Below are 55,993 nucleotides of genomic sequence, written 5' to 3'. Positions count from 1 at the left end.
GCTTCCTGCACCGTGGCCACCTGTCCTACCGACTCGGATCGGAGTGGCCCGAGAACCCAGTAGGTGCCCTCAGTACCGGGCGCGATGTAGGGGATGTCCCAGGTCCATCGCCGCTCGGTGCAACGGCTGAAGTGAAGCTCGCCCATTCCTGTCCAGGGAAAAAGCTGCCGCAGACGCGGCTCGGTGTAAGCGGCTTCCAGAAGCTCGTCGCGTACGCGCCCGTCGTCGCGTACGGCCTGCCAGCCTGCTTCGACGATGGGGATCGATGAGTCCTGGGTCATGTCGCCATCATGCATGCCCGACGCGCAGCCCCAGGATGAGTCAGCCGATCAGTGGATCTTCCAGACGCTCGGCGGGCACCAGCGAGAAGCCCCTCGGACCAGCGGTCCGGGGGGCTTCTGCTTCCCGGGCGGGAGGCCGTTGTCAGTGGTGGGTGGGAGTGTGGCGGGGTGATTGTGGAACGGGCCTATGCACATGTCACCGCGGGTGAGGCGGCGGAGGGGCGGTGGCCGTGGTCCGTGCCGTGCGTGCGGCAGCTCGTGGAGGAGGGGCTGCGGTTCTCCGCGCCTGTCACGTTCCTGGTGGGGGAGAACGGCTCCGGGAAGTCCACGCTGGTCGAGGCGCTGGCGGAGGGGTTCGGCCTGGACTCCTGGGGCGGGTCCGCGGGCTACCGGTACGCCAGTGCCCGCGAGCCCTCGGAGCTGGGCGCGCGGGTGCGGTTCGAGGCGACGGCGGCCGGGCGGCGCATGCTGCGCGGGTCTCGGACGCGCCGCAGGGGGTTCTTCCTGCGGGCGGAGACGGCGCTGGACGCGCTGGGCCGGGAGCAGATGACGGGAAGGCTCTCGGGGGCCGTGGACGAGATGAGCCACGGCGAAGGCTTTCTGATGGCCTTCCGCGAGCGTTTCGAGGGGCCCGGGCTGTACGTCATGGACGAACCCGAGGCCGCGCTGTCGTTCGCTTCCTGTCTTCAACTCGTGGGGCTGCTGCATCACCTGGGGCGTTCCGGCGCGCAGATCGTCTGCGCCACGCACTCACCTGTGCTCACGGCGCTACCCGGCGCCGAGATCATCGAGGTGGGTGACCACGGAATGCGTCCCGCCGGCTGGCGGGATCTGGAGCTCGTCGACCACTGGCGTCGTTATCTCAACGACCCCGGGGCCTATCTGCGGCACATCGTCGAAGCGGAATGACGTACCGCCGTAGCGGAGGGCGTCGTTCTGCGTCGTCGTTCACTGCTGCGTGCTGCGTGCTGCGTGCTGCTTGTACTGCGTTATCGCGTTACGTCCGTACTGCGGGAGGCTGTCGCTCGGGCGGGCCCGAGGGGTCAGCGTTGGTGGGGCACCAGAGGCTGGGCCGGGGAGGCCGCCGTGGCGCACTCGCGGGTCGCCGGGATCGATGCCGCCGCTTCCGTGTCCGAGAGCGGACGGTGCCGGCAGCTGGGGGTCTTTCCGTGGGCCTCCGCCCGGATGCGCTGCTTCATCGTGGGAGGCAGGGCCCTGGCGTAGGACCAGGCCCAGGGGGGCGGCGCCGGCACCGCGAGTTCCGCGCTGCGCTCGCTGTCGTTGCGGCCGGTGTTGCGGGAGGAGGTCTCGGTCTGCGGCGAGGCCGCGGCCGAGGTGTTCGAGACGAAGCCGAGCGCCGAGAACAGCGCGAGGAAGGCGGTGACGATGGCGGTCCACAGGTTCATGACCTTGTTCCTGGTCATGGCCCCTCACTTTCAGGTTGGGCGATTTGCGTACTTTCCTCATGATGTGGATGTGGGCCGCGAAGTCATGGACCGACGCCCGTGGCGCGTCGATCTTCAGATGAACAGCACTCGAATGGCCGCATAAGGCGCGAAGAGTGGCAAAAGTGGCGGGAGGCGGCAAAGTCACCCTCCGTCCGGAGGTGATCACTCTCCGGCCCGGTGGCGGTTCGTCCCCATCTACTGGCGTGTGCCGGGCGGCAGTTGAGCCCCCACGCAGGTCACCGATCGGTATCGGCCGGTGTGTATAGTCGGGCGCCAGAGGTCCCCTACGTCAAGGAAAGACGAGGTCGCGCGGTGAAGAAGCTTCTCCTGGTCGCACTGGCCGCCATCGGCGGGCTCCTCGTGTACCGCCAGATCCAGGCGGATCGCGCCGAGCAGGATCTGTGGACGGAGGCGACTGACTCCGTGCCCACGGGTTCGTGAGCCGTCACGACGGATTCGACACAGACCCCGGCCGCCGACGCGGCCGGGGTTTCGTGTGTTCGGAGCAACGCACGGCCACCGTTCCTCGAGTTGCGGAAGCCAGCCACAGCGTCTAGACGCCTCCGTTTCGGACGGGCGTACGGAATGCGGGGGCGCCCGGCCGCCGGGGTGGGCAGGATGGGCGACGGTCCGGAAGCGGCGACGAGGGGTGGCGCGGGATGAGGCGGCGTACGGGGGCACGGCAGGGGGCGCGTCCGGTGCGTCACGCGGGCCGCGCGCGGTCGGCCGCCGTGGGGGCGCTGCTGCTGTGCACGACGGCCGTTCTGCCGGTGCCCGCGGCGCTCGCCGCCGGGACGCCGGGTCCGTACGGCTTCGACCCGGATGCCACGAGCGTCACCGGCGCGCCCACCACGGCCGGTGCGAAGCCCCTCTCCGCCGGGACGACGTACCGCAGTTCGCTGCCCGCCGACGGGGTCGTGCACTACTCCCTCGAACTCGACGCCACCTCCGACACCTACGTCTCCGCCACCGCGGCCCCCGCCCCCGGCAGCACGGTCTCCGCGGGCGAGGGCGTCAAGGTGACCGTGCAGGACGCCGCGGGCCGCTCCTGCTCCTTCGACACCGAGACCTTCGGCGTCGTCCGCAGCGCCCGTCCGATCGCCGCCTGGGGCGCCCGGGAGATCTCCGCCGACCGGCCCCGCTGCAAGACGGCGGGCACCTACGACGTGGTCGTCGAGCGCGTCGGTACGCCGGTGACCGCGCCGGACGCCTGGGACCTGGAGCTGTTCGTCGTCTCCGAGCCGGCGCTGCGCGAGCCCGCCGCCGAGGTCCCGGAAGCCTGGAACTCGCGGACCCCGGCGCCCGCCACCGGCGAGCCCGTCGCGCGCGAGGGAGGCTCGGGTTTCGCCTCGGCGGTGCCCGTCGGCCCGGGCGTGTGGGGTGCGGGCATCGAGCCCGGCGGCACGCTCTTCTACAAGGTGCCGGTCGGCTGGGGCGGGCAGCTCTCCGCGACCGCCGAACTGGCCGCCGCGGACGGCCGGGGCGGCTACACGACCGGCGCGCTGAGCCTCACGCTCTACAACCCCGCGCGCGGGTTCGTCGACGACGTGAGCGCCAACTACGCCGGCCGGCGGGAGTCCGCCGCACTGCCGCCCCTGCCTCCGGTCGCCTACGAGAACCGGTACGCGGGGCCGGACCGGCTCAGCGCCATGCGGTTCGCGGGTTCCTACTATCTGGTCGTGCACCTCGCGTCCGAGGTGGGCGACAAGTTCGGCGACGGGCCCTTCGGCGTGGCCCTGCGGGTGCGGACGGACGGCTCGGAGAAGGCCGTGCCCGACTACGCGGGTGAGCCCAGGCCGGACGACGTCTTCGAGGCCGTGCCCGTGGACCTGGGCGAGGTCACCGAGGGCCCGGCCAAGGGCGGTACGGCGGGTGGAGGCGGGGGCGGGGATGCCGCGATGACCGTGCTGGCGGTGAGCGGCATCGGTACGGGGACGGCTCTGCTGGGGGTGCTCGGCGTGTGGAGGGTGGTCGCGCGCCGGAGGCTCGGTAGCCCGTAGGAGCGCCCGGACGGACAGGGGGGCGCGGCGGGCGTGCGCCGGGGCTCAGATGTGGCTGAGCGCCCAGAACCCCACGGCGTAGCACACCAGCGCCAGCAGCAGGAGCGGGACGGCCACCTTGGCGGGAGGACCGGGCCGGCGCACGGCCCGGTGACCGGCGCGACGACGGGGCTGCGCGACGGGCGGCGATGAAAGGGGAACCTGCGGGCTCTGGGCGGTGTATGAGGCAGTGGAGACGTCGATGCGGTGATACGGCGTCGGTGCGGGCGGGGGAGTGGGCGTCGGGGGCTCCGCGGGGGCCGGGGGCCCGTACGGGTGCCGCGGGACGGGGGATCGATGGGCGGCGAGGTCGCGGGTGCGGTCGTACGGCGGTGGGGGCGCGGTGGCGCGGGCGGTGGACGCGGTGCTGTCGGGCGGGGGCAGCGGGAAGCTGCCGGTGTCCGACATGTTGGGCAGCCGATGGCCGCCGCCGGACGGCGAGGAGCCCGTGGGCGTCCGGATGCCCTGCCGCGGCGCCTCGGGGCGGTGTGGGGGCGGTGCCGGCGCGGGGGTGGACGGGACGGGTGGCGCCACTGCCGGTGGGGCCGGTATGGCCGGTATGGATGGCGCCGACACGGGTGGGGACGGGACGGGGCGAGGTGGCACGGAAGGCGGGTGGTCCCCGGTCAGGGACGCGGACGAGCCGGCTCCGGCCGGTCCGGACCTGTCCACCCGCAGGGCACCCGAGGTGGTGCCCGTCCCGTCGATGACCCCGGGCGCACGCGTGTGGGGCCCCTCCGGGCCGAATCCCACCGGCAGGGGGCCGAGTTGGTCGAAGATCTCGATCAACTCGTCGTCGGGGCCGGGTTCCGGCAGGAGCTCGGCGGCCGACGCGAGGGCCTTGCGCGCGCCCGTGGCGGTGCGGAACCGCGCGTGCGGATCGGGCTGGAGCAGCGTCGCCACGATCTGCCACAGCGGCTCCGGAACGCCCTTGGGCGGGCCCGGTGTGCCGTGCTCGGTGAAGTACTGCACGAGCGCCTTGGCGTCCGGCTTGGCGCCCTCCAGCAGGTACAGCGCCACGAGTCCCACGGCGAACAGATCCGCCGGGAAGTCCGGGTCGGAGCCGAGGAGTTGCTCGGGAGCGAGATAACCGGGCGTCCCCACCACGAGGTTGGTCTCGGTCAGCCGGGGCTCGCCCAGCCGCATGGCGATGCCGAAGTCGGACAGCCGCAGCCGGGGTCGAGCCGTCCCGGTGGCCTCCAGGAGCACGTTGGCGGGCTTGATGTCCCGGTGGACGACACCTTCGGCGTGCACGGCCGCCAGGCCCGCCAGCAGCTGGTCGAGCAGCGTGCACACGAACGAGGGCGGCAGGGGGCCGTAGTCCCCGACGAGGTGGACGAGCGAACCGCCGCCCACCAGGTCCATGGTGAACAGGACCTTGTCGTCGTCCGCGGCCCAGCTGGCGGGCGCGAGCACATGGGGGTGGTCGATCCGCAGGGCCTGCTCCCGGACGAACCGCAGCAGCGAGTGCGCGTCGCTCTGCTGGAGCACCTTGGCCGCCACGTACCGGCGGCGGCGGTGGTCCCAGGCACGCCAGACGGCACCGACGCCTCCGCGCCCGATCGGGTCGGCCAGTTCGTACCGGCCGGCGAAGACCTCACCCATGGCTGTGCGTCGCTCCTCCCCCTGCGGTCATCCCCCTTGCTTCCCCCACGACGGGCGATACGACTCCTCCCGCCCGGCTCCCCGTGGGGCGCGGTCCTCGGAAGCACCGGTGGGCCGGCGTCCACTCAGCCGTCGGCCCGATCGCCGACCCCCTTCGGCGATCGGGCCCGGGGTTCAGCTCAGCTCTGGTGCGACTGGTAGTGCGCGACCGCGTCGGACGTCCGGCCGGCGCCGTACACCCGGAGGAACTCTGCCAGTTCCGGGTGGGTCCCGGCGAGACTGTCGGCGGCCTCGATGATGTCCCCCGCGGCCGCGACCGAGCGCAGCAGTGACTGGATCTCACGGACCACCCTCTTCACGGTGGGCGCGCCCGAACTGCTCGTCGTCTGTGTGGTGTTGCTGAGCACCGAGCCCCCCTGCGACTTCTTGATCTCCTCCATGCGCTCGGTGGCCTCGGCCGCGCTCACGCTGCCGTCAGCGACCTGCCCCGCCAAGTCCTGCAGCAGCTGCACCCGCTGGACCACGGCGGGATTGCCGATCTTCGCCCGCTGGCCGCTCATCAGCTGCGACAGCATCGGCGCGGACAGTCCCAGAACCCCCGCGAGACGAGCCTGGTTGAGGCCAAGATCGTCGATGAGCCTACGGAAGAGCGTCCCCAGCGGCTCCCCGTACCAGTTCCGCTGCAGATCCCGCGCTCTTGCGGTGGCTTCCTGCTGTGCGGCGTCCATTGCGTCTCCCCATCGCTTCCCCAAAACCGCGGTTCGCTGTCGCGAACCACGCCGAGCATCTTACGGAGAGTGGTTGTGCATCGGGACCCCCCATCTTTTTTGCGAGATACGGGGCGCGACCCGGTAGTCTGGTGTGCGGTAGCCGCCGGGACGTGCTCGTTCCTGTCGGATGCTCCTCTTCCGGGGCCTTAGCTCAGTTGGTAGAGCGCTGTCTTTGCATGGCAGATGTCAGGGGTTCGACTCCCCTAGGCTCCACTCTCCGGACCGGTCGGCACCCTCTCGGGTGCCGACCGGTTTCGTCTGCCCGGCGGCCGTTCTCCTGTGCGTGCGGCCGTGACGTGTGTCACCGGCTGGAGCGCCGTGACGGCGTTGCGCATATTTGCGCAAACATTCTCGATGTCGCCGGCCAGGGAATGGAAGCTCGCAGTCCAGGGTTCGTCGATCTCTGTTCGCTGCGGTCGAACCCCCGTGTGAGCTGGTCTTCAGATGTTCAGGTAATCAGAAGGATGCATTCCGTTAGGGGAGCTTGTGTGGAGCTCGCGCACACAAGTCGTTGCAAACGTCATCGTGGACGGAGCTGTGAACACAGTCGCCTCACAGCCTCGAGTGGAGGCCGACGACGCTCGAAGACAGCCGATCTTCGACAGCAGTGGATGTTCCACGTGAAACACCGCCAGGGGGCGGGAGACTTCAAGTCTCCCGCCCCCTGGCGGTGTTGGAACGAGCCGACGTGACCGAGGCTCAGGTCACCGGCCCTCGTCGCGTCGGGCGGCCTCCTCGGCTTCCTTCGCCTGGACCTCGGGGTCGAGCCCGCTCTGGTCCGTGCCGTCGACCGATGTCAGACGGCCTGACTCCGGCACCTCCGTCGCGGCGGGGGGCTCGACGAGCCAGTCCGGGTTCGCCTGCTTGTCCCACCACTTCCAGGCGGCAAAGGCGCCACCCGCAAGGAGACCGACGACGGCCAGGGTCTTCGCGAGACGGCCGGCCTTGGCGCGCCGCTGGTGCTTGCGGATCAGCTTCTGCACGTCCTTCGGCGAGACCTGACCGCGCAGTGCGGCCAGTGCGGCGACCCCACGGGCGGCCGCTTCCTCTTTGACGGGTCCGGCCGCGGCCACTGCCTGCTCGAGCTTGGGCCGGGAGTACTCGGCGGCCTGCAGGGCCGCCTTGCGGGTGCGGAGCGCCGCCTCGTGGGCGGCCTGATCGACCTTCGGCGGCACATGGGCGCGGGCTTGCTCCAGGCGCGGGGCGACATGGACGCCGTACTGGGCGCGGGCCTGCTCGGTGGCCAGCGACACCTTGGGCGCGAGCCGTACGCGTGCCTCGTGTGCGTAGTGGGCGGCCCTGTCCTTGGCGGTGTCGGCGTAGGGCGCCACCACTTCCGCGGCGTGCAGCACGCTGTCCTTCGCCGAGCCGGTCGCGGCGCGCACGCTTTCGATGCGGGTCACGGGTTCCTCCTCCTCGGTGGCGTACGGTAATTCGACTTTCCACCCTTTTACGGATCATGCCTCCCGGAACGCGGTGGGGCATGTGAGGGCTGGCATTCGGGTGCCGGTGAAAGTGATCGAATAACAGATCAATATGGGGCAACAGTGGCTTGTCGTCGACAATGCCACGGTTCGCCGTGTCGCGCCCCCGCCACGGGAGGACTCGACGCGTTTTCCGCAACGATCTGCCCGGTTGGGTGCCGGTTCACGGGCGCCGGGCCACCGCCGGGACCGTCCGTGCGAGGATCGGGGGATCACAGGACGACAACGGAAGGCAGATCGTGGCCGAGCAGCTCTACGCCACCCTGAAGACCAACCACGGCGACATCGCGGTGCGGCTTCTTCCCAACCACGCGCCGGTCACGGTCAGGAACTTCGTCGAACTCGCCCAGGGCGAGCGTGAGTGGACCAACCCCGCCACCGGCGAGAAGGCCGCGGCCAGGCTCTACGACGGCACCGTCTTCCACCGGGTCATCAGCGGCTTCATGATCCAGGGCGGTGACCCGCTGGGCAACGGCACCGGCGGCCCCGGCTACCAGTTCCAGGACGAGTTCCACCCCGACCTGGCCTTCGACAAGCCGTACCTGCTGGCCATGGCGAACGCCGGTCCGGGCACCAACGGCTCGCAGTTCTTCATCACCGTCGCCCCGTCGACCTGGTTGAACCGCAAGCACACGATCTTCGGCGAGGTCGCCGACGCGGCCGGCCAGAAGGTGGTCGACACGATCGCCTCGGTGCAGACCAACCCGCGCACCGACCGTCCGGTGAACGACGTCGTCATCGAGTCCGTCGTGATCGAGACGCGGCAGGGCTGACGCGGACATCGTCCGCTCGGGCGTCCGACACCTCCCGCAGGGAACCAATCGCCCCGCTCGTCCGTAAGGATGGGCGGGGCGGTGTACGGGCCTGTGCGCCGCGGACGACGACCTAGGGGATCCGATGGACCAGCCGGTGGGTAGCCAGCAGGACGCTCAGAGCCTGCCCGTCTGCTACCGCCACCCGGACCGCGAGACCGGTGTCCGCTGCACCCGCTGCGACCGTCCCATCTGCCCGGAGTGCATGATCAGCGCCTCCGTCGGCTTCCAGTGCCCGGAGTGCGTCCGCACCGGCTCCGGCACCGGCCACGCCCCGGACGCCGCCCGGCCCCGCACCCTCGCGGGTGGCAGCATCGCGGCCGATCCCCGCCTGATCACCAAGATCCTCATCGGGATCAACCTCGCGGTGTTCATCGCCGTACGGACGAATGAAGCGCTGCTGGGTGACCTCTTCCTGATCGGAACCTGGCCGCCCGCTCCCTTCCAGACGACCTCGGGGGTCGCGGACGGCGAGTGGTACCGCCTGGTGACCTCGATGTTCACGCACGAGGCGATCTGGCACTTCGCCTTCAACATGCTCAGCCTGTGGTGGCTGGGCGGCCCGCTCGAAGCGGCCCTCGGCCGGGCCCGCTATCTCGCCCTGTACTTCGGCTCGGGGCTCGCGGGCAGCGCCCTCACCTATCTGCTGGCCGCGCCGACCACGGCCTCGCTCGGGGCGTCCGGCGCGATCTTCGGCCTGTTCGGTGCGACGGCCGTCCTGATGCGCCGGCTCCAGTACGACATGCGCCCGATCATCGCCCTGCTCGTGATCAACCTGATCTTCACCTTCGGGTGGAGCAACATCGCCTGGCAGGCCCATATCGGCGGTCTGGTGGCCGGCGTCGTCATCGGTTACGCCATGGTCCACGCCCCCCGTGAGCACCGCGCGCTGATCCAGTACGGCACCTGTGCCGCGGTCCTGGCGGTGGTCGTCCTGGTGACCGCCCTCAGAACCCTTCAGCTCACCTGAGCAGCGGGTTCTGCCACCTGAGACGCACAGTTGTCCACAGCGGGTGGCGGATCTTGTGCACAGTGTGCGGACAGCAGCACGCCCCCTGTCGTGGACCAACGTTTCCGCAGGTCAGACAGAGGGCGAACAAGCTTTCGACGGTCCATGATCACCGGTAGTTCCGTCACACCGGCGTCAATCCTGGTTGGTTATCCACAGATCGTCGTTCTTTTTCAACACTGTGGAAAACCGCTGTGGATAACTCAGTGGATAGCCGTGGGCAGAGCTGCGTTCACCGCGAAGCGGCCGTCGCTTCCGCTCCCGCGCGGGCCGTCACTTCCACTGTGTGGAGACACCGAATCCGGCGGCGATGAAACCGAAGCCCACCACGATGTTCCAGTTGCCCAGCGCCTCGATGGGCAGGGAACCGTCGGTCACATAGAAGACGACGATCCAGGCGAGACCGATGACGAACATGGCCAGCATGACCGGTGCCACCCAGGTGCGGCTGGTCAGCTTGATGGCGGTCGCCTGCTTCGACGGCGGCGGGGTGTAATCGGCCTTCTTGCGGATACGTGACTTCGGCACGAGGGTCTCTCCTGTCGATGCGCTGCGTGGCCGCGCAGGGAACTGGGTCGGGCTCGGGGCAGCGTACAAGGGGACACTGTGGGCTCCCCCGGGCGTCCGTTAGCGTAGTGCTTCCGCGGCGCCGAAGGAGATAAGGGTACGTTGAGCAATTCTGCCGAATCCCCCGGTACGGGATCCAGCCCTGTCCGTGGCGGATTCCGGCCCGTACGGGTGCTCACCGCCGCCGTCTTCGCCCTCGCCGGGCTCATCTTCTTCACCAGCTTCAACACCGCCAAGGGCACCGACATCCGTACGGACGCCTCGCTGCTGAAACTCTCCGACCTCATCCAGGAGCGCAGCCACGAGAACGGCCGGCTCGACGAGACCAACGCGGCCCTGCGGAACGACGTGGAGGCGCTCGCCGAACGGGACGACGGCAGCACCAAGGCCGAGGACGCCAAGCTGTCCGCGCTGGAGGTCAGGTCGGGGACGCAGAAGCTGACCGGTGAGGCGATCACCGTCACGCTGAACGACGCCCCACCGGACGCCACCGCCAAGCTCCCCGGCTACCCCGAGCCCCAGCCGGACTACCTGGTCATCCACCAGCAGGATCTCCAGGCCGTGGTCAACGCCCTGTGGGAGAGCGGCGCCAAGGGGATCAAGGTCATGGACCAGCGGCTGATCTCCACGAGCGCCGTGCGCTGTGTGGGCAACACCCTGATCCTCCAGGGCCGGGTGTACTCGCCGCCGTACAAGATCACGGCGGTCGGTGATCCGGAGAAGATGCAGCAGGCCCTCGCGGCCTCGCGGGCGATCCAGAACTACATGGTCTACGTCAACGTCTACGGCCTCGGCTGGAAAGTCACGGAGGACGGGACGGTGACTCTGCCGGGCTACTCGGGCACAGTGGATCTGCAGTACGCCAAGCCCGTGGAGTGAGCCTCACTGGAGCTGCCGGTGCGCGTCGTCGTCAGGGCCGTCAGCGAGCTGTGCCTCACCGTCGGCACGGTGATCGTCCTCTTCGTCGTCTACGTGCTGTTCTGGACCGGCGTACGGGCCGACACCGTCATGGACGACCAGATCGACCAGTTACAGGAACAGTGGGCCCAGAGCGCGATGCGCCCCTCGCCCGGTGCGTCCAGGGCATCCGGCGCGTCGGGCGCGCCGCAGGTGCCCGCCGGCCCGCCGACGCCCGCCCCGTACACGGCGGACAAGCCCTTCGCGATCATGTACATCCCGCGTCTTGGTTTCACGTGGAACAAGCCGGTGCTCGAAGGCACGGCCACCGGGACCCTGAAGAAGGGGCTCGGCCACTACGCGAACACCGCCCGGCTGGGACAGAAGGGCAACTTCTCGGTCGCCGGTCACCGGCGGACCTACGGCGACCCCTTCAAGGACTTCCCCAGGCTGCGCCCGGGCGACGCGGTGGTGCTGACGGACGGAACCTCATGGTTCACGTACAGGATCGACAAAGGCCCCTACAAAACAGTGCCCTCCGACATTGAGGTGATCGCCCCTGTGCCCCGTAAGTCGGGGTATACGCGTGAGGGCCGCTATCTGACGCTGACCACGTGCGATCCCGAGTGGGGGCACAGTCACCGGCTGATCGTGTGGGCGCACCTGGACTCCACACAGCCTGTGGAGGCCGGGAAACCGAAGGCCCTGCGCCGTTAGTCTGGTGACGGTACGGCGTGATTCTGGTGCCGTGGTGCGACGGAAGGGACGGCATGTACGGCTGGATCTGGCGGCATCTGCCGGGGAACGCGTGGCTGAAGGCGTTGATCTCGCTCGTGCTGGTCATGGCCGTGGTCTACGTCCTCTTCAACTACGTCTTCCCGTGGGCCGAACCTCTGCTGCCCTTCAACGATGTGACGGTGGACAACCAGTGAGCGCGCGCATCCTCGTCGTGGACAACTACGACAGCTTCGTCTTCAACCTGGTCCAGTACCTCTACCAGCTGGGCGCCGAGTGCGAGGTCCTGCGCAACGACGAGGTCTCCACGGCCCACGCCCAGGACGGCTTCGACGGCGTCCTGCTCTCCCCGGGCCCGGGCACCCCCGAGGAGGCCGGGGTCTGCGTCGACATGGTGCGGCACTGCGCCGCGACCGGCGTCCCGGTCTTCGGGGTCTGCCTCGGCATGCAGTCGATGCAGGTGGCGTACGGCGGTGTGGTGGACCGGGCCCCGGAGCTGCTGCACGGGAAGACCTCGCTCGTCGAGCACGAGGGCAAGGGCGTCTTCGCGGGCCTGCCGACCCCGTTCACGGCGACCCGTTACCACTCGCTGGCGGCGGAGCCCGCGACCGTGCCCGCCGAGCTTGAGGTGACCGCCCGCACCCACGACGGCATCGTGATGGGTCTGCGGCACCGTGAACTCCCGGTCGAAGGGGTGCAGTTCCACCCCGAGTCCGTGCTGACCGAGCACGGGCACCGGATGCTGGCCAACTGGCTGGCCGAATGCGGCGACGAGGGCGCGGTGGCGAGGTCGGCGGGGCTCGCCCCGGTGGTGGGCAGGGCCACGGCGTGACCGCGCTGCGCCCCGAGCGCGAGTCCGGCACCTCCTACGGGCAGTCCTCCGCGGACTTCTACGGCGGCGCCGGCGACCAGGGCACCCCGTACGGGCAGCAGCCGTACGGGGACCCCGGTGCGCACGGGGACTGGTACGGCGGCACCGCGGCCGCCGCCCCGGCCCAGGGCGGCTACGGCTACGGCAGCGAGCGGTACGGGGCGCAGACGTACGGCACGGAGGAGTACCAGGAGCCGTACGCCCAGCCGCGGTACACGCAGGCGCAGTCCACCCGGCCCCAGCACGCGGAGCCGCAGCAGCCGTACATACCGCCCGCGGACGACGAGACCGTCGCCCTGCGGATAGCCGACACCGCTGTCGCGGCCGGAGCGCGTTCTGGCGCCCCTTCCGCGGAGACCGCCGACGAATCCCCCGTGGGTGGCCGCGCTGCCCGCAGAAGGGCCGCCAAGCGGCGCCATGGACGCCGTGGTGCCGGACGGCCGGACCCGCAGACCGTGGAGACGGAGCCGGACGCTCCCACGGCCCCCCGTTCACGCCTGGAGGCCCGCAGGCAGGCGCGCGCCCGCAAGCCCAGCGCCGCGACGCTGGCGAGCCGGGCCATCGGCGAGGTGTTCATCACCACCGGCGTGCTGATGCTGCTGTTCGTGAGCTACCAGCTGTGGTGGACGAACGTCCGGGCGCACGCACAGGCGGACAAGGAGGCCAGCAGCCTCCAGGACGACTGGGCGAGCGGCAAGCGCAACCCGGGCAGCTTCGAGCCGGGCCAGGGCTTCGCCCTGCTGCACATCCCGAAACTGGACGTCGTGGTGCCGATCGCCGAGGGCATCAGCAACAAGCAGGTGCTCGACCGGGGCATGGTCGGCCACTACGGCGAGGGCAAGCTGAAGACGGCGATGCCGGACGCCAAGACCGGCAACTTCGCGTTGGCCGGGCACCGCAACACCCATGGCGAGCCGTTCCGGTACATCAACCGGCTCACCCCGGGCGACGACATCGTCGTGGAGACGCAGGACAAGTACTTCGTGTACAAGATGGCGTCCGTCCTGCCGGTGACGTCGCCGAGCAACGTCAGTGTGCTGGAGCCGGTTCCGCGGGGATCGGGGTTCACCGAACCGGGCCGCTACATCACGCTCACCACGTGCACGCCGGAGTTCACCAGTAAGTACCGGTTGATCGTCTGGGGCAAGATGGTCGAGGAACGGCCGCGCAGCAAGGGCAAGCCGGATGCGCTCGTCAGTTAAGGGCAGATGAACGTGGCATCGACCACCGACGACACCGAGTACGCGGACCGCTCCGCGACACGTCAGTCCCCGCGCCGGCCGGACCGCCGCCGCCGTCTGGGTCCCGTGGCGGCGGTGATCAGCGTCTTCGGTGAACTCCTCATCACGGCGGGCCTGGTGATGGGCCTGTTCGTCGTCTACTCCCTGTGGTGGACGAACGTCCTCGCCGACCGCGCGGCCGACAAACAGGCCGACAAGGTCCGCGACGGCTGGGCACACCAGGACGACGGCTCCGGCCGTTCCGTCGAGTTCGACTCCGGGGCCGGCATCGGCTTCCTGCACGTCCCCGCGATGAGCAGGAGCGAGATCCTCGTCGAGAAGGGCACGACGTCGAAGATCCTCAACGACGGGGTCGCCGGGTACTACACCGACCCCGTCAAGGCGACGCTGCCGACGTCGGACAAGAAGGGCAACTTCTCCCTCGCGGCGCACCGGGACGGGCACGGCGCGAAGTTCCACAACATCCACAAGCTCGCCAAGGGCGATCCGATCGTCTTCGAGACGAAGGACAAGTGGTACGTCTACAAGGTCTACTCGGTCCTGCCGGAGACCTCGAAGTACAACGTCCAGGTGCTCGGCGACGTCCCGAAGGAGTCGGGGAAGACCAAGGCGGGCCACTACATCACCCTGACGACCTGCACGCCGGTCTACACGAGCCGCTACCGGTACGTCGTGTGGGGCGAGCTGGAGCGGGTCGAGAAGGTGGACGAGCAGCGGACGCCGCCGGAGGAACTGCGCTGATCCGCTGAGACGGACCGGCCCGGGTGTGCCCCGGACACGGACGAGCCCCGGTGTCCTGGAGAGGACACCGGGGCTCGCTCATGCGGTCGGGGGCCGGCCGGCCCCTGCCGGTCAGTTGCCGAAGCCGCCGTTGTTGCCGCCGTTGCCGCCGCCTCCGTTGCCGCCGCCGCCGAAGCCGACCGTGGTCAGCTTGACCGCGGTGTTCGCGGGGTCGGCCTGCTGGCCGGCGTTGGGGTCCTGCCGGATGACGAGGGCGTTGTCACCCTGGTCGCTGCCGTTCTCGAACTGGATGGTCGTGAACCCGGCGGCCTGCAGGGTCTGCTTGGCCTGGCCGACCGTCTGACCGACGACGTTGGGCACCTGCGCCTTCTGCGCGGCCTGCTTGCCGATCTGGATGGTCACCGTGGAGTTCTTGTCGACCTTGCTGCCGGCCGGCGGAGACGTCGAGATGACCTTGCCGACCTGGCTCGGGTCCTGGGTGTCGACCTCGGTGCAGTTGCCGGTCAGGTCGCTGGCCTGCATCTGCGCCTTCGCCTCGTCGCAGGTCCGGCCGACGACGTCCGGGACGGTCGACTTCTCCTGCGCCTTGGCCACGGTCAGGGTGATCGTGGAGCCCTTCTCGACCTCGTCGCCGCGCTGCGGGTCCTGGTCCAGGACGGTGCCGGGCTCCTCGGAGGAGACCTCACGCGTCTCGGTCTTGATCGTGAACTGGAAGTCGTCGCCCTCCAGCTTCTTCCGGGCGTCCTCCAGGCTGAGCCCGATCACGCTCGGCACGGTCACCTTCGGGGCGCCGGTGGACACCACGATGTCGACCGCGGAGCCCTTGTCCACCTTGGTCCTGGAGTCGGGACTCTGCGAGCAGATCTTGCCCTTGGGCTGGTTCTCGCACTCGTCCTGCTTGACCTCGCCCAGCTCGAGGTCGACGTTGGCGAGGAGCTCCTTGGCGGCGCTCTGGCTCTCGCCGATCAGGCTCGGGACGGCGACGGAGTCATTGCTCGCGGTGTTGCCGTCGAAGACCCACTTGCCGATGAGGATGGCGCCCACGAGGACCAGCACGGCCGCGACGGCCAGCAGGATCGTGGAGGTGTTGGACTTCTTCTGCCGGCGTCGGTCGACGCGGTCGTCGTAACCGAAGCCGCCGTCGTCCGGGTTCATCGGCGGCAGCATCGACGTGGCGCCGGCGTCGGTCTGGCGCAGGGCCGTCGTCGCCTGGTCGTCGGGGTAGCCGCCGTAGCCCACCGAACCCATCGCGGCCGTGGCGGCGACGGGCTGGCCGTCGAGGCAGGCCTCGATGTCGGCGCGCATCTCGTCGGCCGACTGGTAGCGGTAGTTGGGGTCCTTCGTCAGGGCCTTCAGCACGATCGCGTCCATCTCGGGCGTGATCTCGGGGTCGAAGACCGACGGGGCCTGGGGCTCCTCCCGCACGTGCTGGTACGCGACGGCGACCGGGGAGTCGCCGACGAACGGCGGACGGACCGTCAGGAGCTCGTACAGCAGACAACCGGTGGAGTACAGGTCCGACCGGGCGTCGACCTGCTCGCCCTTGGCCTGCTCCGGCGAGAGGTACTGGGCGGTGCCGATGACGGCCGCGGTCTGGGTCATCGTCATCCCGGAGTCGCCCATGGCGCGGGCGATGCCGAAGTCCATGACCTTGACCTGGCCGTTGCGCGTCAGCATGACGTTCGCCGGCTTGATGTCGCGGTGGACGATGCCGCTGCGGTGGGCGTACTCCAGGCCCTGGAGGATGCCGATGGTCATCTCCATGGCACGCTCCGGCAGCAGCTTGCGGCCGCTGTGAAGGAGCTCACGCAGCGTGGACCCGTCGACGTACTCCATGACGATGTACGGGATCGACACGTTGTCGATGTAGTCCTCGCCCGTGTCGTAGACCGCCACGATCGCGGGATGGTTGAGCGAGGCGGCCGACTGGGCCTCCCGGCGGAACCGGGCCTGGAAGGACGGGTCGCGCGCGAGGTCCGCCCGCAGCGTCTTCACCGCCACGGTGCGGCCGAGCCGGGTGTCATGCGCGAGGTAGACCTCCGCCATGCCACCACGACCGAGCACCTGGCCCAGTTCGTACCGGCCGCCGAGGCGACGCGGCTCTTCCATAGCTACCTACCAGCCCTCTCCGTCGGTCCCGCCCTCACCCTTGTGGGTGTGGCGGTGGTCCGTCCGGGCATACGGTACCCGGCTCATCCTGCGTGACCTGGCCAAGCCCGTAACCCGATACAGGACCGGTATCGCAACGTGCACCGATGTGAAGGGGACGTGAGCGGGGTCACTTCTTGCTGTTGATGACCGCCTCCATCACGCTCTTCGCGATGGGTGCCGCGAGACCGCCGCCGGAGATGTCGCCGCGGACGGCGTCCTCGTCCTCGACCACCACGGCCACGGCCACCGGCGCGCTGTCGTCGACCTTGGCGTAGGAGATGAACCACGCGTAGGGGTTCTCGCTGTTGTCCACGCCGTGCTGCGCGGTACCGGTCTTGCCGCCGACGGTGGCGTTCGCGATCCGCGCCTTTTTGCCGGTGCCCTTCTCGACGACCGTCTCCATCATCGACTGCAGGATCTGGGCGTTCTTCGCCGACAGCGGCTTGCCCAGCTCCTCCGGGTCCGTCTTCTCGATGGCGTCCAGGTTGTGCGTCTGGAGCTCGTCGACCATGTACGGCTTCATCAGCGTGCCGCCGTTGGCGACGGCGGAGGCCACCATGGCCATCTGTAGCGGCGTCGTGGCGGTGTTGAACTGGCCGATGGAGGACAGCGCGGTCTGCGAGGGGTTCATGTCGTCGGAGAAGACGGAGGCGGTGGCGCGGACCGGGGTGAACTGCTCCTCGGTGAAGCCGAACGCCTTCGCGGTCTCCAGCATCTTCTCGTTGCCGAGGTCCGCCCCAACCTTGCCGAAGACGGTGTTGCAGGAGTACTGCAGGGCGACCCGCAGCGTCGCATCCTTGCAGGGGATGTTGCCCTCGTTGGGCAGCTTGGTGTTCGTCCCCGTCATGACCCACGGGTCGGGGGAGTCCGTCTTCTCGTCCGCGTCCGTGTAGAGGCCGTGCTCCAGCGCGGCGGCCGCGGTGACGACCTTGAAGGTCGAGCCGGGCGGGTAGACCTCGCGCAGCGCCCGGTTGAGCATCGGGTCGGCCGGGTTGTTCTTCTTCTGCAGGCCCGTCCACGCCTTGCTGTCGGTCGTCGTGGAGTTGCCCGCGAAGGACGACGGGTCGTACGACGGGAAGGAGGCCAGCGCCAGGATCTTGCCGGTGGACGGCTCGATGGCCGCGACGGCGCCCTTGCCGCCCTGCGCCTTCAGGCCGTTGTACGCGGCCTTCTGCGCGGCGCCGTTGAGCGTGGTGACGACGTTGCCGCCCTTGTTCTCCTTGCCCGTGATCATGTCGAGGGTGTTGCGGAAGAACAGGCGGTCGTCGTTGCCGGTGAGGATGCCGTCCTCGATGGACTCCAGCTGCGTGGCGCCGAAGGCCTGTGAGGCGTATCCGGTGACCGGCGCCCACATGGGGCCGTCGACATAGGTCCGCTTGTACTTGAAGTCGCTGCCGCTCGTCTCCTTGAAGCCGGTGATGGCCTTGCCGTCGACGATGATGTTGCCGCGCGGGGTGCTGTAGCGCTCGATGATGACGCGACGGTTGTTCTTGTCGGTCCTCAGCTCGTCGGCCTGGACGTACTGGATCCAGTTGTCACGGATCAGCAGGGCCAGAACGAGGAGTCCGCAGAAGACCGCGATCCGGCGTAGGGGCTTGTTCACGGACGGACCACCTGGGTCATCTCGGCGTCGGGATTGGGCGCCGGGGCCGGCGCGGGACGGCGGGCCGTGTCGCTGATCCTGAGCAGGATGCCGATCAGGGCCCAGTTGGCGATCACGGAGGAACCGCCGTACGCCACGAAGGGCAGCGTCATACCGGTCAGCGGGATGAGGCCCATGACACCGCCGGCGACGACGAAGACCTGGAGGGCGAAGGCGCCGGACAGGCCGACGGCCAGCAGCTTGCCGAAGGGGTCGCGGGCCGCGAGGGCCGTGCGCACACCGCGTTCGACGATCAGGCCGTAGAGCAGCAGGATCGCCATGACGCCGGCCAGGCCGAGCTCCTCGCCGAAGGTGGCGAGGATGAAGTCGGAGTTGGCGGCGAAGCCGATGAGGTCGGAGTTGCCCTGGCCGAGGCCGGTGCCGAGGGTGCCGCCGGAGCCGAAGGCCCAGAGGGCCTGCATGGCCTGCTCGGAGTGGATGATGCCGTCCTGGACGCCGGCACGGCTGAGCTTGAACTCGTTCGCCGGGTCGAGCCAGGCATGCACACGCGTCTGGATGTGGGGCTCGAAGCTCGCCACACCGACGGCGCCGACCGCGGACATCAGCAGACCGAAGACGATCCAGCTGGTCCGCTCGGTGGCGACGTACAGCATGATGACGAACATCCCGAAGAACAGCAGGGACGTACCGAGGTCGGTCTCGAAGACCAGGATGAGGATCGAGATCATCCAGACCACGATGATCGGTCCGAGGTCACGGCCGCGGGGCAGGTACAGGCCCATGAAGCGGCGGCTGGCCAGTGCGAGCGCGTCGCGTTTGACCATGAGGTAACCCGCGAAGAAAACGGCGAGGACGATCTTCGCGAACTCGCCGGGCTGGAGCGTGCCGAGGCCGGGGATCTTGATCCAGATCTTGGCGCCGTAGACGTTGGCGCCGAGTCCGGGCACCAGTGGCAGGAGCAGCAGGAACAGCGCACCCGCCATGGAGATGTAGGTGTACCGCTGCAGGACGCGGTGGTCCTTGAGGAAGATCAGGACGGCCACCAGCAGGGCCACGCCCATGGCCGAGTACAGCAGCTGACGCGGCGCCGCCTCGACGAACGTCCTGCTCGCCTGAAGACGCTTCGACTGGTCCAGGCGCCAGATGATGACCAGGCCGAGCCCGTTCAGCAGCGTGGCCAGCGGCAGCAGCAGCGGGTCCGCGTACGGCGCGAACTTGCGTACGGCGAGATGGCCTATGCCTGCCAGCAGGCCCAGGCCGATGCCGTAGGCGAGCAGGCCGGCCGGCACTTCGTCGTTGATCGCCAGACCCACGTTGGCGTAGGCGAACACCGGGATCACGACCGCGAAGACCAGCAACCCGAGTTCGGTGTTGCGGCGGCTCGGCGCGCCGATGGCGCCGATGGTGGACGTGTGGTGCGTCGGCGAGTTCGTAGTACTGCTCATCGTGTGACGGGGCCTCTCACGGCTTGCCTACTGCGTACCGCAGTTCGAGACGACCTTCTGCTCTTCCTCCGAGAGGGTCGGGCCGGGGTTTGGCGTCGCAGTCGGTGTCGGGGAGGTGGACGAGGGAGGTGCGGTCGAAGGGCTGGTCGACGGTGTCGATGTCGCCTTGGACGTGAGGGAGGTACGGGTGGTTCCCGTGGTGCCTCCGGCCTCGCCCTCGCCCGTCTTCGCGTTCTTCTCGCTCTCGGCGGCCTGGCGTTCGGCCCGCTTCTTGCACGCGGACACCTGCAGCGCCAGTTCGTCGATCTTCGCCTGGGCGTCCTTCAGACCGCCTTCGGCGATGGTCGCCTCCACCAGCTTCTGCTGGTAGGGCGGCAGGTACTTGAGTTCGATCTCGGGGTGGTCCTTCTCCACCTTCGACAACGACACCCAGGCCAGGTCCTGGCTGATCCCGCGGTACAGCGCGACGTGCTCGTCGTTGGTGCCGACGTAGTACTGCGTCTGCGTCCAGCGGTAGCCGCCGTACATGCCGCCGCCGATGACGGCGAGCGCGAGGACCGAGTAGAAGGACCTCTTCAGCCACTTGCGGCCCTTGCCGGGCTTGACGAAGTCGTCGTCGGTGTAGGCGCCGAAGCCGGCCGTCGGCACATAGCCGGTGGTGTCGCCGGAGCCGGGCGGGCCGAACTCGCCGCCGCCGCCCTGGCCGGGCACCTGGCGGCCGAGCCCGGAGGCGCGACCCGCGGGAGTCTGCATGATGCCGTTGTCGTGCAGGTGGTGCTGCTGGTTCTCCGCGACCGCGCCGACCACGACCGGCGTGTCGGAGAGCTGTCCGGCGAGAGTGTCCCCGGTGTCCAGGTCGAGGACGTCCGCGACGATCACCGTGATGTTGTCGGGGCCGCCGCCGCGCAGGGCGAGCTGGATCAGCTCCTGGACCGTCTCCTGCGGGCCCTGGTAGCTGGCGAGGGTGTCCTCCAGGGTCTGGTGGGACACGACGCCGGACAGGCCGTCGGAGCAGATCAGGTAGCGGTCGCCGGCGCGGACCTCGCGGATCGACAGATCCGGGTCCACGTGGTCGCCGCTGCCCAGGGCGCGCATCAGCAGGGAGCGCTGCGGGTGGGTCGTGGCCTCTTCCTCGGTGATACGGCCCTCGTCGACCAGGCGCTGCACCCAGGTGTGGTCCTGCGTGATCTGCGTGAGGACGCCGTCGCGCAGCAGGTACGCGCGCGAGTCGCCGACGTGGACGAGGCCGAGGCGCTGGCCGGTCCACAGCAGGGCCGTGAGCGTCGTGCCCATGCCCTCCAGCTGCGGGTCCTCCTCGACCATCGAGCGCAGCTGGTCGTTGGCGCGCTGCACGGCGGTGCCGAGCGAGGTGAGCAGGTCGGAGCCCGGGACGTCGTCGTCGAGCGCGACGATGGTGGAGATGGCCTCGGAGGAGGCGACCTCGCCGGCGGCCGCGCCGCCCATGCCGTCGGCGATGGCGAGCAGGCGGGGTCCGGCGTATCCGGAGTCCTCGTTGCCCTCCCGGATCATGCCTTTGTGCGATCCGGCGGCGAAGCGCAGTGACAGACTCATGCGCACCTCGCCCGTCGGCTCCGGGTACATCCGCACGGTGCCCACCCTCCGGTCGGGAGCGCGCCGGGGCCCGGGGTGGGGGCCACCGCTGCGTGCTCGCTCCGCTCGCTCATGTTCGTACTACTTCCGCAGCTCGATGACGGTCTTGCCGATGCGGATCGGCGCGCCCAGCGGAACAGGCGTGGGGGTCGTCAGCCGCGTTCGGTCGAGGTACGTGCCGTTGGTGGAACCGAGGTCCTCGACGATCCACTGGCCGTCGCGGTCCGGGTAGATCCTGGCATGCCGGCTGGACGCGTAGTCGTCGTCCAGCACGATCGTGCTGTCGTGCGCCCGGCCCAGGGTGATCGTCTGGCCCTGGAGGGCGACGGTCGTGCCGGTGAGGGTGCCTTCGGACACGACCAGCTTGGTGGGGGCGTTGCGGCGCTGGCGGCCGCCGCCCTGCTGGCCGCGCTGCTGCGGCGGCGCGGCGGCCTGGCGGGCGGCCTGCTGCTGCCGCCCGGCCTCTCGCCTGGACCCGCGCTGGGTGACACGCGTACCGAACAGGTCGCTGCGGATGACCTGCACGGCCACGATCACGAACAGCCACAGTACGGCCAGGAAACCCAGCCGCATGACCGTGAGGGTCAGCTCTGACATTGCCCCCGCTTCACCCTTCGGCTTGCCGGTAAATGATGGTGGTGCTGCCCACGACGATCCGCGAGCCGTCGCGGAGCGTAGCGCGGGTGGTGTGCTGCCCGTCCACCACGATGCCGTTGGTGGACCCGAGATCCTGGATCGTCGAGGGCGTTCCGGTCCGGATCTCGCAGTGCCGGCGGGAGACGCCGGGGTCGTCGATCCGCACGTCGGCGTCGGTGCTGCGGCCCAGCACGAGCGTGGCGCGGGAGATCTGATGGCGGGTGCCGTTGATCTCGATCCAGTAGCGGGTGCGTCCGCCGGGCGCCGAGGCGGCGGGAGGACGCGGGCCGCCCGCGGGCTGCGGGTATCCGTAGCCGCCGGGACGTCCGCCGGGGGGCGGCGCGGCCGGCATCGGCGGGGCGGGCGCGGCGGCCGGCGGGTATCCGTAGCCGCCCGGGGCGCCGCCGGGGCGTGCGGCCGGGGCGGGCCCCTGGGGGCCGCCGCCCTGCTGGTTCGTGGAGCCGGCGAGGGTTCGGCTGCGCACCCGGTACAGACCGGTGTCGAGGTCGTCGGCCTTCTCGAGGTGGACCTTGATCGGGCCCATGAAGGTGTAGCGCTGCTGCTTGGCGTAGTCGCGGACCATGCCCGCGAGCTCGTCGCCGAGCTGGCCCGAGTAGGGGCTCAGCCGCTCGTAGTCCGGTGTGCTCAGCTCCACGATGAAGTCGTTGGGGACGACCGTGCGGTCGCGGTTCCAGATCGTGGCGTTGTTGTCGCACTCGCGCTGCAGCGCTCCGGCGATCTCCACGGGCTGCACCTCGGACTTGAACACCTTGGCGAAGGTGCCGTTGACCAGACCTTCGAGACGCTGCTCGAACTTCTTCAGGACTCCCATGGGGCACCTCCTCCGTCGTTGCCTACGTCCTGCATCCCGCGGGGCGGGTACTGCCTTACCTGGTACTGCTTACTGATCGTATCCACGCGCCGGTCGATCGGCTGGTTCCCCCTGTCGGCCGGGTCGACAGGTGTCGACGCCCTCGAAGTTCCCCTGGGAGCTCCCCTTCGAACTCCTCATGGACGGTGTCCTGCCCATGGATCGTAGAGGGGGCCGCAGACCAGTGTCCCGCACCTGACCGCGGACCCCGGTCCGGTCCTGCGGAGATGCGCGGTACCGGTACGAGGTTGATACGTGAACAACTTCTCGCCGATACGGAGCGGACGCGGCTGTGGCCTGGTACGGGCGCCGGCGGACGTCCCCCGCGGTGCGGCCGTGTGTCCCGTCGGTATGAGGCGGGACGTGACTGTGCCGGTGGGCGCGCGCACGTCGTCCGTACGCCGGTCGCACAGCGGCTGCCCGGTCATAAGGGGTGTGAATCCACCCTGGCGAGCGTGCTAATGTTCTGGGTGTCGGAAGGCGCCGGACCGCACGGAAAGGCCCTGAGGACACACCCAATGCGCGGGTGGCGGAATAGGCAGACGCGCTGGATTCAGGTTCCAGTGCCCGAAAGGGCGTGGGGGTTCAACTCCCCCCTCGCGCACAGACGAAGAGGCGGCACCGTGTGAACGGTGCCGCCTCTTCTGTTGTGTTCGCCACGTCGCCGCTCCGAGGGCTCCTCGGCTGCCCCTCTCTGACGGGCTGTCCTGTGATGAAGCTCTCAGGTCGGGCGCGGCGCACTGCCCGCCGCGGCGGCCGTGGTGAGGGCCGTTCGGGCGGGCAGGTCCGAAGGCGGGATGGGCGTGGCCGGCAGGTCACCGGCCGCCTGCGCGGGTGTCAGGCCGCCAGGCGCCGCGCCAGCGTCTTCGCCGTCGTGGCCGCCTCGTCGAGGGCGCGCTCGCGCGAGGCCTCGAACAGCGGGACCAGCTCGGCCATCTTCGGGTCGGCCGGGGCCATGGTGAGCTCCGGCACGATGAACGTGAGATCGGCGCCCAAGAAGTCCTTGAAGATCGCCGACAGGTAGTTCTGCACGTACTCGTATCCCTCGCGCGGGCTGCCCGGGCCGTACGCTCCGCCGCGGCTGGCGACGACGGTGACCGGGGTGCCCTTCAGCGACTGGACCTCGCCGGCGGTGCGGCCGACCAGGATCACGTTGTCCAGCCACGCCTTGAGCGTCGACGGGATCGTCAGGTTGTACATCGGCGCGCCGACCAGGACGGCGTCGGCGGACTCCAGCTCCTCGATCAGCCTCACGCGCTCCGCGAAGGCGGCGGCCTGCTCGGGGGTGTGCGTGGACGGGTCCGTGAAGCCGGCGCTGTGGGCGGGTGCGGAGATGTGCGGCACCGGGTGCGCGGCGAGGTCGCGGTGGATCACCGTGCCGCCGGGGTGCTGCTCCTCCCAGGTCCGCCGGAAGGCCTCGGTGACGGTGCGGGACGAGGAGGTTCCGACGGCGAAGACCGAGGAGTCGATGTGCAACAGGGTGGCCATGACGTCTCCAGAAGGGGATCAAAAGGGCAGGAAGGGGTGAGCCGCCGCCATGAGGGTTGAGCTTTCCTCAGGGGCTATAACTTCGTACTGGACTATGGATAACACAGTTACTTACTTTTTTTCATCCCCACACGACTGCCCAGTACTCTTGAGGCATGGCGGGTGAGGAGCATCACGACGTAGCGAGCTGCAAACGGGTGGACGAGGGCATCACCCGCGTCTTCCAGCTGCTCGGCAAGCGCTGGACCGGGCCGATCGTGTCGGTGCTGACCGCCGGCCCCGCCTACTTCGTCGCCCTGCGCCGGGCCGTCCCCGGGATCAGCGAGCGCATGCTCTCCGACCGGCTCACGGAGCTCACGGCGGCGGGGCTCGTGGTGCGAGAGGTGTACGAGGGACCGCCGTTGCGTGTGGTGTATCGCCTGACGGAGGCCGGTGCCGCGCTGGAGCCCGCTCTGGCGGAGCTGGGCGGCTGGGCGATGAAGCATCTTCCGGAGAAGGACCGGCCCGGTAACTGCTGACGCCGTCCCAGGCCCCGGTCCCTTTTCCACAGGCCCGGAGTTGTCCACAGGCACTGACGCGTTTCGGCCACCACCTGTACGGTCGGCCCGAGTTGATGTTCGTGCGGGAGAGTGGAAGTGCGGGAGCGGGGGATGGGTGGAGGAGGTCGTGATGACCGATGCCGAGCGCGGTGCGAGCGCGGTCGAGTCAGGGTCGGGACCGGGCTCGTGGACCCGCCGGCTGCCGCGGGTGCGCGGGTTCGCCGACCGGGACGCCGGAGGTGAGCCAAAGGCCGAGGGGAAGGCGCTGCGCAAGCGGCTTCCACGAGCGGAGCACGCCCGCTTCGACGTGGACGGCGCCCGCCCGGACGCCGTGACCGCCGTCGAGGAGTCCAACCTCGGCCGGATCGCCGAGCTGACGCCGATACGAGTGGGCCGGATGGCGGCGAAGCCGTTCGCCTTCCTGCGTGGTTCGTCCGCGCTCATGGCGTACGACCTGGCCCGCACGCCCGTGACCGGGATCAGCGCCCAGATATGCGGGGACGCGCACGCGGCGAACTTCGGTCTGTACGGCGACCCGCGCGGCGACCTGATCATGGACCTGAACGACTTCGACGACACCGTTCGGGGCCCCTGGGAGTGGGACCTGAAGCGGCTCGCGACCTCGCTGGTGCTCGCGGGCCGGGAGGCCGGCGCGAGCGAGGACGCGTGCCGCCTGGCGGCGCGGGACGCGGTCGGCGCCTACCGGCGCACCATGCGCCTGCTGGCCCGGCTCCCGGTGCTGGAGGCGTGGCACGCCATCGCGGACGAGGAGCTCGTCTCCCACGCCGACGCCCATGACCTGGCCGGCACCCTGAAGCGGGTCGCGGAGAAGGCGCGGGCCAACACCAGCGGCCGTTTCGCGGCGAAGTCGACGGAGCGGACCGAGGACGGCGGGCGCCGGTTCGTGGACGCGCCGCCGGTGCTGCGCCGGGTCGGGGACGCGGAGGCGGCGGCGGTCGCGGCGTCGCTGGAGGGCTACGTCACCACGGTCCCCGAGGACCGGCACCCCCTGCTGGCGCGGCACGCGGTGCACGACGTGGCGTTCCGGGTCGTGGGCACCGGCAGCGTGGGCACGCGGTCCTATGTCGTCCTGCTCCTGGACCACCGCGGTGAGGCCCTGATCCTCCAGGTGAAGGAGGCGCGCCCGTCGGCCCTGGTCCCGCATCTGGCGACGGCCGGTTTCGAGACGCCGGCGCCGCAGCACGAGGGGCGGCGCGTGGTGCTCGGGCAGAAGCGTATGCAGGTGGTCAGCGATGTCCTGCTGGGGTGGACGACGGTGGAGGGGCGGCCCTTCCAGGTGCGCCAGTTCCGCAACCGCAAAGGCAGCGTCGACCCCGCGGCGCTGACCGCCGACCAGATCGACGACTACGCCCGGATGACCGGCGCCCTCCTGGCCCGTGCCCACGCGCACAGTGCCGACCCGCGCCTGATCTCCGGCTACTGCGGGAAGAACGAGGAGCTGGACGAGGCGATAGCCGCGTTCTCCGTGGCCTACGCCGACCGCACCGAGGCGGATCACGCCGATCTGGTGGCGGCCGTGCGGTCGGGGCGGATCGCGGCGGAGCTGGGGGTGTGAGCGGACCGGCGGCGGGCGCAGCGGCGGTGTTCGAACAGCCGGCGGCCGGGTGGCCTACGCTGGGCGGGTGACTACGCCGGAAGCTGAGCAGTCCCAGGCCGAGACCGCCGACGCGACGGCGCCCGGCGGTGCCGAGGTGCCCGTCGGCGCGGCCGCGCAGGACGGTGCGGCACGGCCCGAGGAGCGGCTGGAGAAGGCCGTACGGGCCGCCGAGCAGGCGTTGATCGAGTACGAGATCGCGGTGGAGACCTTCCGCGTCGAGGTCGACAACTTCTCACGGCTGCACCACCAGAAGCTCGGCCCGATGTACGCCCGGCTCGACGAGCTGGACGCCCGGATCGCCGAGGCGGTCGCCGCGCGCACCGGCGACCCCGAGGACCTGCGCAAGGCCGACGAGGCGCGGGCCCGGGTGATGCCGATGCCCGGCGTCGAGGAGCTGTTCCACGGCTGGATGGACGACTCGGGGCTGTTCCCCGAGGCCGTGGCGATGCTCACGGACCAGCCGGTGCGGCCGCCGCAGCGCGTGCGTCCCAGTGAGGAGGCGCGCAAGCTCTACCGCGAGCTGGCCCGCAAGGCGCACCCGGACCTGGCCCAGGAGGCCGACGAGCGCGCCCGGCGCGAGGAGTTCATCACCCGCGTCAACGCGGCCTACGCCCGGGGCGACGAGGCTCTGCTGCGGGAGCTGGCCGAGGAGTGGGCGGCCGGGCCCAAGCCCGCGGAGCAGGGCCCGACGCCGGCGGAGGAGCTGTACGCCCGCCTGGAGTGGCTGGCCCAGCGCAAGGAGATGCTCACCCTGGTCGCGAAGGAGCTGGAGGAGAGCGCGATCGGGTCGATGCTCCGGCTGGCTCCCGACGACCCCGACCGCCTCCTCGACGAGATCGCCGAGCAGCTTCTGGCGCAGGTCGCCGAGCGGGAGACGGAGCTGGCGGCACTGCTCGCGCAGGCGGACGGCACCGGGGCCTGAGAGCGCGGCGTACCGTGCGCCCGCGGTGCGGGGCGCGGGTCGGGTAGCGTCGGAGTATGCAATTCGGATCTGGCGTACCGGCGGTCGAGGTGACGGACCTCAAGGACGACGACTTCCTGCTGGACGTCCGCGAGGACGACGAGTGGCAGGCGGGTCATGCCGAGGGCGCCCTGCACATTCCCATGAGCGAGTTCGTGGCGCGCTACGGCGAGCTGACCGAGGCCGCCCCGCAGGACGGGCGGGTACATGTGATCTGCCGTTCCGGCGGGCGTTCGGCGCAGGTCACGATGTACCTCGCCCAGCAGGGCGTCGACGCGGTGAACGTCGAGGGCGGCATGCAGGTGTGGGCCGCGTCGGGGCGTCCCGTGGTGACCGACGACGGCGGGCCGGGGCACGTTCTCTGAGGCGTCGGCGCGCTTCGGCCGGCCGTCGTCGCCGCCTTCACCCCAGGGGATGGGCCGCCAGCAGGTCGCCGAGGGTGTCCTCATGGGCCGCGGCCGGGCCGAGCGAGAGTTCCAGGTGCTTGGCCCAGGCGTGATAGCGGTGCAGCGGATGCTCGACGTCGGCGCCGAGGCCGCCGTGCAGATGCTGCGCGGTCTGTACGACGCGCCGTACCCCGTCCGAGGCCCAGATCTTGGCCACGGCGACGTCCGCGGCGGCGGGCAGGGCGCCGGGCGCCCCCGAGCCGATCCGCCAGGCCGCCTGCCACAGCGCGGCCTCCATCGCGCACAGGTCGATGTAGCGGTCGGCGCACTGCACGGCGACCGCCTGGAAGGTGGCGACGGGATGCCCGAACTGCTCGCGCTTCGCCACGTAGGCGGAGGTCATGTCGAGGACCCGTTCGCCCAGTCCGAGGGCGAGCGCGCAGGTCCCGGTGGCCAGCAGGTGCCGTAGCCACTCCCAGGCGTCCGGGGCGTCGATCACGTCCCGCGCGGCGATCCGTACCGCCTCCAGGCGCAGTTCCCCCAGTCGTTCGCCGCTCGTCGAGAACTGCTCGGCGAGCGAGAGGCCCGCGGCCTCGCGCGGCAGCACCGCGAGGACGGTGCGGTCGGCGGGGGTGCGGGCCGGGACGACGACGAGATCGGCGTCGTACGCCCAGGCGACCGCCGTCTGTGTCCCGTCGAGCAGCCAGTCCCGGCCGTCCTGCCGGGCGGTCACCGCGAGTTCGGCCGGGCCGTGCCCGGTGCGGCCGTGCGCGGCGACGGTCAGGACGAGGTCCCCGCGTCCCGCCCGGCGCAGCACGCGGTCCCTCAGTTCCCCGGTGCCGAACGTCTGGACGGCGGCCGCGGCGGCGCAGCTCTCCAGCAGTGGGACCCGGGCCAGCACTTTCGCGGACTCGCGCAGGACGAGGCAGAGCGCGATCGGGTCGAGGCCCGCTCCGCCGTACTCCTGCGCGAGCAGCAGGCTCAGCAGGTCCGCCTCCGCCAGCCGGTCCCACAGGGCGCGGTCGAAGCCGTCGGCGACGGCGCCCGGCACGCGGGCGGGCGAGGGCACCGCGTCGGGAGCGACCCCGGCGAACACCCCGCGGGCCGCCTCGGCCGCCGCCTGCTGCTCCTCGGTGAAGGTGAAGTCCACGGTCCCTGACCTTTCGCGCGTCCGGCACGGCGATCTGACGGATCGTCAAGATAGAACAGGTTCTAGAAGAAGGGAATGCCGCCGCCCGGACCCCCGTATGGTGTGGGCAACGGCGGCCCGGCAGGGGCTGTGCCCGGCGGGCAAGCCTGAGTACCGTTCCCGTGCGACGCCTGGGAAAGACGGACCGGAATCGGGAAACGGGGCAGGATGGACGCGCACGAGGCAGGCTCGGCCGTGTGGCACGGGCCCGGCGGGGAGCCACGCGACGCTCCGGCCGCCGACGTGCCCCCGCTCGCCCCGGAGCCGGAAGCGGAACCCCGTCCGGGAGTGGCGGCCCTCTCCCTGCGGTACCAGATCGCCGCGGCCCTCGCCCTCGCGGTCGTGGCCATCACCGTCTGCGTCCACACCGGCATGGTCTTCCTGCACGTCGCGCCCTCGAACACGGTCACCAAGCAGCACGGCCAGGCGATAGACGACTGGATATATCCGGAGTTCGAGCAGAACTGGAAGCTCTTCGCGCCCAACCCGCTCCAGCAGAACATCGCCGTCCAGGCCCGCGCCGGTGTCGCGACCGCCGACGGCCGGATCCTCACCACCCGCTGGTACGACCTGTCCGCCGAGGACGGCCGGTCCATCGACGGCAATCCGCTGCCCAGCCACACCCAGCAGAACGCGCTGCGCCGGGCCTGGGACTTCTTCGTCGCCACGCACGACGCCCAGAACCGCCCGGTGGGCCTGCGTGGAGCGCTCTCCGAGTCGTATCTGCGGCGGATCGTCGAGCTGCGTCTGGACCGGGAGGGCGCGGCCGGCGAGGGCGGCGTCGTGGAACGCGTCCAGGTGCGCTCTCGCACCACCAATGTGCGCCCCCCGAAGTGGAGCGACGAGCGCGTCTCCGGCCGGCCCACCTACCGCGTCCTGCCCTGGTGGCGGATCCCGGAGACGCGTGGGCGGGAGGACGCCCGGTGAACCGCGTCGCCCTCGCGGTCTCCGCCGCCATCGCCCGGATGACCGAGTCCGCCCTCGGCCCGTACCAGACGGCCGTGATCCGGATCGGGTTCACGGCGACCTGGCTGCTGTTCCTGCTGCGGGAGTTCCCGCACCGCCAGGAGCTGTACGGGCCGGACGGCCCCTGGGACTTCGACCTCGCCCAGCAGTTGGTCGGGACGAACGGGGCGTTCACCGCCCTGATGTGGTCCGGGAGCCAGGTCTGGTTCGAGACCGTCTACGCCTTCGCCGTGCTGGCGTCGGTGCTGCTTCTGCTGGGCTGGCGCACCCGCACGATGTCCGCGCTGTTCATGGTCGGGGTGCTGTCGCTGCAGAACCGCTCGGTCTTCGTGGGCGACGGCGGCGACAACGTGCTGCACCTGATGTGCGTCTACCTGGTCTTCACGCGCTGCGGCCAGGTCTGGTCGCTGGACGCGCGCCGGGCCCGGCGCGCCGGTGAGGCACGCGCGCGGGGAGAGCGCGTCGGCCCCGACCGGGTGGGCCCGGCACTGTGGGCGGTGCTCGGTCTGGCGCTGGGCGCGGTCACCGCCCTGGGCCGGCTGGACGGGGACCCGACGATTCCGATGATCCTGTGGACGGTGTGGCTGGGCACGGCGCTGTGGTGGGTGGTGGACCGCCGGGCGCGCACCGACCAGCCCCGCATCCTGCTCGACGTCGTCGGCAACATCGCGCACAACGGCGCCCTGCTCGTGATCATGGCGGAGGCGTGCCTGATCTACGCGACCGCCGGCTGGTACAAGATCCAGGGCTCCCGCTGGCAGGACGGCACGGCCGTCTACTACCCGCTGCACCTCGACTACTTCTCGCCCTGGCCGGCCCTCGCAGAGCTGCTGTCCGCCAGCGGCACCATGGTCCTGCTCATCACCTACGGCACGGTCCTCGTCCAGGTCGCCTTCCCCTTCACCCTGTTCCACCGGAGGGTGAAGAACGTCCTGCTCGCCGCGATGATGACCGAGCACGCCGTGATCGCGGTCGTCCTCGGGCTGCCGTTCTTCTCGCTGGCGATGATCGCGGCGGACGCGGTGTTCCTGCCGACGCCGTTCCTGCGCCGGGTCGGCGACGGGGCGGCCCGCGCCCGGGCCCGGCTGGGGCGCGCGCTGCGGCGCCGCGACGGCGGGGTGCGGGTGCCGGAGCCGCGCACCCCGGAGGACCCGGAGCCGGCGCACGTAGGCTTCACGGCATGACCGACCCCGCCACCGGTGCCGTGCGCGTCTGGCACCGCCTCTCCGGCACGGCCGTCCTGCTCGACGGCTTCCACGCCCTCAAGCACGCCGTGCGCTTCGGCGCCGAGATCCCGGTGGCGGTGGCCGTCGACCGCAAGGCCGCGCTCGCCCTCGCCGAGGAGCTGGCCCCGGACGTGCGGGACGCCCTGGACGCGCGGCTGACCGAGGTGACGGAGGCGGAGTACGCCTCGCTCGTGCCGCGCCCGCACCCCACCGCGGTCGCCGCGCTGGCCGTACGCCCGTCCCGCGAGGCCAACCTGGCGAGGCTGGGGCGGCCCGGGCGCACCGCCCCGGTCGTGGTCCTCGACGATCCGCGCCACCTCGGCAACGCGGGCGCCGTGATCCGGCTGGCCGCCGGGTTCGGCGCGACCGGCGTGGTCACCACCGGCACCCTGGACCCCTGGCACCCGACGGTCGTGCGCGGCGGGGCGGGCCTGCACTTCGCCACGGCCGTGGAACGGCTGGCCGTGGCGGAGCTGCCGCCGGGCCCGTTGTTCGCGCTGGACCCGGAGGGCGACGACATCCGGGGTGTGGAGATCCCGGACGGCGCCGTCCTCGCCTTCGGGTCCGAGCGCGTCGGTCTGTCAGCCGGGCTGCGCGCGCGGGCCGACCGGTCGGTGGCGCTGCCGATGCGCCCCCAGGTCTCCAGTTACAACCTGGCCACCAGTGTGGCGATGACCCTGTACCACTGGAGTCTGACCCGGGGCGCCCTCCCGGCTCAGGACAGGCCCTGAGCCTCGCGGCGGACCTCGACGACACGGAAGCGGTTGGCGACGAACGCGCCGTCGCACAGCGCCGCGTTGGCGGCCGGGTTGCCGCCGGAGCCGTGGAAGTCGGAGAACGCGGCCGTCTGGTTGACGTACACGCCGCCCGTGAGGTTCAGCGACAGCTGCGCCGCCTCCTCGAAGCACACCTCCTGCACGGCCTGCTCGACCTCCTCGTCGGTGGTGTACGCCCCGACGGTCATCGCGCCCTTCTCGCGCACGGTGCGCCGCAGCAGCTCCACCGCGTCGGCCGCCGAGTCGACGGCGACGGCGAACGACACCGGCCCGAAGCACTCGCTCATGTAGGCGGCCTCGTCGTCGGGCTTGGCGCCGTCGAGCTTCACGAGGACCGGGGTGCGCACGACCGCGCCCGGGAACTCGGGGTGGGTGATCTCCCGTGAGGCGAGGGCGACCTCGCCGAGACCGTGGGCGGCCTCCAGCCGGGCCTTCACGTCCGGGTTGACCAGGGCGCCGAGGAGCGCGTTCGCCCGGGCGTCGTCGCCGAGGAGGCCGTCGACCGCGCGCGCGAGGTCGGCGACGACCTCGTCGTAGGTCTTGGGGCCCTGGTCGGTGCGGATGCCGTCACGCGGGATGAGCAGGTTCTGCGGGGTGGTGCACATCTGTCCGCTGTACAGGGACAGCGAGAACGCCAGGTTGGACAGCATCCCCTTGTAGTCGTCGGTGGAGTCCACGACGACCGTGTTGACGCCGGCCTTCTCCGTGTAGACCTGCGCCTGGCGGGCGTTGGCCTCCAGCCAGTCGCCGAACTCGGTGGAGCCGGTGTAGTCGATGATCCGGATCTCGGGGCGGGTCGCCAGGGCCTTGGCAATGCCCTCGCCGGGGCGCTCGGCGGCCAGCGCCACCAGGTCGGCGTCGAAGCCGGCCTCGGTGAGGACCTGCCGGGCGACCTGGACGGTGAGCGCGAGCGGCAGCACCGCGCGCGGGTGGGGCTTGACCAGGACGGCGTTGCCGGTGGCGAGGGAGGCGAACAGGCCCGGGTAGCCGTTCCACGTCGGGAAGGTGTTGCAGCCGATGACCAGGGCGATGCCGCGCGGGACGGGCGTGAACCGCTTGTTCAGCGCCAGCGGGTCGCGCTTGCCCTGGGGCTTGGTCCACTCGGCGTTGTCGGGGGTGCGGACCTGCTCGACATACGCGTAGGCCACCGCCTCCAGGCCGCGGTCCTGCGCGTGGGGGCCGCCCGCCTGGAGCGCCATCATGAACGCCTGGCCGGAGGTATGCATGACCGCGTGGGCGAACTCGTGCGTCCGGTCGCTGATCCGCTTGAGGATCTCCATACAGACCACCGCGCGCGTCTCGGCGCCCGCGTCCCGCCACCGCCGCATGCCCGAGCGCATGGCCGGCAGCAGCTCGTCGAGGGCCGCGTGCGGGTACTCCACGCCCAGCTCGATGCCGTACGGGGAGACCTCGCCGCCGACCCAGCCGTCCGTGCCGGGCTGGCCGAGGTCCAGGCGGCTGCCGAGGAGGGCGTCGAAGGCGGCCTTGCCCGCTGCCGCGTCCAGGCTGCCGCTCTCCCCGTAGGCCTTGGGGTGCTCCGGGTGCGGGGACCAGTAGGCGCGGGTACGGATCGCCTCCAGGGCCTGGTCGAGAGTGGGCCGGTGCTTGGCGATCAGCTCGTGGGCGGTGAGTTCGGCGGTGGCCATGCGGGACCAACTCCTCGTTTCCTGAGCTCTCCGTCGAGCTCATGACCTGGGCAGAAACATGGGCAGGAACAGGCGGTCAGAGTTAGAGTAACCGAACGATCGGTCGGTTCAAGGGGGTCCGCCGCATCTGTGGAAAACCCCGTGCGGGAGGATCGCGTCCATGACAGCACTCGACCTCAGCAGCCCCGTGGCCGTCGTCGGCACCGGCACCATGGGCCAGGGCATCGCCCAGGTCGCACTGCTCGCGGGGCATCCGGTACGGCTGTACGACGCCGCTCCCGGACGGGCGCGGGCCGCGGCCGACGCCATCGTCGCCCGGCTGGACCGGCTCGTGGCGAAGGAGCGGCTGACCGGCGCCGACCGCGACGCGGCACGGGACCGACTGCTGCCCGCCGAAGCGCTCGGTGACCTCACCGACTGCGCCCTGGTCGTCGAGGCCGTCCTGGAGCGTCTCGACGTCAAGCAGGAGCTGTTCCGCGAGCTGGAGGGCATCGTCGGCGAGGACTGCCTGCTCGCCACCAACACCTCGTCCCTGTCGGTGACGGCCATCGGCGGCGCGCTGGACCGTCCGGGCCGGTTCGTCGGGCTGCACTTCTTCAACCCCGCCCCGCTGCTGCCGCTGGTCGAGGTCGTCTCCGGGTTCGCCACCGACGTCACGTCGGCCACGAGCGCGTACGAGACGGCCCGCGCGTGGGGCAAGACGCCGGTCGCCTGCGCCGACACCCCCGGCTTCATCGTCAACCGCATCGCGCGGCCCTTCTACGCCGAGGCGTTCGCGGTCCACGAGGCGCAGGGCGCCGACCCCGCCACCATCGACGCGGTGCTGCGCGAGTGCGGTGGTTTCAAGATGGGCGCGTTCGAGCTGACCGACCTCATCGGGCAGGACGTCAACGAGTCCGTGACGCACTCGGTGTGGCAGTCCTTCTTCCAGGACGTGCGCTTCACGCCCTCGCTCGCCCAGCGGCGCCTGGTCGAGTCCGGCCGGCTCGGCCGCAAGACCGGGCACGGCTGGTACGACTACTCCGACGGGAGCGGCGCCGACGGGCGGCCCGAGCCGCACACCGCCGAGCCCGGCCGCACCCCCGCGTACGTCGTCGCCGAGGGCGACCTCGGCCCCGCCTCCGAGCTGCTGGCGCTGATCCGCGAGGCCGGCATCCCGGTGCGCGAGGAGGACGAGGACCACGGCACCCGCCTGGTGCTGCCGAGCGGCGGCCAGCTCGCGCTCGCCGACGGGCAGACCTCGGTGGAGTTCCGCGACGTCGTGTACTTCGATCTCGCCCTCGACTACCGGCGGGCCACCCGGATCGCGCTGTCCGCCTCCCAGGACACCTCGCCGCAGACCCTCGCCGAGGCCACCGGGCTCTTCCAGGCGCTCGGCAAGGACGTCAGCGTCATCGGCGACGTCCCGGGCATGATCGTCGCCCGTACCGTGGCGCGGATCGTCGACCTGGCCCACGACGCCGTCGCCAAGGGCGTCGCCACCGAGGAGGACATCGACACCGCGATGCGCCTGGGCGTCAACTACCCCCTCGGCCCCTTCGAGTGGAGCCGCAGGCTCGGGCGCAACTGGGCCTACGCCCTCCTCGACGACCTGCACCTGCGCGATCCGTCGGGCCGCTACGCGCCGTCCCTCGCGCTGTACCGCCACGCCTACGCCTCCGACAAGCGCCAGGGCGGCTCCTCATGACCCGGGAGGGCAGCACCCCATGACCACTGCCAAGCGCGACACGTACACGCCGGAGACCCTGCTCTCCGTCGCCGTCCAGGTCTTCAACGAGCGGGGCTACGACGGCACCTCCATGGAGCACCTGTCCAAGGCGGCCGGCATCTCCAAGTCCTCGATCTACCACCATGTGACCGGCAAGGAGGAGCTGCTGCAGCGCGCCGTCAGCCGGGCCCTGGACGGTCTGTTCGGCATCCTGGACGAGGAGCACGCGTGCACGGGACACGCCGCCGACCGGCTGGAGTACGTCGTACGGCGCATGGTCGAGGTGCTGATGACCGAGCTGCCGTACGTGACGCTGCTGCTGCGGGTGCGGGGCAACACGGACACCGAGCGGTGGGCGCTGGAGCGGCGCCGCGACTTCGACCACCGGGTCGCCGCGCTGCTGAAGGCGGCCGCCGCGGACGGCGAGGTGCGCGCCGACGTGGAGGTGCGCCTGGCCACCCGGCTCGTCTTCGGCATGATCAACTCGATTGTCGAGTGGTACCGGCCGGACGGCCGCGGCACGAGCGAGCGCGAGGTCGCCGAGACGGTGGTCCGCCTGGTCTTCGACGGGCTGCGCAAGGCCGGCTGACCGTCCGCCGGGCCGTCCGCGCGCGGGTCAGCCCTGGGGCTCCAGGTCCTCCTCCTCGAAGACCAGCAGGGTGCGGGTGCTGAGCACCTGGGGGATCGCCTGGAGCCGGGTGAGGACGAGTTCGCGCAGGGCCCTGTTGTCCGGGGTGTGCACGAGGAGCAGGACGTCGAAGTCGCCGCCCACCAGGGCGATGTGGGAGGCGCCGGGGAGCCGGCGCAGCTCCTCGCGGACCGTGCGCCAGGAGTTCTGGACGATCTTCAGGGTGATGTAGGCCGAGGTGCCGTGGCCCGCCCGTTCGTGGTCGACGCGGGCGCTGAAGCCGCGGATGACGCCGTCCTCGACGAGACGGTTGATGCGCGCGTAGGCGTTGGCCCGGGAGACGTGCACCCGCTCGGCGACCGACCGGATCGAGGCACGGCCGTCCGCCTGGAGCATCTGGAGGATGTCCTGGTCTATGGCGTCCAGCGGACGGGCGGGCGGCCGGAGAGGGCCGTCCCCGTCGCCTTCGGCCATTTGTTCAGAGTCCATGTCCCCCCACCCTCCTCGCGTGGACGTCCTGCGTTCATTGGAGGTTGTGGAGAACCGTTTGTCCACAGCCTGGGGGTGCCTGTAGCCAAAATGTGCCGACGACCGAACAATCGGTAGGTGAGGCGCGTCACGGACGCCGCGCCTCCCGTAGCCGCTCCCACGAGGAGGTGCCGTCATGACGGTCATGGAGCAGCGAGGCGCGTACCGGCCATCGCCGCCGCCCGCCTGGCAGCCCCGCATGGACCCCGCGCCCCTGCTGCCCGACGCGGAGCCCCACCGCGTTCTCGGCACCGAGGCGGCCGCGATGGCCGACCCGGACCTGCTGCGCCGGCTGTACGCCGAGCTGGTGCGCGGCCGCCGGTACAACGCGCAGGCGACCGCGCTCACCAAGCAGGGCCGTCTCGCGGTCTACCCGTCCAGCACCGGCCAGGAGGCCTGCGAGGTCGCCGCCGCGCTGGCCCTCGAGGAGCGCGACTGGCTCTTCCCGAGCTACCGCGACACCCTGGCCGCCGTCGCGCGCGGCGTGGACCCGGTCGAGGCGCTGACACTGCTCCGCGGCGACTGGCACACCGGCTACGACCCCTACGAGCACCGCGTGGCCCCCCTGTGCACGCCGCTCGCCACCCAGCTCCCGCACGCCGTCGGCCTCGCGCACGCCGCCCGGATCAAGGGCGACGACGTGGTCGCGCTCGCCATGGTCGGCGACGGAGGCACCAGCGAGGGCGACTTCCACGAGGCGCTGAACTTCGCGGCCGTCTGGCAGGCGCCGGTCGTCTTCCTCGTCCAGAACAACGGCTTCGCGATCTCCGTCCCGCTCGCCAAGCAGACCGCGGCACCGACGCTGGCCCACAAGGCCGTCGGCTACGGCATGCCCGGCCGCCTGGTCGACGGCAACGACGCGGTCGCCGTGCACGAGGTGCTCCGCGAGGCCGTGCGCCGCGCCCGCGAGGGCGGCGGCCCCACGCTGATCGAGGCGATCACCTATCGGATCGACGCCCACACCAATGCCGACGACGCCACCCGCTACCGCGGCGACGCCGAGGTGGACGCCTGGCGCGACCACGACCCCATCGCGCTCCTGGAGCACGAGCTGACCGAGCGCGGCCTGCTCGACGACGCCGGCCGCGAGGCCGCCCGGGACGCCGCCGAGGCCATGGCCGCCGACCTGCGCGAGCGCATGAACCAGGACGCGGCGCTCGACCCGGCGGACCTGTTCGCCCATGTGTACGCCGAGCCCACCCCGCAGCTGCGGGAGCAGCAGGCGCAGTTGCAGGCCGAGCTCGACGCCGAGCACGACGCCCACGGGGGTGCCCACCGATGACGACCGTCGCCGTCAAGCCGGCCACCATGGCGCACGCCCTCACGCGCGCGATGCGCGACGCCATGGCCGCCGACCCGTCCGTGCACGTCATGGGCGAGGACGTCGGCACCCTCGGCGGCGTCTTCCGCGTCACCGACGGACTCGCCGCCGAGTTCGGCGAGGACCGCTGCACGGACACCCCGCTGGCCGAGGCGGGCATCCTCGGCACGGCGGTCGGCATGGCCATGTACGGCTTGCGTCCGGTCGTGGAGATGCAGTTCGACGCCTTCGCCTACCCCGCCTTCGAGCAGCTCGTCTCGCACGTGGCGAAGACGCGCAACCGCACCCGCGGCAAGATGCCCCTCCCCCTGACGATCCGCATCCCCTACGGTGGCGGCATCGGCGGCGTCGAGCACCACAGCGACGCGTCCGAGGCGTACTACATGGCGACCCCGGGGCTCCATGTCGTCACCCCCGCGACCGTCGCCGACGCCTACGGCCTGCTGCGCGCCTCCATCGCCTCCGACGACCCGGTCGTCTTCCTGGAGCCCAAGCGGCTCTACTGGTCGAAGGCCGACTGGAACCCTGAGGAACCGCAGTCCGTCGAGCCCATCGGCCGCGCGGTGGTGCGGCGCTCCGGCCGCAGCGCCACGCTCATCACGTACGGCCCGTCCGTGCCGGTCTGCCTCGAAGCCGCCGAGGCGGCCCGCGAGGAGGGCTGGGACCTGGAGGTCGTCGACCTGCGCTCGCTGGTGCCGTTCGACGACGAGACGGTCGCCGCCTCGGTCCGGCGGACCGGACGTGCCGTCGTCGTGCACGAGTCGGGCGGGTTCGGCGGCCCGGGAGGGGAGATCGCGGCCCGCGTCACGGAGCGCTGCTTCCACCACCTGGAGGCGCCGGTGCTGCGCGTGGCCGGCTTCGACATCCCCTACCCGCCGCCGATGCTGGAGCGGCACCACCTGCCCGGCGTGGACCGCATCCTGGACGCCGTCGGGCGTCTGCAGTGGGAGGCCGAGAGCTGATGGCACAGGTGCTGGAGTTCAAGCTCCCCGACCTCGGGGAGGGGCTCACCGAGGCGGAGATCGTGCGCTGGCTGGTCCAGGTCGGCGACGTCGTCGCGATCGACCAGCCCGTCGTCGAGGTCGAGACGGCCAAGGCGATGGTCGAGGTCCCCTGCCCCTACGGCGGTGTCGTCACCGCCCGCTTCGGCGAGGAGGGCACCGAACTGCCCGTCGGCGCACCGCTGCTGACGGTCGCCGTCGGCGCGCCGTCCCTGGGCGAGGAGTCCGAGGGCTCGGGCAACGTGCTGGTGGGCTACGGCACCTCCGAGGCCCCGGCGCGCCGCCGCCGCGTACGGCCGGCGACCCCGCCGGCGCCGGCCGGGGACAGCTCGGCGAACGGCGCCCCGCGCGCGGGCACCCCGTCCGCCGAGCGCGTGGCGCGGCCCGTCGGCACCGCCGCCGGCCACGGCACGGGCACCCCGGCGGCCGGTGAACCGGTCCGCCACGACGGCCCCGTGCCGGTGATCTCCCCCCTCGTACGCCGTCTCGCCCGGGAGAACGGCCTGGACCTGAGGGAGCTCCACGGCTCCGGACCCGACGGCCTCATCCTGCGGGCCGACGTCGAGTACGCCCTGCGGGCCGCCGAGTCCCGCCGCAGCGCGCAGCCCGCCGCGCCCGCCTTCCACGAGGCGTCGGCACCCGCGCGGAGCCCCATCCGTTCCTCGGCGCCCGCCGCCGGTGTCCGTGTGCCCCTCAAGGGCGTGCGCGGCGCCGTCGCCGACAAGCTCTCCCGCAGCCGGCGCGAGATCCCGGACGCCACCTGCTGGGTGGACGCCGACGCGACGGAGCTGATGCGAGCGCGCGCGGCGATGAACGCCGTGGGCGGGCCGAAGATCTCCCTGCTCGCCCTGCTGGCCCGGATCTGCACGGCCGCCCTCACCCGGTTCCCCGAGCTGAACTCCACGGTCGACCTGGAGGCCAGGGAGGTCGTCCAGCTGGAGCAGGTGAACCTGGGCTTCGCCGCGCAGACCGAGCGGGGTCTCGTCGTCCCGGTCGTCCGCGACGCCCACGCGCGGGACGCGGAGTCGCTGACCGCCGAGTTCGCCCGGCTGACCGAGGCGGCCCGCGCGGGCACCCTCACCCCGGCCGAACTGACCGGGGGCACCTTCACGCTGAACAACTACGGCGTGTTCGGCGTCGACGGCTCCACGCCGATCATCAATCACCCGGAAGCCGCGATGCTCGGCGTCGGCCGCATCATCCCCAAGCCGTGGGTGCACGACGGGGAGCTGGCGGTGCGTCAGGTCGTCGAGCTCTCGCTGACCTTCGACCACCGGGTCTGCGACGGCGGTACGGCGGGCGGCTTCCTGCGCCATGTGGCGGACTGCGTCGAGAACCCGGCGGTGCTGCTGCGCACCCTGTGACGCACCCGTCGCGACGGGCCGCCCCCCGCGCGTTCCCTGTGATCGCCGGGGCCCGCATACTCGGGGGGTGACCTCGTACGAACCCACGCCCCCGCCGGGCGCCGTCCCCGCCGCGTACGACGCCGTCGTGCTCGCCGGCGGCGCGGCGCGGCGGCTGGGGGGCGTGGACAAACCCGCGGTGCGGGTGGGCGGCCGGGCCCTGCTCGACCGGGTCCTCGGCGCCTGCGCCGACGCGCGGGAGACCGTCGTCGTCGCCGGCCCGCGGCCCACCGCCCGTCCGGTGCGCTGGGCGCGGGAGGACCCGCCCGGCGGCGGCCCGCTCGCCGCCCTGGACGCGGGGCTCCGGCACACCACCGCCGACGTGGTCGTCGTCCTCTCCGCCGATCTGCCGTTCCTCCACGAGGACACGGTCCGCACCCTGCTGGCCGCCCTGAGCGGTGCCCCGGACACGGCCGGTGCGCTGCTCACCGACGCCGGCGGCCGCGACCAGCCACTGGTCGCCGCCTACCGCGTCCCGGCCCTGCGCCGTGAACTGGCCGCGCTCACCCGGGAACACGGCGCTCTGACCGGGCTTCCCCTGCGCCGGCTGACCGGCGCCCTCGACCTCACCCGCGTCCCCGACCCCGTCGCGTCCTTCGACTGCGACACCTGGGACGACATCGCCACCGCCAGGGCACGCATCAGGGAGCATGGGCACGTGTTGGATGAATGGATTTCCGCAGCCAAGAGCGAACTGGGCATCGACCTCGACGTCGACATCAAGGTCCTGCTGGACCTCGCCCGGGACGCGGCCCACGGCGTCGCGCGGCCCGCGGCACCCCTGACCACCTTCCTCGTCGGCTACGCCGCGGGCCGGGCCGGGGGAGGCCCCGAAGCCGTCGCCGAGGCGTCCCGCAAGGCCGCCGCCCTCGCCCAGCGCTGGGCGGACGAGGCCGCCGCCGCCAAGGGCGACCTGGCCCCCGACGCCACTCCCGACACCCGCCCGGACGCCGGATGACCGCCGGCGGCACGCGTGCGGGTGAGGACGCCGAGGACCTCGACATCGAGGAGGCGCTCGCCCTCGTGAACCAAGGCCACGGCCCGTCCGCGCACGGCGACTCCGTGCCCGCCCCCGCCTCGCGCCCCCACGGCCTCGGGCAGCCCGGCCGGCACAAGGAGGACGGCCACCACCGGGCCATGCCCTGGCCCGACGCCCGCGAGGTCGCCGCCCGGGCGGCCCGCGCGGCGGTGAAGGCCGCGCGCCGCGCCCCCGTCTCGGTGCCCCTGGACGCCGCCCTCGGCCTCACCCTGGCCGCCCCGATCACCGCGCTGACCGACCTGCCCTCCTTCGACACCTCCGCGATGGACGGATGGGCGATCGCCGGGCCCGGCCCCTGGGCGGTGCGGGAGGACGGCGTCCTGGCCGGGCACGCCGAGGCCGCCGCGCTGACCGACGGGGAGGCCGTGCGGATCGCGACCGGCGCCCGTATCCCGCCGGACACCACCGCCGTGCTGCGCTCCGAGCACGGGACCACGGACGCCAAGGGCCGGCTGCATGCCGGCCGGGACATCGAGCACGGCCAGGACATCCGCCCGCGCGGCCAGGAGTGCCGTACCGGCGACCATCTGCTCGCGACCGGCACCATCGTGACCCCGGCCGTGCTGGGCCTGGCCGCGGCCGCCGGGTACGACACCCTCACGGCCGTGCCCCGCCCCCGGGTGGAAGTCCTCGTCCTCGGCGACGAGTTGCTCACCGAGGGGCTGCCCCACGACGGCCTGATCCGTGACGCCCTCGGGCCGATGCTCCCGCCGTGGCTGCGCGCCCTCGGGGCCGAGATCCTCACCGTGCGCAGGCTCGGCGACTCCGCCAAGGCCCTGCACAAGGCGCTCACCGCCTCCCGCGCCGACCTCGTCGTCACCACGGGCGGCACGGCCGCCGGCCCCGTCGACCATGTCCACCCCACGCTGGAGCGCATCGGCGCCGAACTCCTGGTGGACGGCGTCCAGGTGCGCCCCGGCCACCCCATGCTGCTGGCCCTCCTCAAGGAGGGCCAGCACCTCGTCGGCCTGCCCGGCAATCCCCTGGCCGCCGTGTCGGGGCTGCTCACGCTCGCCGAGCCGCTGCTGCGGACGCTCGCGGCACGTCCCGCGCCGGAGTCCTACACGCTCCCGCTGAAGGAAGCCGTGCACGGGCATCCACACGACACGCGGCTGGTGCCGGTCGTCCTGCGCGGCGACCACGCCGTGCCGCTGCACTACCACGGTCCGGCGATGCTGCGGGGCATGGCGGCGGCCGATGCCCTGGCCGTCGTACCGCCGGGCGGTGCCCGGGCCGGTCAGGAGACCGCACTGCTGGATCTGCCCTGGGCGGCCGCCGGTATCGAGGTGTGTTTCACGTGAAACTTCCGGGTCAGGACGCGATCGCCCGTCAGGCGGACGAGCGGATCGTGACCTATCGGGTCACGCTCCCGAAGAAGATCGTGGAGCACCCCTTCCGGCAGGTCGCCAAGCGGGTGTCGCTGGCCCTCGGCCTGCTCGTGCTCACGGCTCTGATCGTCTACGCCGACCACGGGGGCTACAACGACAGCTCCGACGGCTCGGTCGACCTTCTCGACGCCTTTTACTACTCGACCGTCACGCTGTCGACCACCGGGTACGGGGACATCACCCCGGTCAGCGACGCCGCCCGGTTCACCAACATCTTCGTCATCACGCCCATGCGCGTGCTGTTCCTGATCATCCTGGTCGGCACCACGCTCGAGGTCCTGACCGAACGGACCCGCGAGGAATGGCGCCTGAACCGCTGGAGGTCCACCTTGCGCGACCACACCGTCGTCGTCGGCTTCGGCACCAAGGGCCGTTCGGCGATCCAGACCGTCTGTGCGACGGGGCTGCCGAAGGACCAGGTCGTCGTGGTCGACCCCAGCTCCAAGGTGATCGAGGCGGCCGTCGCCGAGGGATACGCCGGTGTCACCGGGGACGCGACGCGCAGCGAGGTCCTGAAGCGGGCCGAGGTGCACAAGGCGCGGAAGATCATCATCGCGACCCAGCGTGACGACACGGCCGTGCTGGTGACCCTCACGGCCCGGCAGCTCAACCGGGGCGCGAAGATCGTGGCCGCGGTCCGCGAGGAGGAGAACGCGCCGCTGCTCAAGCAGTCCGGGGCGGACGCCGTCATCACCAGCGCCAGCGCGGCCGGACGGCTGCTCGGCCTCTCCGTGCTCAGTCCCGCGGCCGGCATGGTGCTGGAGGACCTGATCCACCAGGGCACCGGGCTCGACATCATCGAACGGCCGGTCATAAAGGCCGAGGTGGGCAAGAAACCCCGGGAGCTGGACGACCTGGTCATCAGCGTCCTGCGCGGGCACCGGGTGCTCGGCTACGACGACCCGGACGTGGGCACCCTGGAGCTGACGGACCGGCTCATCACCATCGTGCGGATGACGCCGGGCGCGCAGGTCGCACCCGACGCCCGGCGTCTGCCCCAGGACTGACGCCCCGCCCGGGTCTACCTGCGGTTGTACAGCCGCATCGTGACCGGCCCGAAGACCAGCACGAACAGGCACGTCCAGCCCAGCGACCAGGCGACGTCGGCCGCCGGCCAGTCGCCCGCCATCAGTCCGCGCACCGCCGTGGCCAGATGCGTGATCGGGCTGTTGTTGACGAACGCCTGGAGCCAGCCCGGCATGGTCTTCGGGTCGACGAAGACATTGGACAGGAAGGTCAGCGGGAAGATCACCATCATGCTGACGCCCATCACCGACTTCTCGGAGCGCAGCAGCAGACCGAACATCGTCCAGATCCACGAGAACGCGAAGGAGAAGGCGACCAGCAGCGCGATGCCCGCGATGACGCCGCCCGCCCCGCCGTCCGGCCGGAAGCCGAGGATCATGCCGACGGTGAGCATCACGACGGACGCGATGGTGTAGCGCAGGGCGTCGCCCAGCAGATAGCCGACCATCGTCGAGGGGCGCCAGATCGGCAGCGTCCGGAACCGGTCGAAGACGCCCTTCTCGATGTCGGTGTTCACCGACACACCGGTGTACATGGTGATCATCACGACCGACATCACCAGGATGCCCGGCAGCAGGAACTGGATGTACGCCGTCGGGGACCCGGCCAGGGCACCCCCGAACAGGTACGTGTACATCAGCACCAGCATGATCGGGAACGCGGTGACGTCGAAGAGCTGCTCGGGCACGTGCTTGATCTTCAGGATGGCCCGCCAGCCGAACGTCATCGACGCCGACCAGGCGCTGGGCCGCGGCGGCCGCTCCTTGGCGATCAGCAGCGCGGCGAGCGATTCGGCGCTGACGGGGGCGAGCTCCCTGCCCTCGGTCTGTGTCACGGTGCTCATGCCGTCACCTCGTCCTGGTCGCCCTCGGTCTTGTGGGTGTCGTGTCCGGTCAGGGCGAGGAACACCTCGTCCAGGCTGGGCTGCCCCAGCGAGAAGTTGTCGACGGTGATGCCGCCGCGGGCCAGCTCCGCGAGCGCGCGGCCGGCCTGCTCGGCCGCGCCCTGCCCGTTGCCCGCGCCGCCGACGCGGGCGGTCAGGGCCACGGGGTCGGGCTCGGACTGCACCTCGGCGTCCAGGGCCAGCCGCAGGATGCGCGCGGCCTCCGGTCGCTGCGCCGGGTCGCGCAGCCGCAGATGGACGGTGCCGGCGCCGACGGACGCCTTCAGTTCGCCCTTGGTGCCCTCCGCGATCACCCGGCCCTGGTCGATCACGGCGATCCGGGACGCCAGCTGGTCGGCCTCGTCCAGATACTGCGTGGTCAGCAGGACGGTGGTGCCCTGGGTGACGACCGCGCGGACGATGTCCCACACCTGGTTGCGGCTGCGCGGGTCGAGGCCGGTCGTCGGCTCGTCGAGGAAGAGCAGATCGGGGGTGTTGAGGATGGACGCGGCGATGTCGATGCGGCGGCGCATGCCACCGGAGTAGTTCTTGACCTGCTTGCCCGCCGCGTCCGTCAGCCCGAAGGCCTCCAGCAGCTGCGCCGCGCGCTCGCGTGCGGCCGGCTTGCGGTGGCCGAGGAGACGGCCCAGCAGGACCAGGTTCTCCGTGCCGGTCAGGTCCTCGTCGACGGAGGCGTACTGGCCGGTGAGGCTGACCCGGCCGCGGACCGCGTCGGCCTCGCGCACCACGTCGTGACCGAAGACATGGGCCTCGCCGCCGTCCGGGCGCAGCAGGGTGGCGAGCATCTTCACCGTGGTCGTCTTGCCGGCGCCGTTCGGTCCGAGGACGCCGTAGACCGTGCCGGCCGGAACCGCGAGGTCCACGCCGTCGACGGCCCGTGTCTCACCGAACGTCTTCACCAGGCCCGCGGTCTCGATGGCGAGACCGGTCGTCTGCGTGCTCATGCTGTCGGAGTCCTTCCGGAGGGTCCTTCCGCGCTCTTGGGCTACGCATGGGGAGACTTTTACGGTCTCGCAAACTCATCGGTGACGCACAGGATTTTCACGGGGACCGATGCGGCGCACGGGACGGCCGGCGGCCGCGGACGCGGGCACCGGGGGGTAGCGTCCGTGACATGCATGCGATCACGATTGCGGAACCGGGCGGGCCCGAGGCGCTGGTGTGGGACGAGGTCCCCGACCCCGTGCCGGGCGAGGGCGAAGTGCTGGTCGAGGTGGCGGCGGGCGCCGTCAACCGGGCCGACCTCCTGCAGCGGCAGGGCTTCTACGACCCGCCACCCGGCTCCTCCCCGTACCCCGGTCTGGAGTGCTCCGGCCGGATCGCCGCGCTCGGTCCCGGCGTCTCCGGCTGGGCCGTCGGCGACGAGGTCTGCGCCCTGCTCGCGGGCGGCGGATACGCCGAGAAGGTCGCCGTGCCGGCCGGGCAGCTGCTGCCGGTCCCGGAGGGCGTGAGCCTCACGGAGGCCGCGGCGCTGCCCGAGGTGGTGTGCACGGTCTGGTCGAACGTCTTCATGGTCGCCCATCTGCGTCCCGGGGAGACGCTGCTCGTGCACGGCGGGTCCAGCGGCATCGGCACCATGGCGATCCAGCTCGCCAAGGCGATCGGCGCGAGGGTCGCGGTCACGGCGGGCAGCAAGGAGAAGCTGGAGCGGTGCGCGGAGCTGGGCGCCGACATCCTGATCAACTACCGGGAGCAGGACTTCGTCGAGGAGATCAGGGAGACCACGGCCGGCGCCGGGGCCGACGTCATCCTCGACAACATGGGCGCCAAGTACCTCGATCGCAACGTCCGCGCGCTCGCCGTCAACGGCCGGCTGGCGATCATCGGGTTGCAGGGCGGCGCGAGGGGCGAGCTCAACATCGGCGCCCTGCTGGCCAAGCGCGCCGCGATCAGCGCGACCTCGCTGCGCGCCCGCCCGCTGGAGGAGAAGGCGGCGATCGTCGCGGCGGTGCGCGAGCACGTGTGGCCGCTGCTGAAGGCCGCCCACGTCCGTCCGGTGGTCGACCGTGAGATCCCGATGGACGAAGCAGCCGAGGCGCACCGGGTGGTCGAGGAGAGCGGGCACATCGGCAAGGTGCTGCTGGTCGTCCCGTAGCGACCGGACAGGGACGCCCCCAGGGGGTTGTCCCTGTCCGGTCCCGCCTGCCTCGCGGCGGCTCTAGCCGCGGCGCAGGCGCAGCCCGACGAAGGCCAGGCCCAGGCCGAGCCCGACGAGGACCAGGCCGGTGCCGAGGGGCAGGACCTGCAGGACCGGCTCGGCCCGCTCCCGGGTGCGGGCGCCCTGCGTGTCGTCCGCCGCCCGGCCGGACGGCCGCGCGGTGGCGTCGGCGGTGGCCGTGTCCTCGTCGCCGGGTACGGTCGCGGTTTCCTCCTCCTCGGCCGGTGGTGCCGTGGCGTCCCGCTCGCCGGCCGGGCGCACCGCCGCCTCGGACTCCTCCAGGGGCGCCTTCTGCCGTCCCGGCCGCTCGCGGCCCTCACCCGGCCGGCTCCCGGCCCGGGACGGTTCGCCGGAGGGCTTCCTCGTCCGGTCGGCGGCGGGTCCGTGGGCGCTGGCGCTGGGCGACGGCTTCCGCCGCCCGGAGTGCCAGGACTCCCGCACCTCCTCCCGGTCACGGGCCTCCTCGCGTCCGCCCGGCCTGTGGGGCTCCCGGTGCTCCCGGTGCTCCCCGTGCCGCGAAGGCGCGGCGGAGGGGGCCTCGGAGGGGGCCGGGTCCGAGGACGGCCCGGCCTCCGGGTCCTCCGGGTCCTGCGGCCCGTCGGCCGGCGGGTCCGTCGACGGCGAGCCCCGGAAACCGCCCGTGAGGCCCTGAGCGGCGCGCGCCGCCTCGGCGGCGCAGGCCACGCCGGTGCCACCGCCCGCGACCAGTCCCACGACCAGCACACCCAGCAGCCCGGTCGTGCGCATGACCCCCATTGCTCCCACTGCCCTCACCACCCAAGAGTCCGCGGCACCCCGAGCCAGAACCCACCCCCGGAGGACAAGCCTCACAGGACCCGGCGCACCCGGCATTCCGGGCGCCGCCACCCGGCCGACCCGCCCTGGTGGCGGCGCGCGATCCCCGGTGCCGGAACGGTGTAGTGCCCCTCGTGGGGGGCACTTCGGTGATGAGCTGTACGGGTGCGAGAGAATGGCGGCATGGAGATGCCGAGGAACGACAGGCAACCCGAGAACCCCCAGATCCTGGTCGTGGGCCAGGACGGGATGGCGCTCGGTGGCGGCGGCGGCGGGGACGACGAACCCCGCGAGATCCCGGTGACGGAGCAGGTGGAGCAGCCCGCGAAGGTCATGCGCATCGGCAGCATGATCAAGCAGCTGCTCGAAGAAGTGCGCGCCGCTCCCCTCGACGAGGCGAGCCGGGCCCGGCTGAAAGAGATCCACGCCAGCTCGGTGAAGGAACTGGAGGACGGCCTGGCCCCCGAGCTCGTCGAGGAGCTGGAGCGGCTGTCACTGCCGTTCACGGACGAGGGGACACCGTCCGACGCGGAACTGCGCATCGCGCAGGCCCAGTTGGTCGGCTGGCTGGAGGGCCTCTTCCATGGCATCCAGACCACCCTGTTCGCCCAGCAGATGGCGGCGCGCGCCCAGCTGGAGCAGATGCGCCGCGCCCTTCCGCCGGGACTCGGCGGCGACGACGGCGACCACCCGCAGGCCGGCCGGACGGGCGGCCCGTACCTGTAGGGGCTCTAGAGGTGCCCTGAGCCACGGACGACGAGGGCCCGGCGGCCGATGCCGCCGGGCCCTTCCGCCCAGGTCCGTCACTCCGGATTGCCGGTGGACACCTTGAACTTCATCACCGGGGGGTTGTCCGGGTCGAAGTCCTTGCGCACCTTGGGGTCCTGCTCCATGACGGTGCCCTGGCCGTAGGTGTTCTCGTCGGTGTCGATCTTCTCGTACTTCCAGCCGGCCGCCTTGAGGCACTTTTCGACCGACGGCCAGTACCGGAAGGTCAGGTCCGGCATCGTCACCTTGTCGGGGTCGAGGTAGGCCTCACGCGGCTCGGTGCACTCGCTGGTCTCGACGGTCCGCGAGGTGTCGCCCTGCCGCCAGCCCGGTGCCTTGGAGATCTCGGTGGTCTCGGTCGATCCGCCGCCCCCCTTGCCCTCGTCGTCCCCGCCGCGGTTCATCGACAGCGCGGCGATCAGACCGCCCACGGCGACCAGCGACACGACGATCGAGCCGATGATCACCGTCCGGTTGCTCTTGCCGCCGCCCGGCGCGCCCTGTCCCTGCGGCGCGATCGTGTACGGCGGAGGCGTCGCGTGGCCGGGCTGCGGGGAGTAGGAGGCGGGCGCCGGCGTCGCGAAGCCGGACTGCTGCGGATAGCCGTACGCCGGGGCCGGCCCGGACGGCGGCGGGGTGCCGGGCGCGCCGTACGGGGACGGCTGCGGGGTCGGCTGGTAGGGCGTATGGACCGGGCCGGTGCTCGGCGGCGCCTGGCCGACCGGCGGGAACACGGAGGCGCCGACGCCCTGGCCGCTCTGCGTCTGCGCGCCCGGCACGATGCTCGGCGGCGCCGCGTGGAAGGACTGCGCGATGCGCAGGCACTCGTCGCGCATGGCCTCGGCGCTGGGGAAGCGTTCGTTCGGGTTCTTCTTCAGCGCGCGGGCCACCAGCGCGTCCACCGCCGGGGGCAGCGAGCGGTTGATCGAGGACGGGGCGACCGGCTCCTCCTGCACATGCGCGTACGCGATGGCCAGCGGCGAGTCCGCGTCGAACGGCAGCCGTCCGGTGACGAGCTGGAAGAGCATGATGCCGACCGAGTACAGGTCGGAGCGGGCGTCCACGCCCCGGCCGAGGGCCTGCTCCGGTGAGAGGTACTGCGGGGTGCCGACCACCATGCCGGTCTGCGTCATCGACGTCACACCGGACTGCATGGCGCGCGCGATGCCGAAGTCCATGACCTTGACGACGCCGCGCTTGTTCAGCATCACGTTGCCCGGCTTGATGTCGCGGTGGACCAGGCCCATCTCGTGGCTGATCTCCAGGGCGGCGAGCACATCCGCGGTGATCTTCAGTGCCTGGTCGGCGGGCATCGCCCCGGCCTGCCGCACGGCCTCGTCGAAGACGGAGCTGAGCGGGCGGCCCTCGATGTACTCCATGACGATGTACGGCGTCGTCATGCCGTCCATCTCGTCCTCGCCGGTGTCGAAGACGGAGACGATGTTGGTGTGCGTGAGCTTGGCCACTGACTGGGCCTCGCGGCGGAACCGCTCGCGGAACGCCGGCTCGCGGCCCAGCTCGGTGTGGAGCGTCTTGACCGCGACCTGGCGGTCGAGCACGGAGTCGTAGGCGAGGTGGACGGAGGCCATGCCGCCCTGGCCGAGCAGGTCGCGCAACTGGTAGCGGCCCCCCGCCAGCGCCCGTCCCGCGTGCGCGTTCTGTGCGCCGTCCTGGCTCATGTTCTGCGTCCCCCGTGCCCCTTGGGCGCCTGCGGCTGCCCGGGATCCGCTGATCCCGGTTGATCCAATGTGCTATTCCCGGCCAAGTCTGCCCCACGGCACCGACAGGTCAAGCGAGGTGCCCGTTCCGTGACCGTACGCGAAGGCAGCGTCGCGCAAGCGTTACAGGGGCCGTACCGTCGGTGCACACAATTTGCACGTGGGGGCCGGGTGAAGGTTTCATGGCCGGTCCGTCTTCGTCGGAGCGGGGCGGCCGTCCCGGACCGGCGGCTTGCGCCGAGGCTGTAGCGTGGCCGACGGAGACCGTAACAACACCGCGCGCACCGCGGGCAGAAACGACGGCGAGGACCGATGGCACAGCAGCAGCGCGCTCAGGGCCCGTCCGACCCCGAGGCGGCTGGCGGCGGTATGTCAGACGCGCCGGAGATGTGGGGTAACGGCGGGCTGGTCGGGGACGGCCGTTACCGGCTGACCCACAGACTCGGCCGGGGCGGTATGGCCGAGGTGTTCGCGGCCGAGGACGTCCGGCTGGGACGCACCGTGGCGGTCAAGCTGCTGCGTTCCGACCTCGCCGAGGACCCGGTGTCCAAGGCCCGCTTCACGCGCGAGGCCCAGTCCGTGGCCGGCCTCAACCACCACGCGATCGTCGCCGTGTACGACTCCGGCGAGGACGTCGTCGGCGGCCACTCCGTGCCGTACATCGTCATGGAGATCGTCGAGGGCCGCACCATCCGCGACCTCCTGATCAACGCCGAGGCGCCCGGACCCGAGCAGGCGCTCATCATCGTCTCCGGCGTCCTGGAGGCACTCGCCTACTCGCACCAGCACGGCATCGTGCACCGCGACATCAAGCCCGCCAACGTCATCATCACCAACAACGGCGCCGTGAAGGTGATGGACTTCGGCATCGCGCGCGCCCTGCACGGCGCGCAGTCCACGATGACCCAGACCGGCATGGTCATGGGCACCCCGCAGTATCTGTCGCCCGAGCAGGCGCTCGGCAAGGCGGTCGACCACCGCTCCGACCTGTACGCGACCGGCTGCCTGCTGTACGAGCTGCTCGCGCTGCGTCCGCCGTTCACCGGCGAGACCCCGCTGTCGGTGGTCTACCAGCACGTCCAGGACATCCCGACCCCGCCGTCCGAGGCGTCCGACGCCGCGCCGCCGGAGCTCGACGGCCTCGTCATGCGCTCGCTCGCCAAGGAGCCGGACGACCGGTTCCAGACGGCCGAGGAGATGCGCGGCCTCGTCCAGTACGCGCTCCAGATGCTGTACGACCAGGGCGGCCACACCGGCACCTGGAACACCGGCCCGGTGACGACGACGCACGAGGGCCGGCACACCCCGGCCGGCGGCTTCACGCAGACGGCCGTCATGGGCCACCCGGGGGACCCCGCCTCCGGTACGACGCAGATCCCGCAGCCGATCCTGCCCGGCGGCTACGGCGGCGGGGACGACGGCGGCTTCGAGGGGCACGGCAACAGGGGCAGCGGCCGCGGCAAGCTGTGGATCCTCGCCGTCCTCGCGGTCATCGCGATCGCGGCCGGTGTCGCGCTGGCCGTCAACAACGGCAAGGGCGGCGACGGCGACAGGACGCCCACCAAGCCGACCGTGACGCAGAGCGAGGACCGGGACAAGCCGTCCGAGGAGCCCACGGACGAGGTGACCGAGGACCAGACCGGCGGCATCGACGACGGCGGCACGGACACGGGCGGCGACCCGGACTGGTCGCCGACCCAGGAGCCGACGCAGGAGCCGACGCAGAAGCCGACGCAGGAGCCGACCCAGGACCCGACGACGCAGCAGCCGACGCAGGACCCGACGGAGGACCCCACCGAGGACCCGACGGAGGACCCGACGGTGGCCCCCACGACCCCGATCACCCCGCCGGAGGGCGCCACCGGCTGACCCCCGGCTCCCCGCTCCACCCGCGCGCGTGCGCCCCGAAACGGGCTCACGCGCGCTTTTCACACCCCTGAGCTGCGCTTTGTCGCTCCATGTGGCCACCGGGCACCGAACGTGACACGACGACCCTTCCCGTGACCTGGCTCACCGATATAACGTGCCGTTGTTCCGGCCCCCTGCAAGGCTGTGACCAGGACTGATCCCGACTTTGGCGATTTACTTGGATTTCCAAGCAAAACTCCAGGTCAGGAGGGGTTTCACAGAAATGTGGAGCACTGGGTAACGTGCCTTCTGCAGGGTGCTCGCCGGGGCACCTGTCACGCCTGTCCCCAACGAGCCGCACCCACCCCGTGCGTCCGAGGGCCGCAGGTGAGCCGCGCCCCCACGTTCCCACCGCGGAACAGGGGGTAACCCCAGCACCCGGCGAACCCGGGTAGCCGGACCGACGGAGGAGCACACGTGACCGTGGAGAGCACTGCCGCGCGAAAGCCGCGACGCAGCGCCGGTACCAAGAGCACGGCCGGCAAGACCACATCCGCGAGGAAGACGGCGGGCGCCGAACCCGAGCTCGTCCAGCTGCTGACGCCTGAGGGCAAGCGCGTCAAGAACGCCGAGTTCGACAAGTACGTCGCCGGCATCACCCCCGAAGAGCTCCGCGGCCTCTACCGCGACATGGTGCTCACCCGCCGCTTCGACGCCGAGGCCACCGCCCTGCAGCGCCAGGGCGAGCTGGGCCTGTGGGCCTCGCTGCTCGGCCAGGAGGCCGCCCAGATCGGCTCCGGCCGCGCCACCCGTGAGGACGACTACGTCTTCCCGACGTACCGCGAGCACGGTGTCGCCTGGTGCCGGGGCGTCGACCCGACCAACCTGCTCGGCATGTTCCGCGGGGTGAACAACGGCGGCTGGGACCCCAACAGCAACAACTTCCAGCTCTACACGATCGTCATCGGCTCCCAGACGCTGCACGCCACCGGCTACGCGATGGGCGTCGCCAAGGACGGCGCGGACAGCGCGGTGATCGCCTACTTCGGCGACGGCGCCTCCAGCCAGGGCGACGTGGCCGAGTCCTTCACCTTCTCCGCGGTCTACAACGCCCCCGTGGTGTTCTTCTGCCAGAACAACCAGTGGGCGATCTCCGAGCCCACCGAGAAGCAGACCCGGGTGCCGCTGTACCAGCGCGCGCAGGGCTACGGCTTCCCCGGCGTCCGCGTCGACGGCAACGACGTCCTGGCCTGCCTCGCCGTGACGAAGTGGGCGCTGGAGCGCGCCCGCAACGGTGAGGGCCCGACGCTGGTCGAGGCGTACACGTACCGCATGGGCGCCCACACCACCTCCGACGACCCGACCCGGTACCGCGGGGACGAGGAGCGCCTGGCCTGGGAGGCCAAGGACCCGATCCTGCGCCTGCGCGCCCACCTCGAGGCGTCGAACCAGGCGGACGAGGGATTCTTCGCGGAACTGGAGACCGAGAGCGAGGCGTTGGGCAGACGAGTGCGCGAGGCGGTCCGCGCCATGCCGGACCCGGACCGTTTCGCCATCTTCGAGAACGTGTACGCGGACGGGCACGCGCTCGTCGACGAGGAGCGCGCCCAGTTCGCCGCCTACCAGGCGTCGTTCGCGGACGTAGAGGGGGCCTGACATGGCAGCGGAGAAGATGGCTCTGGCCAAGGCGATCAACGAGTCGCTGCGGCACGCCCTGGAGACGGACCCGAAGGTCCTCGTGATGGGTGAGGACGTCGGCAAGCTCGGCGGTGTCTTCCGGGTCACCGACGGCCTGCAGAAGGACTTCGGCGAGAGCCGGGTCATCGACACCCCCCTCGCCGAGTCCGGCATCGTGGGCACCGCGATCGGTCTCGCCCTGCGCGGCTACCGCCCGGTGGTGGAGATCCAGTTCGACGGCTTCGTCTTCCCGGCGTACGACCAGATCGTCACGCAGCTCGCGAAGATGCACGCGCGTTCGCTGGGCAAGGTCAAGCTCCCCGTCGTCGTGCGCATCCCCTACGGCGGCGGCATCGGCGCGGTCGAGCACCACTCGGAGTCCCCGGAGTCGCTGTTCGCGCACGTGGCCGGTCTGAAGATCGTGTCCCCGTCGAACGCGTCCGACGCCTACTGGATGATGCAGCAGGCCATCCAGAGCGACGACCCGGTGATCTTCTTCGAGCCCAAGCGCCGCTACTGGGACAAGGGCGAGGTCGTCACCGACGCGATCCCCGGCCCGCTGCACAAGGCGACGGTGGTCCGCGAGGGCACCGACCTGACGCTCGCCGCCTACGGCCCCATGGTGAAGACCTGTCTGGAGGTCGCCGCGGCGGCCGCCGAGGAGGGGCGCGACCTGGAGGTCCTGGACCTGCGGTCGGTCTCCCCGCTCGACTTCGACTCCATCCAGACCTCGGTGGAGAAGACCCGCCGGCTGGTCGTGGTCCACGAGGCCCCGGTGTTCTTCGGGTCCGGCGCGGAGATCGCCGCCCGGATCACCGAGCGCTGCTTCTACCACCTGGAGGCCCCGGTGCTCCGGGTCGGCGGCTACCACGCCCCGTACCCGCCGGCGCGCCTGGAGGACGAGTACCTGCCGGGCCTGGACCGGGTGCTCGACGCCGTCGACCGTGCCCTGGCGTACTGAGGAGAGGGTCGTGACGACGATGACAGACGCGTCCGTGCGCGAGTTCAAGATGCCCGACGTCGGTGAGGGACTCACCGAGGCCGAGATCCTCAAGTGGTACGTCCAGCCGGGCGACACCGTCACCGACGGGCAGGTGGTCTGCGAGGTCGAGACCGCCAAGGCGGCCGTCGAGCTGCCCATCCCCTACGACGGCGTGGTGCGCGCCCTGCACTTCCCCGAGGGCACGACGGTCGACGTCGGCACGTCGATCATCGCGGTGGACGTCTCCGGTGGGGCGGCCCCGGCCGCCGAGGAGCCGGCCGCGCCGCCGCAGGAGGAGGAGACCGAGCCGCAGGGCCGCCAGCCGGTGCTCGTCGGCTACGGCGTCTCCGCCTCGTCCACCAAGCGCCGCCCCCGCAAGGGCGCCGAGGTGCCGCGCCAGGAGCCCGAGCCGGCGGCGCGGGCCCTCCAGGCCGAGCTGAACGGCCACGGCCCCGCCGCCGCGCCCGCCCAGGCCCGGCCGCTGGCCAAGCCGCCGGTGCGCAAGCTGGCGAAGGACCTGGGCGTCGACCTGGCGACGGTGACCCCGACCGGTCCCGACGGCATCATCACCCGTGAGGACGTGCACGCCGCGGTGGCGCCGCAGGCCCCGGCCGCCGAGCCGGTGCCCGCGGCCCCCCAGGCGCCCGCGCCGGCCGCCGCCGCGGCGGCGCCCGTCGCCCCGTACGACGGCGCCCGGGAGACCCGGGTCCCGGTCAAGGGCGTCCGCAAGGCCACGGCCGCCGCGATGGTGGGCTCGGCGTTCACGGCCCCGCATGTCACGGAGTTCGTGACCGTGGACGTGACGCGGACCCTGAAGCTGGTCGAGGAGCTGAAGGCGGACAAGGAGTTCGCCGGGCTGCGGGTGAACCCGCTGCTGCTGATCTCCAAGGCCCTGCTGGTCGCGATCAAGCGCAACCCGGACGTCAACGCGTCCTGGGACGAGGCGAACCAGGAGATCGTGCGCAAGCACTATGTGAACCTGGGCATCGCGGCGGCGACCCCGCGCGGGCTGATCGTGCCGAACATCAAGGACGCCGACGCCAAGACGCTGCCGCAGCTGGCGGAGGCGCTGGGCGAGCTGGTGTCGACGGCGCGGGAGGGCAGGACCAGCCCCGCCGCGATGCAGGGCGGCACGGTCACCATCACCAACGTCGGCGTCTTCGGCGTCGACACCGGCACCCCGATCCTCAACCCGGGCGAGTCCGCGATCCTCGCGGTCGGTGCGATCAAGCTCCAGCCGTGGGTGCACAAGGGCAAGGTGAAGCCGCGTCAGGTCACCACGCTGGCGCTGAGCTTCGACCACCGCCTGGTGGACGGCGAGCTGGGCTCCAAGGTGCTCGCGGACGTGGCGGCGATCCTGGAGCAGCCCAAGCGGCTGATCACCTGGGCGTGATCCCCGCAGGACACTGAGAGGGGGGGGGCCCCCCCGGGGGGCCCCCCCCCCCCCGCGGCCCCCGACGGAGGCGGCCACCGAGAGATACAACAGCAC

52 protein-coding genes and 2 tRNA genes (1 of these 54 cut by a window edge) are annotated in these 55,993 nt (G+C 71.5%); 34 read left to right on the top strand and 20 right to left on the bottom strand.

What is annotated here, in order from left to right; all coding sequences use genetic code 11:
- Positions 1-281, bottom strand: partial view of a DUF6193 family natural product biosynthesis protein gene (locus ABZ899_RS29170; RefSeq protein ID WP_361351522.1) — the 5' portion only. The gene continues 103 nt to the left of window position 1, outside the view; 281 of the gene's 384 nt are visible here — the first part of the coding sequence; its start codon is at positions 279-281; the stop codon falls past the left edge of the window.
- Between the two features lie 168 nt (positions 282-449).
- On the opposite strand from ABZ899_RS29170, the gene ABZ899_RS29165 reads away from it, so the two are divergent.
- Positions 450-1,190, top strand: coding sequence for an AAA family ATPase (locus ABZ899_RS29165; protein WP_361351520.1), 741 nt, complete (start codon positions 450-452; stop codon positions 1,188-1,190).
- A gap of 134 nt (positions 1,191-1,324) precedes the next feature.
- On the opposite strand, the gene ABZ899_RS29160 is transcribed toward ABZ899_RS29165, so the two are convergent.
- Positions 1,325-1,705, bottom strand: a complete 381-nt coding sequence (locus tag ABZ899_RS29160; RefSeq protein ID WP_361351517.1) for a DUF6344 domain-containing protein — start codon at positions 1,703-1,705, stop codon at positions 1,325-1,327.
- Positions 1,706-2,041: 336 nt separating this feature from the next.
- Between ABZ899_RS29160 and ABZ899_RS29155 the strand changes: the two genes are divergently transcribed.
- Positions 2,042-2,170, top strand: coding sequence for a DLW-39 family protein (locus ABZ899_RS29155; protein ID WP_003999697.1), 129 nt, complete (start codon positions 2,042-2,044; stop codon positions 2,168-2,170).
- 257 nt (positions 2,171-2,427) lie between these two features.
- The gene (locus ABZ899_RS29150; protein WP_361351514.1) at positions 2,428-3,729 is read left to right on the top strand and encodes a hypothetical protein; all 1,302 of its coding nucleotides are present in this window, start codon (positions 2,428-2,430) and stop codon (positions 3,727-3,729) included.
- 45 nt (positions 3,730-3,774) lie between these two features.
- Here the strand turns inward: ABZ899_RS29150 and ABZ899_RS29145 are convergent, their stop codons facing one another.
- Both ABZ899_RS29145 and ABZ899_RS29140 read right to left on the bottom strand, forming a co-directional pair.
- Positions 3,775-5,373, bottom strand: coding sequence for a serine/threonine-protein kinase (locus ABZ899_RS29145; protein ID WP_361351512.1), 1,599 nt, complete (start codon positions 5,371-5,373; stop codon positions 3,775-3,777).
- A 179-nt stretch (positions 5,374-5,552) separates the two neighbouring features.
- Positions 5,553-6,101, bottom strand: coding sequence for a DNA-binding protein (locus tag ABZ899_RS29140; RefSeq protein ID WP_108707798.1), 549 nt, complete (start codon positions 6,099-6,101; stop codon positions 5,553-5,555).
- Positions 6,102-6,283: 182 nt separating this feature from the next.
- Between ABZ899_RS29140 and ABZ899_RS29135 the strand changes: the two genes are divergently transcribed.
- Positions 6,284-6,356, top strand: a tRNA-Ala gene (locus ABZ899_RS29135).
- Positions 6,357-6,847: 491 nt separating this feature from the next.
- Here the strand turns inward: ABZ899_RS29135 and ABZ899_RS29130 are convergent.
- Positions 6,848-7,546 carry a DUF5324 family protein gene (locus ABZ899_RS29130; RefSeq protein ID WP_361351509.1) on the bottom strand — a complete coding sequence of 233 codons (699 nt, stop codon included), beginning with the start codon at positions 7,544-7,546 and terminating at the stop codon, positions 6,848-6,850.
- 320 nt (positions 7,547-7,866) lie between these two features.
- Here ABZ899_RS29130 and ABZ899_RS29125 point away from each other — a divergent pair, with 320 nt between their 5' ends.
- Complete coding sequence (locus tag ABZ899_RS29125) at positions 7,867-8,400, top strand: peptidylprolyl isomerase (RefSeq protein WP_361351506.1); 534 nt, start codon at positions 7,867-7,869, stop codon at positions 8,398-8,400.
- 124 nt (positions 8,401-8,524) lie between these two features.
- Positions 8,525-9,409, top strand: coding sequence for a rhomboid family intramembrane serine protease (locus tag ABZ899_RS29120; RefSeq protein ID WP_361351503.1), 885 nt, complete (start codon positions 8,525-8,527; stop codon positions 9,407-9,409).
- A 312-nt stretch (positions 9,410-9,721) separates the two neighbouring features.
- Here ABZ899_RS29120 and crgA read toward each other — a convergent pair whose 3' ends face one another.
- Positions 9,722-9,976: a cell division protein CrgA gene (gene crgA / locus ABZ899_RS29115; RefSeq protein ID WP_062665968.1), complete on the bottom strand. Its 255-nt coding sequence runs from the start codon at positions 9,974-9,976 to the stop codon at positions 9,722-9,724.
- A gap of 141 nt (positions 9,977-10,117) precedes the next feature.
- Here crgA and ABZ899_RS29110 point away from each other — a divergent pair, with 141 nt between their 5' ends.
- The 6 genes from ABZ899_RS29110 to ABZ899_RS29085 are packed head-to-tail and all read left to right on the top strand — an operon-like array spanning position 10,118 to position 14,500.
- Positions 10,118-10,894 carry a DUF881 domain-containing protein gene (locus tag ABZ899_RS29110; protein WP_361351500.1) on the top strand — a complete coding sequence of 259 codons (777 nt, stop codon included), beginning with the start codon at positions 10,118-10,120 and terminating at the stop codon, positions 10,892-10,894.
- A gap of 18 nt (positions 10,895-10,912) precedes the next feature.
- Positions 10,913-11,629, top strand: a complete 717-nt coding sequence (locus ABZ899_RS29105; protein WP_361351497.1) for a class E sortase — start codon at positions 10,913-10,915, stop codon at positions 11,627-11,629.
- A gap of 53 nt (positions 11,630-11,682) precedes the next feature.
- Positions 11,683-11,844, top strand: coding sequence for a hypothetical protein (locus ABZ899_RS29100; RefSeq protein WP_086866155.1), 162 nt, complete (start codon positions 11,683-11,685; stop codon positions 11,842-11,844).
- A complete protein-coding gene (locus ABZ899_RS29095; RefSeq protein ID WP_361351494.1) occupies positions 11,841-12,479 on the top strand; it encodes an aminodeoxychorismate/anthranilate synthase component II in 639 nt (212 codons plus the stop codon). The genes ABZ899_RS29100 and ABZ899_RS29095 overlap by 4 nt, the downstream gene beginning before the upstream one ends.
- Positions 12,476-13,720 (top strand): class E sortase, encoded by a 1,245-nt coding sequence (locus ABZ899_RS29090; RefSeq protein ID WP_361351491.1) that lies wholly within the window; start codon positions 12,476-12,478, stop codon positions 13,718-13,720. Before ABZ899_RS29095 ends, ABZ899_RS29090 begins: the two co-directional genes overlap by 4 nt.
- 6 nt (positions 13,721-13,726) lie before the next feature.
- A complete protein-coding gene (locus tag ABZ899_RS29085; protein ID WP_361351488.1) occupies positions 13,727-14,500 on the top strand; it encodes a class E sortase in 774 nt (257 codons plus the stop codon).
- 111 nt (positions 14,501-14,611) lie between these two features.
- Here the strand turns inward: ABZ899_RS29085 and pknB are convergent, their stop codons facing one another.
- The 6 genes from pknB to ABZ899_RS29055 all read right to left on the bottom strand — a co-directional run bounded on the left by pknB (position 14,612) and on the right by ABZ899_RS29055 (position 22,778).
- The gene (gene pknB, locus ABZ899_RS29080) at positions 14,612-16,609 is read right to left on the bottom strand and encodes a Stk1 family PASTA domain-containing Ser/Thr kinase (RefSeq protein ID WP_361351485.1); all 1,998 of its coding nucleotides are present in this window, start codon (positions 16,607-16,609) and stop codon (positions 14,612-14,614) included.
- A gap of 169 nt (positions 16,610-16,778) precedes the next feature.
- A complete protein-coding gene (locus ABZ899_RS29075) occupies positions 16,779-18,254 on the bottom strand; it encodes a penicillin-binding transpeptidase domain-containing protein (protein WP_361351482.1) in 1,476 nt (491 codons plus the stop codon).
- Positions 18,251-19,699, bottom strand: coding sequence for an FtsW/RodA/SpoVE family cell cycle protein (locus tag ABZ899_RS29070; RefSeq protein WP_361351479.1), 1,449 nt, complete (start codon positions 19,697-19,699; stop codon positions 18,251-18,253). The genes ABZ899_RS29075 and ABZ899_RS29070 overlap by 4 nt, the downstream gene beginning before the upstream one ends.
- 27 nt (positions 19,700-19,726) lie before the next feature.
- A complete protein-coding gene (locus ABZ899_RS29065) occupies positions 19,727-21,301 on the bottom strand; it encodes a Stp1/IreP family PP2C-type Ser/Thr phosphatase (protein ID WP_361351622.1) in 1,575 nt (524 codons plus the stop codon).
- A gap of 90 nt (positions 21,302-21,391) precedes the next feature.
- On the bottom strand, positions 21,392-21,907 hold the full coding sequence (locus ABZ899_RS29060; RefSeq protein ID WP_062665985.1) for an FHA domain-containing protein: 516 nt from the start codon (positions 21,905-21,907) through the stop codon (positions 21,392-21,394).
- A gap of 10 nt (positions 21,908-21,917) precedes the next feature.
- Positions 21,918-22,778: a DUF3662 and FHA domain-containing protein gene (locus tag ABZ899_RS29055; RefSeq protein ID WP_361351475.1), complete on the bottom strand. Its 861-nt coding sequence runs from the start codon at positions 22,776-22,778 to the stop codon at positions 21,918-21,920.
- A 559-nt stretch (positions 22,779-23,337) separates the two neighbouring features.
- On the opposite strand from ABZ899_RS29055, the gene ABZ899_RS29050 reads away from it, so the two are divergent.
- Positions 23,338-23,421: transfer RNA gene (locus tag ABZ899_RS29050), tRNA-Leu, on the top strand.
- Between the two features lie 233 nt (positions 23,422-23,654).
- Here ABZ899_RS29050 and ABZ899_RS29045 read toward each other — a convergent pair.
- Positions 23,655-24,305, bottom strand: a complete 651-nt coding sequence (locus ABZ899_RS29045; protein WP_361351472.1) for an NAD(P)H-dependent oxidoreductase — start codon at positions 24,303-24,305, stop codon at positions 23,655-23,657.
- Between the two features lie 155 nt (positions 24,306-24,460).
- Between ABZ899_RS29045 and ABZ899_RS29040 the strand changes: the two genes are divergently transcribed.
- The 4 genes from ABZ899_RS29040 to ABZ899_RS29025 all read left to right on the top strand — a co-directional run bounded on the left by ABZ899_RS29040 (position 24,461) and on the right by ABZ899_RS29025 (position 27,788).
- Positions 24,461-24,823 carry a helix-turn-helix domain-containing protein gene (locus ABZ899_RS29040; RefSeq protein ID WP_361351469.1) on the top strand — a complete coding sequence of 121 codons (363 nt, stop codon included), beginning with the start codon at positions 24,461-24,463 and terminating at the stop codon, positions 24,821-24,823.
- A 151-nt stretch (positions 24,824-24,974) separates the two neighbouring features.
- A complete protein-coding gene (locus ABZ899_RS29035) occupies positions 24,975-26,420 on the top strand; it encodes a DUF2252 domain-containing protein (protein ID WP_361351466.1) in 1,446 nt (481 codons plus the stop codon).
- 136 nt (positions 26,421-26,556) lie between these two features.
- Positions 26,557-27,384 (top strand): hypothetical protein, encoded by an 828-nt coding sequence (locus tag ABZ899_RS29030; RefSeq protein WP_361351619.1) that lies wholly within the window; start codon positions 26,557-26,559, stop codon positions 27,382-27,384.
- A 56-nt stretch (positions 27,385-27,440) separates the two neighbouring features.
- The gene (locus tag ABZ899_RS29025; RefSeq protein ID WP_361351463.1) at positions 27,441-27,788 is read left to right on the top strand and encodes a rhodanese-like domain-containing protein; all 348 of its coding nucleotides are present in this window, start codon (positions 27,441-27,443) and stop codon (positions 27,786-27,788) included.
- A gap of 37 nt (positions 27,789-27,825) precedes the next feature.
- On the opposite strand, the gene ABZ899_RS29020 is transcribed toward ABZ899_RS29025, so the two are convergent.
- A complete protein-coding gene (locus tag ABZ899_RS29020; protein ID WP_361351460.1) occupies positions 27,826-28,959 on the bottom strand; it encodes an acyl-CoA dehydrogenase family protein in 1,134 nt (377 codons plus the stop codon).
- Between the two features lie 207 nt (positions 28,960-29,166).
- Here ABZ899_RS29020 and ABZ899_RS29015 point away from each other — a divergent pair, with 207 nt between their 5' ends.
- Genes ABZ899_RS29015 through ABZ899_RS29005 form a run of 3 tightly spaced genes read left to right on the top strand, consistent with a single transcriptional unit; the run spans position 29,167 to position 31,921 of the window.
- Complete coding sequence (locus tag ABZ899_RS29015) at positions 29,167-29,925, top strand: DUF5819 family protein (protein WP_361351457.1); 759 nt, start codon at positions 29,167-29,169, stop codon at positions 29,923-29,925.
- A complete protein-coding gene (locus ABZ899_RS29010) occupies positions 29,922-31,148 on the top strand; it encodes an HTTM domain-containing protein (RefSeq protein WP_361351454.1) in 1,227 nt (408 codons plus the stop codon). Before ABZ899_RS29015 ends, ABZ899_RS29010 begins: the two co-directional genes overlap by 4 nt.
- The gene (locus ABZ899_RS29005) at positions 31,145-31,921 is read left to right on the top strand and encodes a TrmH family RNA methyltransferase (RefSeq protein ID WP_361351451.1); all 777 of its coding nucleotides are present in this window, start codon (positions 31,145-31,147) and stop codon (positions 31,919-31,921) included. Before ABZ899_RS29010 ends, ABZ899_RS29005 begins: the two co-directional genes overlap by 4 nt.
- Here ABZ899_RS29005 and paaN read toward each other — a convergent pair.
- Positions 31,906-33,612, bottom strand: coding sequence for a phenylacetic acid degradation protein PaaN (gene paaN / locus ABZ899_RS29000; RefSeq protein ID WP_361351449.1), 1,707 nt, complete (start codon positions 33,610-33,612; stop codon positions 31,906-31,908). The two genes, ABZ899_RS29005 and paaN, sit on opposite strands and share 16 nt — an antisense overlap.
- Before the next feature lie 160 nt (positions 33,613-33,772).
- Here paaN and ABZ899_RS28995 point away from each other — a divergent pair, with 160 nt between their 5' ends.
- The gene (locus ABZ899_RS28995; protein WP_361351447.1) at positions 33,773-35,299 is read left to right on the top strand and encodes a 3-hydroxyacyl-CoA dehydrogenase; all 1,527 of its coding nucleotides are present in this window, start codon (positions 33,773-33,775) and stop codon (positions 35,297-35,299) included.
- A 19-nt stretch (positions 35,300-35,318) separates the two neighbouring features.
- Positions 35,319-35,909, top strand: coding sequence for a TetR/AcrR family transcriptional regulator (locus ABZ899_RS28990; RefSeq protein WP_361351445.1), 591 nt, complete (start codon positions 35,319-35,321; stop codon positions 35,907-35,909).
- A 27-nt stretch (positions 35,910-35,936) separates the two neighbouring features.
- Here the strand turns inward: ABZ899_RS28990 and ABZ899_RS28985 are convergent, their stop codons facing one another.
- On the bottom strand, positions 35,937-36,422 hold the full coding sequence (locus ABZ899_RS28985; protein ID WP_361351616.1) for an Lrp/AsnC family transcriptional regulator: 486 nt from the start codon (positions 36,420-36,422) through the stop codon (positions 35,937-35,939).
- A gap of 190 nt (positions 36,423-36,612) precedes the next feature.
- On the opposite strand from ABZ899_RS28985, the gene pdhA (ABZ899_RS28980) reads away from it, so the two are divergent.
- The 6 genes from pdhA (ABZ899_RS28980) (at position 36,613) to ABZ899_RS28955 (ending at position 43,635) form a co-directional block, all read left to right on the top strand.
- Entirely contained in the window at positions 36,613-37,758 is a 1,146-nt protein-coding gene (gene pdhA, locus ABZ899_RS28980; protein WP_361351443.1) for a pyruvate dehydrogenase (acetyl-transferring) E1 component subunit alpha, read from the top strand.
- Positions 37,755-38,759 (top strand): alpha-ketoacid dehydrogenase subunit beta, encoded by a 1,005-nt coding sequence (locus ABZ899_RS28975; RefSeq protein ID WP_361351441.1) that lies wholly within the window; start codon positions 37,755-37,757, stop codon positions 38,757-38,759. The genes pdhA (ABZ899_RS28980) and ABZ899_RS28975 overlap by 4 nt, the downstream gene beginning before the upstream one ends.
- A complete protein-coding gene (locus tag ABZ899_RS28970) occupies positions 38,759-40,162 on the top strand; it encodes a dihydrolipoamide acetyltransferase family protein (RefSeq protein WP_361351439.1) in 1,404 nt (467 codons plus the stop codon). Before ABZ899_RS28975 ends, ABZ899_RS28970 begins: the two co-directional genes overlap by 1 nt.
- A 67-nt stretch (positions 40,163-40,229) precedes the next feature.
- Positions 40,230-41,159, top strand: coding sequence for an NTP transferase domain-containing protein (locus tag ABZ899_RS28965; protein ID WP_361351437.1), 930 nt, complete (start codon positions 40,230-40,232; stop codon positions 41,157-41,159).
- Positions 41,156-42,541: a molybdopterin molybdotransferase MoeA gene (locus tag ABZ899_RS28960; RefSeq protein ID WP_361351435.1), complete on the top strand. Its 1,386-nt coding sequence runs from the start codon at positions 41,156-41,158 to the stop codon at positions 42,539-42,541. Before ABZ899_RS28965 ends, ABZ899_RS28960 begins: the two co-directional genes overlap by 4 nt.
- Positions 42,529-43,635: an NAD-binding protein gene (locus ABZ899_RS28955; RefSeq protein ID WP_361351433.1), complete on the top strand. Its 1,107-nt coding sequence runs from the start codon at positions 42,529-42,531 to the stop codon at positions 43,633-43,635. The genes ABZ899_RS28960 and ABZ899_RS28955 overlap by 13 nt, the downstream gene beginning before the upstream one ends.
- A 14-nt stretch (positions 43,636-43,649) precedes the next feature.
- Here the strand turns inward: ABZ899_RS28955 and ABZ899_RS28950 are convergent, their stop codons facing one another.
- Together ABZ899_RS28950 and ABZ899_RS28945 are read right to left on the bottom strand one after the other, a co-directional pair.
- Positions 43,650-44,498: an ABC transporter permease gene (locus tag ABZ899_RS28950; RefSeq protein ID WP_361351431.1), complete on the bottom strand. Its 849-nt coding sequence runs from the start codon at positions 44,496-44,498 to the stop codon at positions 43,650-43,652.
- Positions 44,495-45,502, bottom strand: coding sequence for an ATP-binding cassette domain-containing protein (locus ABZ899_RS28945; protein WP_361351430.1), 1,008 nt, complete (start codon positions 45,500-45,502; stop codon positions 44,495-44,497). The genes ABZ899_RS28950 and ABZ899_RS28945 overlap by 4 nt, the downstream gene beginning before the upstream one ends.
- A gap of 170 nt (positions 45,503-45,672) precedes the next feature.
- Here ABZ899_RS28945 and ABZ899_RS28940 point away from each other — a divergent pair, with 170 nt between their 5' ends.
- Entirely contained in the window at positions 45,673-46,653 is a 981-nt protein-coding gene (locus ABZ899_RS28940; protein WP_361351428.1) for an NAD(P)H-quinone oxidoreductase, read from the top strand.
- Positions 46,654-46,716: 63 nt separating this feature from the next.
- On the opposite strand, the gene ABZ899_RS28935 is transcribed toward ABZ899_RS28940, so the two are convergent.
- Positions 46,717-47,463, bottom strand: coding sequence for a hypothetical protein (locus tag ABZ899_RS28935; RefSeq protein ID WP_361351426.1), 747 nt, complete (start codon positions 47,461-47,463; stop codon positions 46,717-46,719).
- A 231-nt stretch (positions 47,464-47,694) separates the two neighbouring features.
- Between ABZ899_RS28935 and ABZ899_RS28930 the strand changes: the two genes are divergently transcribed.
- Positions 47,695-48,237, top strand: coding sequence for a bacterial proteasome activator family protein (locus tag ABZ899_RS28930; RefSeq protein WP_361351424.1), 543 nt, complete (start codon positions 47,695-47,697; stop codon positions 48,235-48,237).
- Positions 48,238-48,314: 77 nt separating this feature from the next.
- Here ABZ899_RS28930 and ABZ899_RS28925 read toward each other — a convergent pair whose 3' ends face one another.
- On the bottom strand, positions 48,315-49,958 hold the full coding sequence (locus tag ABZ899_RS28925; protein WP_361351423.1) for a protein kinase: 1,644 nt from the start codon (positions 49,956-49,958) through the stop codon (positions 48,315-48,317).
- Positions 49,959-50,309: 351 nt separating this feature from the next.
- On the opposite strand from ABZ899_RS28925, the gene ABZ899_RS28920 reads away from it, so the two are divergent.
- From ABZ899_RS28920 to ABZ899_RS28905, 4 genes are all read left to right on the top strand, one after another.
- The gene (locus ABZ899_RS28920) at positions 50,310-51,866 is read left to right on the top strand and encodes a protein kinase (RefSeq protein ID WP_361351421.1); all 1,557 of its coding nucleotides are present in this window, start codon (positions 50,310-50,312) and stop codon (positions 51,864-51,866) included.
- A gap of 456 nt (positions 51,867-52,322) precedes the next feature.
- Positions 52,323-53,501: a pyruvate dehydrogenase (acetyl-transferring) E1 component subunit alpha gene (gene pdhA, locus ABZ899_RS28915; protein ID WP_361351419.1), complete on the top strand. Its 1,179-nt coding sequence runs from the start codon at positions 52,323-52,325 to the stop codon at positions 53,499-53,501.
- 1 nt (position 53,502) lies between these two features.
- A complete protein-coding gene (locus ABZ899_RS28910; RefSeq protein ID WP_361351417.1) occupies positions 53,503-54,483 on the top strand; it encodes an alpha-ketoacid dehydrogenase subunit beta in 981 nt (326 codons plus the stop codon).
- A 10-nt stretch (positions 54,484-54,493) separates the two neighbouring features.
- A complete protein-coding gene (locus ABZ899_RS28905) occupies positions 54,494-55,897 on the top strand; it encodes a dihydrolipoamide acetyltransferase family protein (RefSeq protein WP_361351415.1) in 1,404 nt (467 codons plus the stop codon).
- The last annotated feature ends 96 nt before the right edge of the window (positions 55,898-55,993 follow it).

Source organism: Streptomyces sp. NPDC046859 (genome assembly GCF_040645135.1).
GTDB lineage: Bacteria > Actinomycetota > Actinomycetes > Streptomycetales > Streptomycetaceae > Streptomyces.
Note: the sequence above shows the minus strand (reverse complement) of the source record. Positions and strands in the feature narration are given on the sequence as shown.

Excerpts from the sequence above, each read along its gene's own strand:
- ABZ899_RS29160 (WP_361351517.1), bottom strand. The coding sequence starts at position 1,705 with ATGACCAGGAACAAGGTCATGAACCTGTGGACCGCCATCGTCACCGCC.
- ABZ899_RS29145 (WP_361351512.1), bottom strand. The coding sequence starts at position 5,373 with ATGGGTGAGGTCTTCGCCGGCCGGTACGAACTGGCCGACCCGATCGGG.
- ABZ899_RS29140 (WP_108707798.1), bottom strand. The coding sequence starts at position 6,101 with ATGGACGCCGCACAGCAGGAAGCCACCGCAAGAGCGCGGGATCTGCAG.
- ABZ899_RS29120 (WP_361351503.1), top strand. The coding sequence starts at position 8,525 with ATGGACCAGCCGGTGGGTAGCCAGCAGGACGCTCAGAGCCTGCCCGTC.
- ABZ899_RS29100 (WP_086866155.1), top strand. The coding sequence starts at position 11,683 with ATGTACGGCTGGATCTGGCGGCATCTGCCGGGGAACGCGTGGCTGAAG.
- ABZ899_RS29085 (WP_361351488.1), top strand. The coding sequence starts at position 13,727 with ATGAACGTGGCATCGACCACCGACGACACCGAGTACGCGGACCGCTCC.
- pknB (WP_361351485.1), bottom strand. The coding sequence starts at position 16,609 with ATGGAAGAGCCGCGTCGCCTCGGCGGCCGGTACGAACTGGGCCAGGTG.
- ABZ899_RS29070 (WP_361351479.1), bottom strand. The coding sequence starts at position 19,699 with ATGAGCAGTACTACGAACTCGCCGACGCACCACACGTCCACCATCGGC.
- ABZ899_RS29065 (WP_361351622.1), bottom strand. The coding sequence starts at position 21,301 with ATGTACCCGGAGCCGACGGGCGAGGTGCGCATGAGTCTGTCACTGCGC.
- ABZ899_RS29060 (WP_062665985.1), bottom strand. The coding sequence starts at position 21,907 with ATGTCAGAGCTGACCCTCACGGTCATGCGGCTGGGTTTCCTGGCCGTA.
- ABZ899_RS29055 (WP_361351475.1), bottom strand. The coding sequence starts at position 22,778 with ATGGGAGTCCTGAAGAAGTTCGAGCAGCGTCTCGAAGGTCTGGTCAAC.
- ABZ899_RS29045 (WP_361351472.1), bottom strand. The coding sequence starts at position 24,305 with ATGGCCACCCTGTTGCACATCGACTCCTCGGTCTTCGCCGTCGGAACC.
- ABZ899_RS29040 (WP_361351469.1), top strand. The coding sequence starts at position 24,461 with ATGGCGGGTGAGGAGCATCACGACGTAGCGAGCTGCAAACGGGTGGAC.
- ABZ899_RS29035 (WP_361351466.1), top strand. The coding sequence starts at position 24,975 with ATGACCGATGCCGAGCGCGGTGCGAGCGCGGTCGAGTCAGGGTCGGGA.
- ABZ899_RS29025 (WP_361351463.1), top strand. The coding sequence starts at position 27,441 with ATGCAATTCGGATCTGGCGTACCGGCGGTCGAGGTGACGGACCTCAAG.
- ABZ899_RS29015 (WP_361351457.1), top strand. The coding sequence starts at position 29,167 with ATGGACGCGCACGAGGCAGGCTCGGCCGTGTGGCACGGGCCCGGCGGG.
- ABZ899_RS29005 (WP_361351451.1), top strand. The coding sequence starts at position 31,145 with ATGACCGACCCCGCCACCGGTGCCGTGCGCGTCTGGCACCGCCTCTCC.
- paaN (WP_361351449.1), bottom strand. The coding sequence starts at position 33,612 with ATGGCCACCGCCGAACTCACCGCCCACGAGCTGATCGCCAAGCACCGG.
- ABZ899_RS28995 (WP_361351447.1), top strand. The coding sequence starts at position 33,773 with ATGACAGCACTCGACCTCAGCAGCCCCGTGGCCGTCGTCGGCACCGGC.
- ABZ899_RS28990 (WP_361351445.1), top strand. The coding sequence starts at position 35,319 with ATGACCACTGCCAAGCGCGACACGTACACGCCGGAGACCCTGCTCTCC.
- ABZ899_RS28985 (WP_361351616.1), bottom strand. The coding sequence starts at position 36,422 with ATGGCCGAAGGCGACGGGGACGGCCCTCTCCGGCCGCCCGCCCGTCCG.
- pdhA (WP_361351443.1), top strand. The coding sequence starts at position 36,613 with ATGACGGTCATGGAGCAGCGAGGCGCGTACCGGCCATCGCCGCCGCCC.
- ABZ899_RS28975 (WP_361351441.1), top strand. The coding sequence starts at position 37,755 with ATGACGACCGTCGCCGTCAAGCCGGCCACCATGGCGCACGCCCTCACG.
- ABZ899_RS28970 (WP_361351439.1), top strand. The coding sequence starts at position 38,759 with ATGGCACAGGTGCTGGAGTTCAAGCTCCCCGACCTCGGGGAGGGGCTC.
- ABZ899_RS28960 (WP_361351435.1), top strand. The coding sequence starts at position 41,156 with ATGACCGCCGGCGGCACGCGTGCGGGTGAGGACGCCGAGGACCTCGAC.
- ABZ899_RS28950 (WP_361351431.1), bottom strand. The coding sequence starts at position 44,498 with ATGAGCACCGTGACACAGACCGAGGGCAGGGAGCTCGCCCCCGTCAGC.
- ABZ899_RS28945 (WP_361351430.1), bottom strand. The coding sequence starts at position 45,502 with ATGAGCACGCAGACGACCGGTCTCGCCATCGAGACCGCGGGCCTGGTG.
- ABZ899_RS28940 (WP_361351428.1), top strand. The coding sequence starts at position 45,673 with ATGCATGCGATCACGATTGCGGAACCGGGCGGGCCCGAGGCGCTGGTG.
- ABZ899_RS28935 (WP_361351426.1), bottom strand. The coding sequence starts at position 47,463 with ATGCGCACGACCGGGCTGCTGGGTGTGCTGGTCGTGGGACTGGTCGCG.
- ABZ899_RS28930 (WP_361351424.1), top strand. The coding sequence starts at position 47,695 with ATGGAGATGCCGAGGAACGACAGGCAACCCGAGAACCCCCAGATCCTG.
- ABZ899_RS28925 (WP_361351423.1), bottom strand. The coding sequence starts at position 49,958 with ATGAGCCAGGACGGCGCACAGAACGCGCACGCGGGACGGGCGCTGGCG.
- ABZ899_RS28920 (WP_361351421.1), top strand. The coding sequence starts at position 50,310 with ATGGCACAGCAGCAGCGCGCTCAGGGCCCGTCCGACCCCGAGGCGGCT.
- ABZ899_RS28910 (WP_361351417.1), top strand. The coding sequence starts at position 53,503 with ATGGCAGCGGAGAAGATGGCTCTGGCCAAGGCGATCAACGAGTCGCTG.